The organism is Mesorhizobium sp. CA6 (assembly GCF_020165035.1).
Lineage (GTDB): Bacteria > Pseudomonadota > Alphaproteobacteria > Rhizobiales > Rhizobiaceae > Mesorhizobium.
Window position 1 is genome coordinate 1 of sequence record NZ_JAIUHI010000015.1, and the last position, 57,671, is coordinate 57,671.

The 57,671-nt window shown below is 62.8% G+C and carries 49 protein-coding genes, 1 tRNA gene and 1 pseudogene (1 of these 51 running past the window's edge); 34 read left to right on the forward strand and 17 right to left on the reverse strand.

Annotated features, from left to right (window positions below; all coding sequences use genetic code 11):
• Nucleotides 1-129 precede the first annotated feature (129 nt).
• The 3 genes from LB526_RS21730 to hrcA form a co-directional block, all read right to left on the reverse strand.
• On the reverse strand, nucleotides 130-1,470 hold the full coding sequence (locus LB526_RS21730) for a PQQ-dependent sugar dehydrogenase (RefSeq protein ID WP_224629776.1): 1,341 nt from the start codon (nucleotides 1,468-1,470) through the stop codon (nucleotides 130-132).
• 121 nt (nucleotides 1,471-1,591) lie between these two features.
• Nucleotides 1,592-1,789: a hypothetical protein gene (locus tag LB526_RS21735; RefSeq protein ID WP_095767926.1), complete on the reverse strand. Its 198-nt coding sequence runs from the start codon at nucleotides 1,787-1,789 to the stop codon at nucleotides 1,592-1,594.
• A 72-nt stretch (nucleotides 1,790-1,861) separates the two neighbouring features.
• Entirely contained in the window at nucleotides 1,862-2,944 is a 1,083-nt protein-coding gene (gene hrcA / locus LB526_RS21740) for a heat-inducible transcriptional repressor HrcA (RefSeq protein WP_095767927.1), read from the reverse strand.
• Nucleotides 2,945-3,163: 219 nt separating this feature from the next.
• Here hrcA and rph point away from each other — a divergent pair, with 219 nt between their 5' ends.
• From rph to hemW, 4 genes are all read left to right on the forward strand, one after another.
• Entirely contained in the window at nucleotides 3,164-3,880 is a 717-nt protein-coding gene (gene rph, locus LB526_RS21745) for a ribonuclease PH (RefSeq protein WP_027169620.1), read from the forward strand.
• A 184-nt stretch (nucleotides 3,881-4,064) separates the two neighbouring features.
• Nucleotides 4,065-4,475: a VOC family protein gene (locus tag LB526_RS21750; RefSeq protein ID WP_224629778.1), complete on the forward strand. Its 411-nt coding sequence runs from the start codon at nucleotides 4,065-4,067 to the stop codon at nucleotides 4,473-4,475.
• Nucleotides 4,475-5,152, forward strand: coding sequence for an RdgB/HAM1 family non-canonical purine NTP pyrophosphatase (rdgB, locus tag LB526_RS21755; RefSeq protein WP_224629789.1), 678 nt, complete (start codon nucleotides 4,475-4,477; stop codon nucleotides 5,150-5,152). Before LB526_RS21750 ends, rdgB begins: the two co-directional genes overlap by 1 nt.
• The gene (gene hemW / locus LB526_RS21760; RefSeq protein ID WP_224607246.1) at nucleotides 5,149-6,321 is read left to right on the forward strand and encodes a radical SAM family heme chaperone HemW; all 1,173 of its coding nucleotides are present in this window, start codon (nucleotides 5,149-5,151) and stop codon (nucleotides 6,319-6,321) included. Before rdgB ends, hemW begins: the two co-directional genes overlap by 4 nt.
• A 199-nt stretch (nucleotides 6,322-6,520) precedes the next feature.
• On the opposite strand, the gene LB526_RS21765 is transcribed toward hemW, so the two are convergent.
• A complete protein-coding gene (locus tag LB526_RS21765; protein WP_095767932.1) occupies nucleotides 6,521-6,709 on the reverse strand; it encodes a hypothetical protein in 189 nt (62 codons plus the stop codon).
• A gap of 215 nt (nucleotides 6,710-6,924) precedes the next feature.
• Here LB526_RS21765 and rsmI point away from each other — a divergent pair, with 215 nt between their 5' ends.
• On the forward strand, nucleotides 6,925-7,815 hold the full coding sequence (rsmI, locus tag LB526_RS21770) for a 16S rRNA (cytidine(1402)-2'-O)-methyltransferase (RefSeq protein ID WP_224629791.1): 891 nt from the start codon (nucleotides 6,925-6,927) through the stop codon (nucleotides 7,813-7,815).
• Nucleotides 7,816-7,875: 60 nt separating this feature from the next.
• Entirely contained in the window at nucleotides 7,876-8,253 is a 378-nt protein-coding gene (locus tag LB526_RS21775; protein WP_095767933.1) for a YraN family protein, read from the forward strand.
• A gap of 233 nt (nucleotides 8,254-8,486) precedes the next feature.
• Here the strand turns inward: LB526_RS21775 and LB526_RS21780 are convergent, their stop codons facing one another.
• Entirely contained in the window at nucleotides 8,487-9,293 is an 807-nt protein-coding gene (locus LB526_RS21780) for an undecaprenyl-diphosphate phosphatase (protein ID WP_224629793.1), read from the reverse strand.
• A 161-nt stretch (nucleotides 9,294-9,454) separates the two neighbouring features.
• Here LB526_RS21780 and LB526_RS21785 point away from each other — a divergent pair, with 161 nt between their 5' ends.
• The 13 genes and pseudogenes from LB526_RS21785 (at nucleotide 9,455) to LB526_RS21840 (ending at nucleotide 21,647) form a co-directional block, all read left to right on the forward strand.
• Complete coding sequence (locus LB526_RS21785) at nucleotides 9,455-10,147, forward strand: glutathione S-transferase family protein (protein ID WP_040986376.1); 693 nt, start codon at nucleotides 9,455-9,457, stop codon at nucleotides 10,145-10,147.
• On the forward strand, nucleotides 10,128-11,279 hold the full coding sequence (gene queG / locus LB526_RS21790; protein WP_224629794.1) for a tRNA epoxyqueuosine(34) reductase QueG: 1,152 nt from the start codon (nucleotides 10,128-10,130) through the stop codon (nucleotides 11,277-11,279). The genes LB526_RS21785 and queG overlap by 20 nt, the downstream gene beginning before the upstream one ends.
• Nucleotides 11,280-11,292: 13 nt before the next feature.
• On the forward strand, nucleotides 11,293-12,195 hold the full coding sequence (locus LB526_RS21795) for an SDR family oxidoreductase (RefSeq protein ID WP_224629795.1): 903 nt from the start codon (nucleotides 11,293-11,295) through the stop codon (nucleotides 12,193-12,195).
• A 131-nt stretch (nucleotides 12,196-12,326) separates the two neighbouring features.
• Nucleotides 12,327-13,409: a penicillin-insensitive murein endopeptidase gene (gene mepA, locus LB526_RS21800; protein ID WP_224629796.1), complete on the forward strand. Its 1,083-nt coding sequence runs from the start codon at nucleotides 12,327-12,329 to the stop codon at nucleotides 13,407-13,409.
• 213 nt (nucleotides 13,410-13,622) lie between these two features.
• Complete coding sequence (locus tag LB526_RS21805; protein WP_224611255.1) at nucleotides 13,623-14,642, forward strand: glucokinase; 1,020 nt, start codon at nucleotides 13,623-13,625, stop codon at nucleotides 14,640-14,642.
• Between the two features lie 119 nt (nucleotides 14,643-14,761).
• Nucleotides 14,762-16,627, forward strand: a complete 1,866-nt coding sequence (locus tag LB526_RS21810; protein ID WP_224629797.1) for an ABC transporter ATP-binding protein — start codon at nucleotides 14,762-14,764, stop codon at nucleotides 16,625-16,627.
• Nucleotides 16,624-17,445: a 4-hydroxy-tetrahydrodipicolinate reductase gene (gene dapB, locus LB526_RS21815; protein WP_224629798.1), complete on the forward strand. Its 822-nt coding sequence runs from the start codon at nucleotides 16,624-16,626 to the stop codon at nucleotides 17,443-17,445. The genes LB526_RS21810 and dapB overlap by 4 nt, the downstream gene beginning before the upstream one ends.
• 31 nt (nucleotides 17,446-17,476) lie before the next feature.
• Entirely contained in the window at nucleotides 17,477-18,097 is a 621-nt protein-coding gene (locus LB526_RS21820) for a 2,3-bisphosphoglycerate-dependent phosphoglycerate mutase (RefSeq protein WP_224629799.1), read from the forward strand.
• Between the two features lie 449 nt (nucleotides 18,098-18,546).
• A tRNA-Leu gene (locus LB526_RS21825) sits at nucleotides 18,547-18,631 on the forward strand.
• A 125-nt stretch (nucleotides 18,632-18,756) separates the two neighbouring features.
• Entirely contained in the window at nucleotides 18,757-19,476 is a 720-nt protein-coding gene (locus LB526_RS21830) for a hypothetical protein (protein WP_224526121.1), read from the forward strand.
• A gap of 169 nt (nucleotides 19,477-19,645) precedes the next feature.
• Nucleotides 19,646-20,551 (forward strand): annotated as a pseudogene (locus LB526_RS29830) (FAD-dependent oxidoreductase); the annotation flags it as partial.
• 13 nt (nucleotides 20,552-20,564) lie between these two features.
• Nucleotides 20,565-21,215, forward strand: a complete 651-nt coding sequence (locus tag LB526_RS29835; RefSeq protein ID WP_411967941.1) for an NAD(P)/FAD-dependent oxidoreductase — start codon at nucleotides 20,565-20,567, stop codon at nucleotides 21,213-21,215.
• Between the two features lie 123 nt (nucleotides 21,216-21,338).
• Complete coding sequence (locus tag LB526_RS21840) at nucleotides 21,339-21,647, forward strand: UBP-type zinc finger domain-containing protein (RefSeq protein ID WP_224629800.1); 309 nt, start codon at nucleotides 21,339-21,341, stop codon at nucleotides 21,645-21,647.
• Nucleotides 21,648-21,681: 34 nt separating this feature from the next.
• On the opposite strand, the gene LB526_RS21845 is transcribed toward LB526_RS21840, so the two are convergent.
• The gene (locus tag LB526_RS21845) at nucleotides 21,682-21,864 is read right to left on the reverse strand and encodes a hypothetical protein (RefSeq protein WP_224629801.1); all 183 of its coding nucleotides are present in this window, start codon (nucleotides 21,862-21,864) and stop codon (nucleotides 21,682-21,684) included.
• 572 nt (nucleotides 21,865-22,436) lie between these two features.
• On the opposite strand from LB526_RS21845, the gene LB526_RS21850 reads away from it, so the two are divergent.
• From LB526_RS21850 to LB526_RS21885, 8 genes are all read left to right on the forward strand, one after another.
• Nucleotides 22,437-23,423 (forward strand): Gfo/Idh/MocA family protein, encoded by a 987-nt coding sequence (locus LB526_RS21850; RefSeq protein WP_224629802.1) that lies wholly within the window; start codon nucleotides 22,437-22,439, stop codon nucleotides 23,421-23,423.
• A gap of 40 nt (nucleotides 23,424-23,463) precedes the next feature.
• A complete protein-coding gene (locus LB526_RS21855) occupies nucleotides 23,464-25,119 on the forward strand; it encodes an FAD-binding dehydrogenase (RefSeq protein ID WP_224629803.1) in 1,656 nt (551 codons plus the stop codon).
• A 96-nt stretch (nucleotides 25,120-25,215) separates the two neighbouring features.
• Nucleotides 25,216-26,181, forward strand: coding sequence for a ketopantoate reductase family protein (locus LB526_RS21860; protein WP_224629804.1), 966 nt, complete (start codon nucleotides 25,216-25,218; stop codon nucleotides 26,179-26,181).
• A 96-nt stretch (nucleotides 26,182-26,277) separates the two neighbouring features.
• Nucleotides 26,278-26,598: a hypothetical protein gene (locus tag LB526_RS21865; protein ID WP_224629805.1), complete on the forward strand. Its 321-nt coding sequence runs from the start codon at nucleotides 26,278-26,280 to the stop codon at nucleotides 26,596-26,598.
• Between the two features lie 50 nt (nucleotides 26,599-26,648).
• Entirely contained in the window at nucleotides 26,649-27,536 is an 888-nt protein-coding gene (locus LB526_RS21870) for an RNA polymerase sigma factor (protein ID WP_224629806.1), read from the forward strand.
• Nucleotides 27,537-27,854: 318 nt separating this feature from the next.
• The gene (locus LB526_RS21875; protein ID WP_224629807.1) at nucleotides 27,855-31,868 is read left to right on the forward strand and encodes a Pls/PosA family non-ribosomal peptide synthetase; all 4,014 of its coding nucleotides are present in this window, start codon (nucleotides 27,855-27,857) and stop codon (nucleotides 31,866-31,868) included.
• Complete coding sequence (locus LB526_RS21880) at nucleotides 31,865-32,344, forward strand: GNAT family N-acetyltransferase (RefSeq protein ID WP_224629808.1); 480 nt, start codon at nucleotides 31,865-31,867, stop codon at nucleotides 32,342-32,344. The genes LB526_RS21875 and LB526_RS21880 overlap by 4 nt, the downstream gene beginning before the upstream one ends.
• Nucleotides 32,341-32,991 (forward strand): 4'-phosphopantetheinyl transferase, encoded by a 651-nt coding sequence (locus tag LB526_RS21885; protein WP_224629809.1) that lies wholly within the window; start codon nucleotides 32,341-32,343, stop codon nucleotides 32,989-32,991. The genes LB526_RS21880 and LB526_RS21885 overlap by 4 nt, the downstream gene beginning before the upstream one ends.
• Before the next feature lie 117 nt (nucleotides 32,992-33,108).
• On the opposite strand, the gene LB526_RS21890 is transcribed toward LB526_RS21885, so the two are convergent.
• A complete protein-coding gene (locus LB526_RS21890; RefSeq protein WP_224629810.1) occupies nucleotides 33,109-33,636 on the reverse strand; it encodes a dihydrofolate reductase family protein in 528 nt (175 codons plus the stop codon).
• A gap of 655 nt (nucleotides 33,637-34,291) precedes the next feature.
• Here LB526_RS21890 and LB526_RS21895 point away from each other — a divergent pair.
• Nucleotides 34,292-35,146: an arylamine N-acetyltransferase family protein gene (locus tag LB526_RS21895; RefSeq protein ID WP_224629811.1), complete on the forward strand. Its 855-nt coding sequence runs from the start codon at nucleotides 34,292-34,294 to the stop codon at nucleotides 35,144-35,146.
• A gap of 539 nt (nucleotides 35,147-35,685) precedes the next feature.
• The gene (locus tag LB526_RS21905) at nucleotides 35,686-37,080 is read left to right on the forward strand and encodes an integrase arm-type DNA-binding domain-containing protein (protein WP_224629812.1); all 1,395 of its coding nucleotides are present in this window, start codon (nucleotides 35,686-35,688) and stop codon (nucleotides 37,078-37,080) included.
• A gap of 241 nt (nucleotides 37,081-37,321) precedes the next feature.
• Here LB526_RS21905 and LB526_RS21910 read toward each other — a convergent pair whose 3' ends face one another.
• Genes LB526_RS21910 through LB526_RS21935 form a run of 6 tightly spaced genes read right to left on the reverse strand, consistent with a single transcriptional unit; the run spans nucleotide 37,322 to nucleotide 46,976 of the window.
• Nucleotides 37,322-37,981 (reverse strand): hypothetical protein, encoded by a 660-nt coding sequence (locus LB526_RS21910; RefSeq protein ID WP_224629813.1) that lies wholly within the window; start codon nucleotides 37,979-37,981, stop codon nucleotides 37,322-37,324.
• Nucleotides 37,982-37,991: 10 nt separating this feature from the next.
• Nucleotides 37,992-39,770 carry an AIPR family protein gene (locus LB526_RS21915; RefSeq protein ID WP_224629814.1) on the reverse strand — a complete coding sequence of 593 codons (1,779 nt, stop codon included), beginning with the start codon at nucleotides 39,768-39,770 and terminating at the stop codon, nucleotides 37,992-37,994.
• Nucleotides 39,767-40,789: a PD-(D/E)XK motif protein gene (locus LB526_RS21920; protein ID WP_224629815.1), complete on the reverse strand. Its 1,023-nt coding sequence runs from the start codon at nucleotides 40,787-40,789 to the stop codon at nucleotides 39,767-39,769. Before LB526_RS21920 ends, LB526_RS21915 begins: the two co-directional genes overlap by 4 nt.
• On the reverse strand, nucleotides 40,773-43,607 hold the full coding sequence (locus LB526_RS21925) for a Z1 domain-containing protein (RefSeq protein WP_224629816.1): 2,835 nt from the start codon (nucleotides 43,605-43,607) through the stop codon (nucleotides 40,773-40,775). The genes LB526_RS21920 and LB526_RS21925 overlap by 17 nt, the downstream gene beginning before the upstream one ends.
• A 4-nt stretch (nucleotides 43,608-43,611) precedes the next feature.
• Nucleotides 43,612-45,060 carry an ATP-binding protein gene (locus LB526_RS21930; RefSeq protein WP_224629817.1) on the reverse strand — a complete coding sequence of 483 codons (1,449 nt, stop codon included), beginning with the start codon at nucleotides 45,058-45,060 and terminating at the stop codon, nucleotides 43,612-43,614.
• A gap of 50 nt (nucleotides 45,061-45,110) precedes the next feature.
• Entirely contained in the window at nucleotides 45,111-46,976 is a 1,866-nt protein-coding gene (locus LB526_RS21935; RefSeq protein ID WP_224629818.1) for a sigma-70 family RNA polymerase sigma factor, read from the reverse strand.
• An 882-nt stretch (nucleotides 46,977-47,858) separates the two neighbouring features.
• On the opposite strand from LB526_RS21935, the gene dcm reads away from it, so the two are divergent.
• The 3 genes from dcm to LB526_RS21950 are packed head-to-tail and all read left to right on the forward strand — an operon-like array spanning nucleotide 47,859 to nucleotide 50,795.
• Entirely contained in the window at nucleotides 47,859-49,124 is a 1,266-nt protein-coding gene (gene dcm / locus LB526_RS21940; protein WP_224629819.1) for a DNA (cytosine-5-)-methyltransferase, read from the forward strand.
• Complete coding sequence (locus LB526_RS21945) at nucleotides 49,117-49,572, forward strand: very short patch repair endonuclease (RefSeq protein WP_224629820.1); 456 nt, start codon at nucleotides 49,117-49,119, stop codon at nucleotides 49,570-49,572. The genes dcm and LB526_RS21945 overlap by 8 nt, the downstream gene beginning before the upstream one ends.
• On the forward strand, nucleotides 49,569-50,795 hold the full coding sequence (locus tag LB526_RS21950; protein WP_224629821.1) for a type II restriction endonuclease: 1,227 nt from the start codon (nucleotides 49,569-49,571) through the stop codon (nucleotides 50,793-50,795). Before LB526_RS21945 ends, LB526_RS21950 begins: the two co-directional genes overlap by 4 nt.
• Before the next feature lie 12 nt (nucleotides 50,796-50,807).
• Here the strand turns inward: LB526_RS21950 and LB526_RS21955 are convergent, their stop codons facing one another.
• Complete coding sequence (locus LB526_RS21955) at nucleotides 50,808-51,617, reverse strand: dCTP deaminase domain-containing protein (RefSeq protein WP_224629822.1); 810 nt, start codon at nucleotides 51,615-51,617, stop codon at nucleotides 50,808-50,810.
• A 14-nt stretch (nucleotides 51,618-51,631) separates the two neighbouring features.
• On the opposite strand from LB526_RS21955, the gene LB526_RS29840 reads away from it, so the two are divergent.
• Nucleotides 51,632-52,150 (forward strand): deaminase, encoded by a 519-nt coding sequence (locus tag LB526_RS29840; protein ID WP_224629823.1) that lies wholly within the window; start codon nucleotides 51,632-51,634, stop codon nucleotides 52,148-52,150.
• A 73-nt stretch (nucleotides 52,151-52,223) separates the two neighbouring features.
• Here the strand turns inward: LB526_RS29840 and LB526_RS21965 are convergent, their stop codons facing one another.
• The gene (locus LB526_RS21965) at nucleotides 52,224-53,402 is read right to left on the reverse strand and encodes a hypothetical protein (RefSeq protein ID WP_224629824.1); all 1,179 of its coding nucleotides are present in this window, start codon (nucleotides 53,400-53,402) and stop codon (nucleotides 52,224-52,226) included.
• A 719-nt stretch (nucleotides 53,403-54,121) separates the two neighbouring features.
• Here LB526_RS21965 and LB526_RS21970 point away from each other — a divergent pair.
• Nucleotides 54,122-55,465, forward strand: coding sequence for a hypothetical protein (locus LB526_RS21970; protein WP_224629825.1), 1,344 nt, complete (start codon nucleotides 54,122-54,124; stop codon nucleotides 55,463-55,465).
• A 175-nt stretch (nucleotides 55,466-55,640) separates the two neighbouring features.
• Here LB526_RS21970 and LB526_RS21975 read toward each other — a convergent pair whose 3' ends face one another.
• Both LB526_RS21975 and LB526_RS21980 read right to left on the reverse strand, forming a co-directional pair.
• On the reverse strand, nucleotides 55,641-57,101 hold the full coding sequence (locus LB526_RS21975) for an amidohydrolase family protein (protein WP_263483386.1): 1,461 nt from the start codon (nucleotides 57,099-57,101) through the stop codon (nucleotides 55,641-55,643).
• A gap of 204 nt (nucleotides 57,102-57,305) precedes the next feature.
• On the reverse strand, nucleotides 57,306-57,671 hold the 3' portion of the coding sequence (locus tag LB526_RS21980; RefSeq protein WP_224629826.1) for a GntR family transcriptional regulator. The gene runs 363 nt beyond the window's last position; 366 of the gene's 729 nt are visible here — the last part of the coding sequence; the start codon falls outside the window, past its right edge — the gene reads right to left on this strand; the stop codon is at nucleotides 57,306-57,308.

The following is a 57,671-nucleotide window of genomic DNA, read 5'->3' on the forward strand; positions in this document are numbered from 1 at the left end:
AAGGACGACCAGGATTCATTCGGTCTCCTTCCCACTTCAACCATACACCAGAACCAACACACAGGATTCCAGGGTCTCCGCGACGCCGCTTCGCGGCTGCTCCGCCCTGGAATGACGAGGTTGGGGGAGCTACCCACCATACGCAACACGCCAGATCGTGCCGTTGCCGTCCTCGGTGAGGATCAGCGTGCCGTCCCTGGCCACGGCGACGCCGACCGGCCGGCCCCAGACCGCGTCGTCGGATATGACGAAGCCGGTGGCGAAGTCCTCGTATTCGCCGGTCGGCTTGCCGTCCTTGAATCTCAGCCGCACCACCTTGTAGCCGGTGCGGACATTGCGGTTCCACGAGCCGTGCAGCGTGACGAAGGCGTCGCCCTTAAAATCGGCCGGGAAGTTGGCGCCATCATAGAAGGCGATGTTGAGTGGCGCCGAATGCGCCTGCATCAGCACGTCCGGAACCGTGACCTTGCCGGCGAGATCGGGGCGGGCGCCCTCGTGGCGCGGGTCCTCATTGTCGCCGATATAATACCAGGGCCAGCCATAGAAGGCGCCGTCCTTCACCGCGGTGGCATATTCGAAGGGGGTGTTGTCGCCGAGCTCGTCGCGCTCGTTGACGACGCACCAGAGCGCGCCCGTCGCCGGCTGCATGGTCATGCCGGAACAGTTGCGCAGGCCGGTGGCGACGGTTCTGCGGTTGTTGCCGTCGGGGTCGAAGGCCAGCACGTCGGCGCGGCCCTGTTCCGGACCCCAGGCCTCGCCCAGCGGCTGCGATTTCGTCCACGCCTCGACGCCGCCCTTCGGCTTCGCGCCCATGTCCTCGGCGATGTTGGAGCCGGAACCGACCGACAGATAGAGCGTCTTGCCGTCGGGCGAGAAGGCGATGTCGCGCGTCCAGTGGTGGCTGGCGGGGACTTTGGCGACGATGGTTTCCGGCTTGCCCGACGCTTCCAGGTCGCCGTCGCGGTAGGGAAAGCGGACGACGCTGTTGCTGTTGGCGACATAGACCCATTGCGGCTTGTCGCCCGGCGGGTAGAAGGCGATGCCGTAGGGCCGGGTCAGGCCCTTGGCGAAGATCGACTCCTGTGCAGGCTTGGCGCTGCCTTCTGCGAGGCGATAGACGCGCACCTGGCTCGCCCGGCTGTCGGCAACGAAGAGGTCGCCGTTCGGCGCCACCCGCACGACGCGGGGACTGTCGACGCCCGATGCGATCAGCTCGGCGGAAAAGCCGGGCGGAAGCTTTGGCTTGGCATCCTCGGGACGATCGGTGACGCCGCCGCCGTTGGAGGCGGACTCCGTCATATAGGGTTTCGGCAAATCCTCAGGTTTCAGCAGCCGGCGCACGCCCGGACGGTCGGCTTTCCAGTCGCCGAAAGCTTTTTCGCCGCTGAGCAAGGGCTGACCGGCCTGCTGCGCAAAGGCAGCCGTGGCAAAAACCAGTGCGAGGCCCGCAAGGCCGGCGATCCGCATCATGCTGTCCTCCGTCTCTGCCACTATGTCCCGCCTTCGGGTGCCTCAGTCGATAAGGCCCCGGAGACAGAACATATTGGGCTAACGATCGAAAAGAGAAGCTCGCGCACGTGACTTGCCGGCCTCAGGCCTCTTCGGCATCCAGATCGTCGTCGAGGCGCTTTTCCAATTCGACGAGATCAGCCGGCAGGGGCAGGCCCATGGCACGCATCTCCCTCAATTTCTCGCGCAGCTGCTCCTGGATCTCGTGCTCGTCCTCGGGCTGGTTCACCATTTCCTCGAGCAGCAGGCTGATCTGGGCCTTGAGCGATTCCAGCGCCATGTTCTTCTCCTTTGCACCCTCAGCTGTGTCGAGGTTCAGGTCAGGCCCGGCCTCACCTGAATATCGATACACCTAACGAAGCATGCGCGAAATCAGCTGTGCCGTATAGTCGACCATCGGCACGATGCGGGCGTAGTTCAGCCGGGTCGGCCCGATGACGCCAAGCGCGCCGACGACGCGGGCGTCCTTGTCGCGATAGGGGGCGACGACCAGCGAGGAGCCGGACAGCGAAAACAGCTTGTTCTCCGAGCCGATGAAGATGCGCACGCCCGGCCCCTCTTCGGCGAGATCGAGCAGCTGCAGCAGTCCGTCCTGGGTTTCCAAATCCTCGAACAGATGGCGAAGCAATTCTATGTCCGCCTGAGCGGTGACGTTTTCCAGGAGGTTGGCGCGGCCGCGCACGATAAGGCGCGCCGGCAGGCCGCTTTCGGCGCCGGCCCAGACCGCGAGGCCTTTCTCGACCAGATCCTGCGACAGCGTGTCGAGGGCCGCCCTGGTCTCGTCCTTGATGCGGGCGATTTCCGCCCGCGCCTCGGCCAGCGTCCGGCCACGGATATGCGCATTGAGGAAATTGGACGCCTCGTGCAGCTGCGACACGGTGGTGCCGGCCGGCAGGTCGACGACGCGGTTCTCGACATCGCCGTTCTGCGACACCAGCACTGCCAACGCCTTTGCGGGCTCGAGCTGGATGAATTCGATGTGCTTCAGCGCCACCTCGTGCTTGGAGGCGAGCACGAGGCCGGCGCCGCGCGACATGCCCGACAGCATCTGGCTGGCCTCGGTCAGCATATGCTCCAGCGTCGCGCCCGAGCCGGAGGCGCGCACCTGCGCCTCGATGGTGCGGCGCTCGTCGTCGGAAAGGTCGCCCAGCTCCATGAAGGCGTCGACGAAAAAGCGCAGGCCGGTCTGGGTCGGCAGCCGCCCGGCGGAAACATGCGGCGCGTAGATCAGCCCCAGATGCTCGAGGTCGCTCATCACGTTGCGGATGGTGGCGGGCGACAGCGAAGAGGGCAGGATGCGCGACAGGCTGCGCGAGCCGACCGGCTCGCCGTCGCGCAGATAGGAATCGACAATCCGCCGGAAGATATCGCGCGAGCGCATGTCGAGTGACTGAAGTACCGGCGACTGCGACGTCGGATCGACTGGTTTGTTCATTCCGGCGAGAAACCTCCTTCCGAAAGATATAGACTTAAGCTACGGCGGCGCAACCCGGTGCCGCGCTCGCGGTCACCTAGCGCCGCGTTTGCGGTCACCGGTGGCGCGTTTGCGGTCACGCGGCCCGTTTTCCTGCGCGGCGTCCTTTTCCTTTGCGCCATGCTGCGCATACGTCTACAAGCCGGCCACGATTCCGGAAACGACAAGAAAGAAGGCCGAATGCGCCCCTCCAAACGCCAAGCCGACGAAATGCGCGCCATCTCCTTCGAACGCGGCGTCTCCAAGCACGCCGAAGGCTCGTGCCTGGTGAAGTTCGGCGACACGCATGTGCTGTGCACGGCGAGCCTGGAGGAAAAGGTGCCGGCCTGGATGCGCAATTCCGGCAAGGGCTGGGTGACGGCCGAATACGGCATGCTGCCGCGCTCGACCGGCGAGCGCATGCGGCGCGAAGCCTCCGCCGGCAAGCAGGGCGGCCGCACGCTGGAGATCCAGCGGCTGATCGGCCGCTCGCTGCGTGCCGTCGTCGACCTGCAGGCGCTGGGCGAGCAGCAGATCACCGTCGACTGCGACGTCATCCAGGCCGATGGCGGCACTCGCACGGCCTCGATCACCGGCGGCTGGGTGGCGCTCTACGATTGCCTGCGCTGGATGGAAGCGCGCCAGATGGTGAGCGTCGCCAAGGTGCTGAAGGACCATGTCGCGGCGATTTCCTGCGGCATTCATGACGGCCAGCCGGTCATCGATCTCGACTACCTCGAGGATTCATCGGCCGGCACCGACGCCAATTTCGTCATGACCGGCAAGGGCGGCATCGTCGAGATCCAGGGCACTGCCGAGGGCGAGCCTTTCTCCGAGGAGCAGTTCGCGGCGCTGATGGGCTTGGCGAAGAAGGGTATTTCGCGTTTGGTGAGCCTGCAGCAGATGGCGGTGGCGTAGGTTTCCGAATGCCGAGCCTAGGCCCCCCTCTCTGGCCTGCCGGCCATCTCCCCCTCAAGGGGGGAGATTGGGTGTCACGACGGCTTTCGCCAATCGCCAGCGTTGCAAGAATGGCGCCTTCGCCGAAGCTGCCAATCTCCCCCCTTGAGGGGGAGATGCCCGGCAGGGCAGAGAGGGGGGCCTCGTGATACCCTCTGCAATCCTCGAATCCGCCCTCTACGTCACAGACCTACACGCCGCCGAAACCTTCTACCGCGACATCATTGGCCTCGAAGCCTTGGGTAAGGTCGAGGGCCGCCACGTCTTCTTCCGCTGCGGCAACGGCGTATTGCTTCTCTTCAATGCCGAGGCAACGAAGATCCCGCCGGCGCCGGACGCTCGGCTGAAGGTGCCGCCGCACGGCACGGCCGGCGAAGGGCACCTCTGCTTTGCGGCAACCGCCGATGAAATCGCCGCATGGCGCAAACATCTGTCCGCCAACAACATCGCCATCGAAAGCGATTTCGAATGGCCGCAGGGCGGGCACTCGATCTATATCCGCGACCCGTCCGGCAATTCGATCGAGTTCGCCGAGCCAAGGATCTGGGGTTTCTGATGCACTCGCTCAACGGAAAGAAGATCGTCGTCGCCAGCCACAATGAAGGCAAGCTGCGCGAATTCGCCGACCTGATGGCGCCGTTCGGATTCGAGGCGAAATCGGCCAAGGAATACGGCCTGCCCGAACCCGACGAGACCGGCACCACCTTCGAGGAGAACGCCTATATCAAGGCATATGCCGCCGCCAAGGCGACCGGCCTGCCGGCGCTGTCGGACGATTCCGGGCTCTGCGTCGACGCGCTCGACGGCGCGCCCGGTGTCTATACCGCCAGCTGGGCCGAGACGCCGGACGGCAGCAGGGATTTCGGCATGGCCATGCAGCGCACCGAGGTGGCGCTGCAGGAGGTTGGCGCTACGGAGCCCGCGCAGCGCACCGGCCGCTTCGTCGCCGTCATCTGCCTGGCCTTTCCCGACGGCGAGGCCGAATATTATCGCGGCGAGGCCGAAGGCACGCTGGTGTGGCCGCCGCGCGGCACGCTCGGCTTCGGCTACGATCCGGTGTTCCTGCCCAACGGTTTCGACACGACTTTTGGCGAGATGAGCGCGCAAGAAAAGCATGGCTGGAGGCCCGGCCAGGCGACGGCGCTTTCGCACCGCGCCCGCGCCTTTCAGAAATTCGCCGAAGTGCGATTGAATTTGGCCAGATTGGATTTGGCGCGATCAGGACCCGCATGAGCGCAGTGCCCCTACCGCTCGACCGCAGCCCCGGCTTCGGCGTTTATATCCACTGGCCGTTCTGCGCAGCCAAGTGCCCTTACTGCGACTTCAACAGCCATGTCCGCCACCAGCCGGTCGACCAGGAGCGTTTTGCCCGCGCCTTCGAGACGGAGCTCAAGACCATGCGCGACCGCACCGGGCCGCGCGAGGTGACCAGCATCTTTCTCGGCGGCGGCACGCCGTCGCTGATGAAGCCGGAAACGGTGGCCGCCGTCCTGGAGGCCGTGGCGAGGAACTGGACGGTGCCGGCCGGCATCGAGGTGACGCTGGAAGCCAACCCGTCCTCGGTCGAAGCCGAGCGTTTCCGCGGCTACCGCGCCGCCGGCGTCAACCGCGTCTCGCTCGGCGTGCAGGCGCTGAACGACAAGGATCTGCGCTTCCTCGGCCGGCTGCACAATGTCGAGGAGGCGCTGCACGCCATTGGCCTCGCGCGCGAAATCTTCCCGCGGCTGTCCTTCGACCTGATCTACGCGCGGCCAGGCCAGACGCCGGAGGCGTGGGGGGCGGAGCTGGAACAGGCGATCGGCTATGCTGTCGACCATCTTTCGCTCTATCAGCTGACCATCGAGGAAGGCACGCCCTTCCACGCGCTTTACGCGGCACGCAAATTCACGCTGCCCGACAATGATCATGCTGCCGACCTCTACGCGCTGACGCAGGAGGCAACGGCGGCGCAAGGCCTGCCGGCCTATGAGATTTCCAACCACGCGCGGCCGGGAGCCGAGAGCCGGCACAACCTCACCTATTGGCGCTATGGCGAATATGTCGGCGTCGGCCCCGGCGCGCATGGTCGCTTCGTCGAGAACGGCCGCCGCACGGTGACCATCGCGGAAAGAATGCCGGAAACCTGGGCCAATCTGGTCGAGGCCAAAGGCCACGGCGTCACCGGCGGCGAGATCCTGACGCGTTCCGAGGAGGCGGACGAGTTCCTGCTGATGGGACTGCGGCTGGCCGAAGGCATCGACCTGCAGCGCTACGAGGCGCTCTCGGGTCGCGGCCTTTCAAGCGCGCGGCTTTCGGTGCTGCAGGAAGAAGGCCTGGTGGCGCCTGTCGGCAACGCCCGCCTGCGCGCCACGACCGCCGGCATGATCGTGCTCGATGCGGTGGTGGCGGATTTGGCGCGGTAATCGAGCATCTTCGTCATTCTCGGGCTTGACCCGAGAATCCATGCCGTGACCTCGCGCGAAGGGCGCGGCGGTGCAGAATTCTGCACCGTGGGTGGCGCTTCGGTGTAACGGCATGGATTCCAGGGTCTTCGCGCGTCGCTTCGCTCCTTGCTCCGCCCTGGAATGACGAGGCGCGAGGTCGCAAAGGTTGCCAGTTAGTTCAAGCGTCGTGCTTCTGGCGGTGCTTGCCGCGGTGCTTCTCGCCATGCGCCTCGCCGTGACGGACAGGCTTCTGGTCGGCCTTGTCGCGGCGCGCGCCGGACTCGGCGGCGATGGGGTGTGGAGGGATGCCCTCGCGGGCGGTCTTGCTTTCAAGTCGGCTGATAAAAATATCGAAGCGATTGGGCATCGTTCGGTCCTGCCTCCTCCCGGGGAATCAGGGGTTAAATTCGCCGATGTGGGTTTCGTTCCGCACTGTGGCAAAGGCAAGGCGATTTCGTTGCCTCGACCTCACGTTTTGCAACGGGGCGTCAGCCATGCGAAACAGCCTTGGTTCTTACGCAATTCCGGACGGAAAACCGCGACGCACTTTTCCTGGGAATTGCTCGGAATGAGGGGCATTCGGTGACCGGCGACAAACGCAGCTATCTGATCGGACAAAGCGAGATTGCGGCGCGGCCGCTTCAGCCGGCGCTTTATCTGGTGGCGACGCCGATCGGCAATCTGGCCGACATCACGCTGCGCGCGCTGGAGACTCTGGCCGCAGCGGACATCGTCGCCTGCGAGGACACGCGCGTCTCGCGGGTGCTGCTCGAACGCTACGGCATCCGCCGCCGCACCACCGCCTATCACGAGCACAATGCGGGCGAGGCCGGGCCGAAGCTGATCGAGGCGCTGACCGCCGGACAGAGCGTCGCGCTGATTTCCGACGCCGGCACGCCTTTGGTCTCCGATCCCGGCTACCGGCTGGTCGGCGAGGCGCTGGATCACGGCATCCGCGTCGTGCCCATCCCTGGACCTTCGGCTCCGCTTGCGGCGCTGACCGCTTCCGGCCTTCCTTCCGATGCTTTCCTGTTCGCCGGATTTCTGCCGGTGAAGACCGGGCAGCGGCTGACCAAGCTGGAGACGTTCAAGCAGGTGCCGGCGACGCTGATTTTCTTCGAATCGCCGCGCCGTCTGGCAGAGACGCTCGGCTCGATGGTCGAGGCGCTGGGCGGTGCGCGGAAAGCCGCCATCGGGCGCGAGCTGACCAAGGCCTTCGAGGAGATGCGCACCGGAACGCTTGCCGAGCTGGCCGACCATTACGGGGCGGCCGACACGCCGAAGGGCGAGGTCGTTATCTGTGTCGGTCCGCCCGAAGCGGCGGAGGACCAGCCGGCCGACATCGACCGCCTCCTGCTCTCGCTTGCGGCCGAAATGCCGGCATCGAAGGCGGCGGCGGAAGCCGCGAAGATGACCGGCGGCCAGAAGCAGGCGCTTTACCGCCGGCTGATCGAGCTCAAGGACAGGCCATGATCCCGAAAAGTGGAGGCCGGTTTTCGGACAGGATCATGGTCAAACAGAATGGAGCCGGGGATGGCTGAACGCACGGTCGGCCATCGCCGAAAAGCGTATCGGCGCGGCCACCGCGGCGAGTGGCTGGCGGCGCTGGCGCTGATGCTGAAAGGCTATCGCATCCTTGCCCGCCGCCACCGCACCAGGCTCGGCGAGATCGACCTCATCGCCCGGCGCGGCGACCTCGTGCTGTTCGTCGAGGTCAAGGCGCGGCGGACATTGATCGAGGCGATGGAAGCAATCGGCCGCGAATCGGAGCGCCGCATCGAGGGTGCCGCGGATTTGTGGCTGTCGCGCCAGCCGGATTACGGCCGGCTGTCGATGCGCTTCGACATGGTGGCGGTGCTGCCCTGGCGCTGGCCGGTGCATGTCGAGAACGCGTTTTACGGGAAGAGTTGAGGGTCTGCCCAACGGCGATGGGCTGGCGGGACAGCGCCCCCCTCTGGCCTGCCGGCCATCTCCCCCACGAGGGGGAGATCAGATGTCGCTCTCGCTTTCGCCAGACGCCAACGTTTCAAGAGGTGGTGCCGCTGGCGGAACTGCTAATCTTCCCCCTCGTGGGGGAGATGCCCGGCAGGGCAGAGGGGGGCGCGAAGGAACTCGACGAAGCAGTATAAGAGAGCGACCTCAGTTCACCCCCAGACCATCAGCGCCGCCAACCCGAGTCCTCCAACCACCAGCCGCCACCAGCCGAACAGCGAATAACCGTTGCGCGAGACGTAATCGAGCAGGAAACGCACCACGATGAGCGCGGTGACGAAGGCGGCGATGAAGCCGACGGCGATGATCGGCAAATCGGCCGAGGTCAGCACGTTGCGGTTCTTGAAAAGATCGAAGGCGAAGGCGCCGACCATGGTCGGCATGGCGAGGAAGAAGGAGAATTCGGCCGCCGCGCGCTTGTCGACGCCCATCAGCAGCGCGCCGACGATGGTCGAGCCGGAGCGCGAGGTGCCGGGGATCAGCGACAGGCACTGGAACAGGCCGATCTTGAGATAAACGCTCAACGGGAAGTCCTCGACATCGTGGTGGACCGGCTTGAGGTTGATGCGGTCGACGATGAGCAGCACCACGCCGCCGATGATCAGCATGATGCAGATCAGCCGGGGCGATTCGAACAATATGGTCTTGATGAAATCATGCGCCAGCGCACCGATTACGGCAGCCGGCAGGAAGGCGATCAGGATGCCGATGACGAAATGCCGGGTCTGCGGATCGCTGGGCAGCTTGATCAGCATCTGCCACAGCTTGCTGAAATAGACGCTGAGGATCGCCAGGATCGCGCCGAGCTGGATCAGGATCTCGAAGGCCTTGCCGGTGGAATGGAAGCCGAGGAAATGGCCGGCAAGCAGGATGTGGCCGGTCGAGGACACCGGGATGAACTCGGTCAGGCCCTCCAGCAGCCCAAGCAGCAGCGCTTCGACGATGGTCTGGCTTTCCATGGCAACCTCTGCTTTTGAATGACGGCTAAGGGAAGGGCTTGCTTGTCATGGGGCGGAAGTCCCCCTATAGGTCGCAACACCATGACAGTCCCTGGAATCGGGCGGCCAAGACTTATCGGCGCTGACACCGATTCGCCAGTGCGCCTTTTCATCGCGGAACCATGCTGACGCTTTTCCATCATCCCATGTTTGCCACCTGCCGCTTCGTGCGCCTCGCTTTCGGCGAGTATGGCGAGGAGTTGGCGCTGATCGAGGAAAAGCCGTGGACGCGGCGCAAGGAGTTCCTGGCGCTGAACCCGGCCGGCACGCTGCCGATCCTGCTCGCCGAAGGCGACGTGCCGATCGTCGGCGCCATGGTGATTGCCGAATATCTCGACGAGACGCGCGGTGTGCTCAAGCGCGACAAGCGGCTGTTCGCCGAAGATCCGATGCAGCGCGCCGAAATCCGCCGGCTGACCGACTGGTATCTGGCGAAGGCTGAAAGCGAAGTGACGCGGCATCTGGTGCGGGAGCGCGTGCTGAAGCCGGTCATGCCGGAAACCGCCGGCGGCGGCTCGCCGGACTCGGCCGCCATCCGCGCCGCGCGCGCCAACATCCGCCAACACATGAAATACACCAATTGGCTGGCCGGCACGCGCCATTGGCTGGCCGGCAACAAGGTGACCTATGCCGATCTCGCGGCGGCGGCGACGCTTTCGGTGCTCGATTATCTCGGCGAGATCGACTGGCGCGAACATGGCGCCGCGCGCGAATGGTACACGCGGGTGAAATCGCGGCCGTCGTTCCGGCCGCTGCTTTCAGACCGGGTGCGCGGCCTGTCGCCGGTATCGCACTATGCGGACCTCGACTTCTGAAACCTTACGCGCGCTGATCGAGGCGGAGGCGCGCCGCGCCGGCTTCGAGGCTGTCGCGGTGACCCGGCCGGACGCGATCCCGCTGGCGCCGGCAAGGCTCGCCGAATTCGTATCCGACGGTTTCCACGGCTCGATGGAGTGGATCGCCGAGACTGTTCAGCGCCGCTCCGAACCCTCGGCGCTGTGGCCGGAGGTGCGCTCGATCATCGTTCTCGCCATGAATTACGGCCCGGACAGCGACCCGCGCGATGTCCTCGAAAAGCGCGACCGCGGCGCGATCTCGGTCTATGCGCAGAACCGCGACTATCACGACGTGATGAAGGGGCGGCTGAAGGAGATCGCCGGCAAGATCGTGGCGAAGGCAGGCGGCGATGTGAAGGTGTTTGTCGATACAGCACCAGTGATGGAAAAGCCGCTGGCGGAAGCGGCCGGCCTCGGCTGGCAGGGCAAGCACACCAACCTGGTCAGCCGCGCGCATGGCTCGTGGCTGTTCCTCGGCACGATCTTCACCACGGCCGAGCTGGAGCCGGACCAGCCCGAAATCGACCATTGCGGCTCCTGCCGAGCCTGCCTGGACGTCTGCCCGACCGGCGCATTCCCCGCGCCCTACCGGCTCGATGCGCGGCGCTGCATTTCCTACCTGACCATCGAGAACAAGGGGCCGATCCCGCGCGAGTTCCGCGACAAGATCGGCAACCGCATCTATGGCTGCGACGATTGCCTGGCCGCCTGTCCGTGGAACAAGTTCGCCAGCGCGGCGTCCGAGGCAAAGCTGGCCGCGCGCGCCGATCTTCGCGAGCCGCCGCTTTCGGAGTTGCTCGCGCTCGACGATGCCGGGTTTCGCTCATTCTTCTCGGGCTCGCCGATCAAGCGCATCGGCCGCGACCGCTTTGTCCGCAACGTGCTGATTGCCGCCGGCAATTCGGACGACGCCTCGCTAACGCCCATTGTGCATCACCTGCTCGACGACGCCTCGCCGCTGGTGCGGGGTGCGGCAATCTGGGCCCTGTCGCGACTGCTCTCCGACCGCGAATTTGGCGATCTTGCCGCCACCGCTGCGAAAGCCGAGACGGATGCGACGGTCCGGGAGGAATGGCTGGCCGCGCCGGCAAATCCGGCGAAGGCCGATTGAAGGGGGTCCATCGATGGGCGAAAGACGGTTCCTCATCTTCGGCGCTGGCTATTCCGGCAAGGCTTTCGCGCGGGCCAATGACCGGCGCGCTCCGGTCTGCGGCACGACGCGGGCGCAGGAAAAGTTCGAGGTGCTGCGATCGACCGGGATCGAGCCGCTACAATTCGATGGCGCGCTCTCGCCCGAGGTCAGCGATGCGCTCGCAATGACCACGCATCTCATCGTCTCGATCGCTCCCGACGAGGCCGGCGACCCGGTGCTCAACGCCGCCAGCGAGACGGTCCGGGCAAAGATGCCGGCGCTGGAATGGATCGGCTATCTCTCGACCGTCGGCGTCTATGGCGACCATGGCGGCGCCTGGGTGGACGAGACCTGCGACTGCCGGCCGGTGTCGAAGCGCTCGATGATGCGGGTGGCGGCCGAACAGGAATGGCTGAAGCTTGGCCGGGCGATCGGCAAGCCGGTGGCGATCCTGCGGCTTTCCGGGATCTACGGGCCGGGCCGCAACGCGCTGGCCAACCTCGAGGACGGCACCGCAAGGCGGCTGGTCAAGCCGGGACAGGTGTTCAACCGCATTCACTGCGACGACATCGCCGGGGCGCTCTGGCTTCTGGCGGAAAACAATCTCGGCGGCATCTTCAACGTCACCGACGACGAGCCGGCGCCGCCGCAGGACGTCGTGGCTTACGCCGCCGGGCTGATGGGGGTCGAGCCGCCGCCCGAAATTCCCTTTGAGACCGCCCAACTTTCGCCCATGGCGCGGTCTTTCTATGGCGAGAACAAGCGCGTCGCGAATCAGGCGATCAAGGCGGCCGGCTACCGCTTCCGGTTTCCCAACTACCGGGTGGCGCTGGAGCGGATGTGGGCCGAGGGCAACTGGCGGGACGGAGCGCCGCGCAGCCCGATGCGAGGATGATGCCGAAAGGGTGAATGACGATCATCTTCTGCTGCTTTGATCGCTGTGGGACGCGCGGCGTGGTATGATTCGTTCCTGATCAGTTCGCTTGACGCGCGGCAAAGGGATAGACTGGAGAGGGACCCAGCCTGATGAATTTGCGATCGCTGCCTGACCGCAAGCCGTTCCTGGCCGCCGCGCTGGCGCTGGTGGCGCTCGCCGCGCTGGCGGCTGTCGCTATTTCGGCCGAACCTCGTGCCAAGGAGTTGTTCGGCGCCCGAAAACTACCGGCCGTGGCGCCCGCGCAATCCTTCGGTTTCTATTCGAAAGGCTGCTTCACCGGTGGCGTTGCGCTGCCGATGGACGGCCCGACCTGGGAAGTGATGCGCCCGTCGCGCAACCGGCGCTGGGGTCATCCGGCAATGATCGCGCTGATCGAGAAGCTCGCTCGCGATGCCCAGGCGGATGGCTGGCCGGGGCTTCTGGTCGGCGATGTCTCGCAGCCGCGCGGCGGACCGATGATGACCGGCCATGCCTCGCACCAGATCGGGCTCGACGCCGATATCTGGCTGACGCCGATGCCGAAGCGGCCGCTGACCATCGCGCAGCGCGAGACCATGAGCGCGACGCTGATGGTCGACGAAAAAACGCATCTGGTGAAGGACGCGCTGTGGACGCCGGCGCATACGCGGCTTTTGAAGCGCGCGGCGAGCTATCCTGAGGTCGAGCGCATCCTGGTCAATCCCGGCATCAAGAAGAAGCTCTGCGACACCGTCGCCGGCGACCGCTCCTGGCTGCGCAAGATCCGGCCGTTCTGGGGCCACGACTATCATTTCCATATGCGCATCGGCTGTCAGCCGGGCTCGCCCTTCTGCAAGGGGCAAGAGACGACGCCGGACGACGATGGCTGCGGCAAGCCGCTGGCCTGGTGGTTCACCGAGGAGCCGTGGCGGCCGAACAAGAATCCGGATGCGCCCAAGGCGCGCGACCTGATGACGATGGCCAACCTGCCCAAGCAATGCCAGGACGTGGTCAATGCCCCGGACGCGCCCTCGCTGGAGGCCGTGACCTATCATGGCGGCGGCGATGCCGCGGTGGCCGTGGCCGAACCGCAGCCGACCGAGCCGGCGGAAACGATCTCCAGCGGCAACGCCGCGATCCCGGCGGCGGCAAGCGCTTTCGCGCCGACGCCAAAGATCGGCATCCCGCTGCCAAGGCCAAGGCCCGGGAACTAGTGCGTTTCACCGTTTCACGAAGCGGCGAAACGCCCTATCTCTTCGCTTTGACGCAATTCCGGACGGAAAGCTACGGCGCGGGCGCCGAGCCTAACCGCTCTCACTTTTCCTGGAATTGTTCTAAGGCGCAAGCGGGCTTCCCCTTTGCGGGGTCATGCGCTAGTCAATCGATTGAAACGGCGCAGCGGCGCCGCAACGAGGACGATCAAAAGCATGGCAGGCGAAGACGAGAAGGGACTGCGGTTTCCGGTCCTGATCGGCGATATTGGCGGCACCAATGCGCGCTTCTCGATCGTGCTCGATGCCAATTCGGAAGCCACCGAGCCGCAGATCGTCCAGACGGCGAATTTCAAGACCATCGACGAGGCGATCCAGGCGGCGGTGCTCGACCGCTCGTCCATCCAGCCGAACTCGGCGGTGCTGGCGGTCGCCGGGCCGGTTGACGGTGACGAGATCCCGCTCACCAACTGCCCCTGGGTCGTGAGGCCCCGGCAGATGCTTGCCAATCTGGGTCTGGGCGAGGTCGTCGTGCTCAACGATTTCGAGGCGCAGGCGCTGGCCGTGGTGGCGCTCGGCGAAGAGCATATGGAAAAGATCGGCGGCGGCACGCCGGAACCCAATGCGAGCCGGGTTGTGCTCGGTCCCGGAACGGGACTCGGCGTCGCCGGGCTGATCTATGCGCTCGACCATTGGATACCGGTGCCGGGCGAGGGCGGGCATATGGACATCGGCCCGCGCACGCCGCGCGACTTCGAAGTGTTCCCGCATATCGACAAGCTCGAGGGCCGCATATCCGGCGAGCAGATCCTGTGCGGACGTGGGCTCGTCAACGTCTACCGCGCCGTGGCCAGCACGGACGGCAGGCCGACGCCCTTGACCACGCCGGCCGAGGTGACCGCGGCGGCGCTTTCGAAGTCCGATCCGGTGGCCGAGGAGGCGTTGGCGCTGTTCGTCACCTGTCTTGGCCGCACCGCGGGCGACCTGGCGCTGGTGTTCATGGGCCGCGGCGGCGTGTTCCTGACCGGCGGCATCGCGCAAAAGATCGTGCCGGCGCTCAAAGCGGGCAATTTCCGCGCCGCCTTCGAGGACAAGGCGCCGCACCGCGCGCTGATGCGCGAAATGCCGGTCTACGTCATCACCCATCCGCTGGCGGCGCTGCTCGGGCTTGCCGCCTATGCCAGGACGCCTTCGCTGTTTGGCGTGCGGACGGCGGGGCGGCACTGGCGGGCGTGATCGCTCCGGCGCTCGGGACGGCGCGACGAAGTTTCGCCATAGGCAAGCCGTAGCCGGGACGCTAAGAGGGTGCGAAAAAGGCGTCCTGACGTTTACGAGAACCCACGAAGCGCTTCGATTTGACACTTCAAAATCCAAACAAGGCAAAAAGCCGGCCCGCCGAGGTCACGGCGGTACTGCGCCGTATCGTCGCTGAAAACGGCTATGACCATCGCTGGTCCTATGTGGTCGTCATCGTCTGCTCGCTGCTGGTTTCGGGCGCGACCGCCTTCTCGGCCTGGGTCATGGCGCCGATGGTCAATCAAATCTTCTACGAACGGAGCAGCGGCGCCGTCTGGTGGATTTGCGCCGGCTTCATGGGCGCCTTCCTCGTGCGCGGCTTTGCCGGTTACGGCCAGGCGGTGATGTTAGCCACGATCGGCAACAATCTCGTCGCCCGGTACCAGAAACGCTGTTTCGACCAACTGATGAAGCTCGGCGTCAATTTCTTCAACGATACGCGTTCCGGGCGCCTGGCGGCGCAGCTGGACGAGAATGTCGGCGGCATTCGCGATCTCTTGTCGCTGACGCTGATTTCCATCACCCGCGACGCGGTGACGCTGATCGGCCTCGTCGGCCTGATGGTCTACCAGGATCCGGTGCTGTCGCTCAGCTCGCTGCTGATCGGACCGCCGCTGATCTGGGCGGTCGTCTACATCACCCGCCGGGTGCGCAAGATCAACCGCGAATCCGTGCTGATCAACTCGCGGCTGAGCGGCTCGGTGCAGGAGGCAGTTCAAGGCATCGCCATCGTCAAGGCCTTCACCATGGAGGACGAGCTGGCCCGCCGCATCGGCATCATGGCCGATACGGCCGAGCAGCGCAGCAACAAGATCGCCCGCGTCTCCGAGCGGCTGTCGCCGATTTCCGACATGCTGGCCGGTCTCGCCGTTACCGCCGTCATCGCCTATTCCGGCTATCGGGCATTATATCTCGGCCAACCGCCGGGCGCGGTGTTTTCCTTCATCACCGCGCTGATTCTTGCCTATGATCCGGCGCGGCGCCTGGCGCGCATGCAGGTCACGATGGAACGCGCGCTGGTCAATGCGCGCATGATCTACGAGCTGCTCGACCTCGAGCCGAAGCAGGGCGACGCGCCCGACGCGGTTGAGGCGAAGATCACCACCGGCGAGGTGCGCTTCAACAATGTGACGTTCGGCTACAGCGCCGACATGCCGGTGCTGCGAAACCTGAGCTTCACCGCCGCCGCCGGCAAGGTGACGGCGATCGTCGGCGCCTCGGGTGCCGGCAAGTCGACCATGGTGGCGCTGCTGCAGCGCTTCTACGACGTCGACCAGGGCTCGATCGAAGTCGACGGCCAGGACATCTCGAAGGTGACGAAGCGGTCGTTGCGCCAATCGATCGCCTATGTCTCGCAGGCGCCTTATCTGTTCGAAGGCACGATCCGCGACAACATCCGCTACGGCCGGCTGTCGGCCACCGACGCCGAGATCGAGCAGGCGGCGAAACAGGCGGCCGCCGACGATTTCATCCGCCAGCAGCCGCAAGGCTACGACACGCCGGTCGGCGAGAACGGCGCGACGCTGTCGGGCGGCCAGCGCCAGCGCGTCTCGATCGCGCGCGCCATCGTGCGCCAGGCGCCCATCCTTCTGCTCGACGAAGCGACCTCGGCGCTCGACAACGAGGCGGAAGCGCGCGTGCAGGAAGCGCTGACCCATGTCATGGAAGGCCGCACCACCATCGTGATCGCTCACCGGCTGTCGACCGTGGTCAATGCCGACCGCATCATCGTGCTGGAAGAGGGGCGGCTGGTCGAGGAAGGCACGCACGCGACGCTGATGGCCGACCCGCACAGCGTCTATGCCCGCTTCCACCGCATCCAGGGCAAGAAAGGGCTGGGGCTTGTCGACGACGTCAAGGCAAGCCAAACTTCGGCCCCGGCGCCGCGCAGCCGCGCCAAGAAGACCATCGGGAGAAGCGCATGAGTGAAGCCGGCGATATGGGCCTGGTGGTGGTGGGCGCCGCCGGCCGCATGGGCCAGACGCTGATCCGCGCCATCCACTCCATGCCCGGCGCGCGCGTCGCCGCCGCGATCGAGCGACCGGACTCGCCCCATCTCGGCAAGGATGCCGGCGAGCTTGCCGGCATCGGCACCGTCAACGTGCCGATCGTCGACGATCCGCTGCCGGCCTTCGCCAGGGCCGACGGCGTGCTCGATTTCACGGCCCCGGCCGCAAGCGTCGAATTCGCCGGCTATGCCGCGCAGGCGCGCATCGTCCACGTCATCGGCACCACCGGCTGCTCGGCCGACGACAATGCAAAGATTGCCGCCGCCGCGCGCCATGCGACGATCGTCAAATCCGGCAATATGAGCCTCGGCGTCAACCTTCTGGCGGTGCTCGTCGAGCAGGCCGCAAAGGCGCTCGACGCGGAGGATTTCGACATCGAGATCCTGGAGATGCACCACCGCCACAAGGTCGACGCGCCCTCCGGCACGGCGCTGCTGCTCGGCGAGGCGGCGGCGAAGGGCCGCGGCATCGATCTTGCCGACAACAGCGTGCGGGTGCGCGACGGCCATACCGGCGTGCGCAAGCCCGGCTCGATCGGCTTCGCAACGCTGCGCGGCGGCTCCGTCGTCGGCGACCACAGCGTGATCTTGGCCGGCACCGGCGAGCGCATCACGCTTTCCCACCATGCCGAGGACCGGGCGATCTTCGCGCGCGGCGCGGTGAAAGCCGCGCTTTGGGCCCGCGCGAAGAAGCCGGGGCTTTATTCCATGCGGGACGTGCTCGGCCTGAGCTGATCCCTATCCAAACCATTCCATAGGAGCAAACATGTCGGGAACTCTCGTGCTCGTGCGCCACGGCCAGAGCGAATGGAACCTGAAGAACCTGTTCACCGGCTGGCGCGATGTCGACCTGACCGACCAGGGCACCGCCGAAGCACTCGCGGCCGGCGAAAAGCTCAAGGCGCGCGGCCTGAAATTCGACATCGCCTACACGTCTGCCTTGAAGCGGGCGCAGGTGACCTGCCAGCACATCCTCGACATCGTCGGCCAGAGCGACCTGAAGACGATCCGCGACCAGGCGCTCAACGAGCGCGACTATGGCGACCTCTCCGGCCTCAACAAGGACGACGCGCGCAAGAAATGGGGCGAGGAGCAGGTGCATATCTGGCGCCGCTCCTACGATATCGCGCCTCCCGGCGGCGAAAGCCTGAAGGACACCGGCGCGCGCGTGTGGCCCTATTACCTGCACGAGGTGCAGCCGCATGTGCTGCGCGGCGAGACCGTGCTGGTCGCCGCGCACGGCAATTCGCTGCGCGCGCTGATCATGGCGCTGGACGGCAAGAGCGGTGAGGAGATCGTCAAGCTCGAGCTCGGCACCGGGGTGCCGGTGATCTACAAGCTCAACGCCGATTCCACCGTGGCCGAGAAAGAAGTGCTGGAGGGGTGAGCTTCCTTCTCCCCGTTCACGCTACGGCATGCGCACATTTCCAAGCGGCTGGTTTTTCTCGATAGCGTGCATGGCAGCTTGGCGCATGCATTGTCTTGTGCTGCGCTGGTCGACCCCCACTCCGTCTCGGCTTCGCCGAGCCACCTCTCCCCCGATCGACGGGGCAGAGGAAAGCGCCAAGCCTTTTGCCGTCAACGCCCGTCCAGCAACACTCCCTTCCTTTCCCTCCGGAGGGGGGAAAGGTGGCGCTGCGAAGCAGCGACGGATTGGGGGAACCACGTGGCAATGAAGCCTCGGCCCGATCAGTCGCGCCAGGCACAGAGTACGTGTGCATAGCGTAGCCCGCTCACGAGGAGAAAATACCCGGCAGGCGGATGAGGGGCAGCGCAACGCCGACGAAAAAACCGCGTTGACACACACTGTTTGCCCGCTTACTAGAGCGCCCACCAGCCCAGATGGCGGAATTGGTAGACGCGCACGGTTCAGGTCCGTGTTCCGCAAGGAGTGGAGGTTCGAGTCCTCTTCTGGGCACCAAATTCCCGTTTCAGACGATCTGACGCGATGAGCAAAAAAGCCCGGATTTTCCGGGCTTTTTTGTGCCCTGCAACTAATCTCGCGTTGAACCGTTCCTATCTTGCCGGTTAACCCGAGGTTCCGTGATGCCCGCGCCGTTCAAGGAGTGGAAGGTTCTGCCGCATGGCAGGCTCTCTCCTGTCGACGACGATATTCTGACGGTGACCGGCGACATACCCATGCCGGTTGGCAACATGAAACGGCGCATGACCGTGGTGCGACTGCGCGACCGGCGGCTTGTCATCTTCAGCGCCATCGCGCTCGATGACGAACAGATGCGCGAGATCGAGGCCTTCGGCCAGCCGGCCTTCTTGATCGTCCCCAATGATCATCACCGGCTCGATGCAAAGCCATGGAAGGATCGCTATCCCACCCTTCAGGTGATTGCACCGGCTGGCGCGCTCAACAGCGTCGAGAAGGCGGTACATATCGATGCGACGCGCGGCGACTTTGGGGATCCCGACGTCAAGCTCGTCACCGTCCCCGGAACCCGTGATCGCGAAGCGGCGTTGCAAATTGACGGACCAAACGGCACGACGCTCGTTCTAAACGATATCGTAGGCAACATCCGCGGCGCATCCGGCTTTGCAGGCTGGGCATTGCGCATGATGGGATTTGCCGGTGATGAGCCGCATATACCCTGGCCGGTCAAGCTGACGATGGTCCGCGACAAGGCGGCACTCGCAGCGCAATTGAGACGATGGGCGGAACAGCCGGCGCTCAAGCGCATACTTGTCTCGCATGGCTCCGTCATCACCGATGATCCGCGGGGGACGCTGCGCAAGCTGGCGACGTCGCTCGGATAGATGAAAGCATAGTGACCAACCTCTCCTTCCGGCCAGTCTCCCAACAAACCCCTTCAAACCAGCCGCCCCTGACGCTACGGTTCGCCCCATGGCCCCTTCCGTCAGCCCGACCATCGCCGCCCGCCGCGACCAGATGTTTCCCGTGCTCACCGACGCGGATATCGAGCGTATGCGCCGGTTCGGCGAGGCGCGTACCTATGCCGCCGGCGACCACATCGTGACGGCCGGCACGGTCTCGCCTGGGCTGATCCTCATCCTGTCGGGCAAGGTCGACATCACCCAGGCGGGCGGGCTTGGCCGGCGTGAGGCTATTATCAGCTACGGCGCCGGCAATTTCGTCGGCGAGCTGGCGCAATTGTCGAACCGGCCGTCGCTGGTCAATGCCGAGGCGGTCGAGCCGGTCGAGGCGATCGTCATCCCCTCGCGGCGCCTGCGCGATCTGATGGTGCAGGAGGCCAATCTCGGCGAGCGCGTCATGCGGGCGCTGATCCTGCGCCGCGTCGGCCTGCTCGAAAGCGGCGCCAGCGGGCCGGTCGTCATCGGCCCGCCCGGCAATGGCGACGTGCTGCGGCTGCAGGGCTTTCTGCGGCGCAGCGGACTTCCCCATCGCGCTCTCGATTCCGACACCGATCCTTGCGCGAAAACGCTGATCGAGCGGTTTCATGTCGACCCGCACCATCTGCCGATCGTGCTGTGTCCGAACGGCAAGCTCTTGCACAATCCGGGCGAGACCGAGCTTGCCCGCTGCGTCGGCCTGCTGCGGCCGATCGATGCCGAAAAAATCTACGACGTGGCGATCGTCGGCGCCGGGCCGGCGGGGCTGGCGGCGGCGGTCTATGCCGCCTCGGAAGGGCTGTCGACCATCGTGCTCGATTGCCGCGCCTTCGGCGGACAGGCAGGCGCCTCGGCCCGCATCGAAAACTATCTCGGCTTCCCGACCGGGATCACCGGCATGGCGCTGATGGCGCGCGCCTATAACCAGGCGCAGAAATTCGGCGTCGAGATGGAAGCTGCTGGACGACGCTGGCGATGGGGCCCGCTACAGGCTGGCCATCGGCGACGGCGAGAGCGTGCGCTCACGCGCTGTGGTGATCGCCAGCGGCGCGCGCTACCGCCGCCTCGATATCGCCAACCTCGCGCAGTTCGAGGGCACCTCGGTGCATTACTGGGCCTCGCCGATCGAGGCCAGGCTTTGCCAGGATCAGGAGGTGGCGCTGGTGGGCGCCGGCAATTCGGCGGGACAGGCGGCCGTCTATCTGGCAAGCCAGGTGCGCAAGGTGACGCTGCTGGCGCGCCGCGACAGCCTCGATGCCACCATGTCGCGCTATCTGGTCGAGCGCATCGCGGCGCAGCCCAACATCGAGGTGCTGACCGAGACCGAGGTGGCAGCGCTGGAGGGCCATGAGGGCAATCTCGAGCGGCTGCACTGGCGCAACCGGGCGACCGGCGAGGAGACGACGCGCGCAATCCGCCACCTCTTCCTGTTCATCGGCGCCGACCCGAACACCGATTGGCTGGCGAACTGCAACGTGGCGCTGGATGCCAAAGGTTTCGTGCGCACCTGGCCGGACACGACACCGGGGCATGGGCCGATGGAGACCAGCCGCAGCGGCGTGTTCGCCATCGGCGACGTGCGCTGCGGCTCGACCAAGCGCGTCGCAGCCGCCGTCGGCGAAGGCGCGCAGGTGGTTGCGGCGCTGCATGCCTATCTGGCGCGGGACGGCGCCGCTAGACCGTGACGGCGGTTCGTTGAATCGCCATCACGGTCCAACTCTTGTTGGAGCATGATCTTTCTCCGAAAACCGGTTCCCACTTTTCGGGATCACGCTCTAGAACCAACAGGCCAAACCGCCCAGGAGACCATGATGGACGAATGCAGGCATACGAAGGACATCAAAAAGGTCACGCCGAGCGCGCTCGGCTGCGAGGAATGCCTGAAGAGCGGCTCGTGGTGGGTGCATTTGAGGCTCTGCCGGACCTGCGGCCATGTCGGCTGCTGCGACGACTCGCCCAACCGCCACGCGACAAAGCATTTTCATGCCACGCAGCATCCGATCATCGAGGGCTACGACCCGCCGGAAGGCTGGGGCTGGTGCTTCGTCGACGAGGTGTTCATCGATCTCGGCGAAGACACGACGCCGCAGAACGGCCCGATCCCAAAGTTTGTTTGACGGTGCAGGGCAAGCCGGCCGGGCGACGCCTTGTTCAGCGCACCGAGCTCGTCACGGTCGAATCGACGGCATCGGGCACGGATTTGCGCTCATTGCCGGCGAAGATGCCGATGAGGAGAAGGCTGAGCACAACCGGCACAAACAGGATGGCGACGCGCGCCTGCACATAGAAGATGGCACGCCATTCGTTTCGCTTTTCGGGGCTATCGTTCATCATGCTCGCTCTGTTGTGCCTCCCCGGGCCGGACATAGAGACGAAGCGTTAAACATCTCCTTCCGATTCGGTTAACGCGGGAGGTCTGCTGCAATCGCAAAGGGCAGCGCTGCCCCCTCTCCGTCCGCTGCGCGGTCAACTCTCCCCACTTCGTCTACGCTATGCACACATCTTCTGTGACTGGCGTGACTGATCGACCTGAGGCTTGATTGCCACGTTGTTCCCCCAATCCGTCGCTGCTTCGCAGCGCCACCTTTCCCCCCTCCGGAGGGAAAGGAAGGGAGCGTTGCTGGACGGGCGTTGACGGCAAAAAGCTTGGCGCCTTTCCTCTACCCCGTCGATCGGGGGAGAGGTGGCTCGGCGAAGCCGAGACGGAGTGGGGGTCGACCAGCGCAGCATAAGACAATGCATGCGCCAAGCTGCCATGCACGCCGTTGCCAAGACCAGCCGCTTGGAAATGTGTGCATGCCGTAGCCCACTGCGTGGGGCGAGGAAGGGCGCGCCGCCTCACGCATTGGCTTTTCCGCCGATTTCAGGCAAACCTCGTCGCCTGTAAACCGACACGGAGAAGCGTGATGTTCCGATGGGGTGTTCTGTCGACGGCGAAGATCGGCCGCGAGCAGCTTTTGCCGGCAATCGTGGAGTCGGAGAACGGCGTCCTGTCGGCGATCGCCAGCCGCGACCTGTCGAAGGCCAAGGCGCTGGGCGAGCGTTTCGGCGCCCGTCATGCCTTCGGCTCCTATGAGGAACTGCTCGCCTCCGAGGAGGTCGACGGCGTCTACATCCCGCTGCCCACCTCCCAGCATGTCGAATGGACGGCAAAAGCGATCGAGGCCGGGAAGCATGTGCTGGTGGAAAAACCGCTGGCGCTCGACGCCAAGGACATTCCGCCGCTGATCAGGCTGCGCGACGAGAAGAAGGTGCTGGTCTGCGAGGCCTTCATGGTCGTCTACCACCCACAATGGATCAAGGTGCGCGACCTGATCGCAAGCGGCGCCATCGGCCGGCTGCGCCATGTGCAGGGCGCGTTTTCCTATTACAATGTCGACCCCAAGAACATGCGCAACCAGCTCGATCTCGGCGGCGGCGCGCTGCCCGACATCGGCGTCTATCCGACCGTGTCGACGCGCTTTTCGACCGGCAAGGAGCCGCTGCGGGTGCAGGCGACGATCGAGCGCGACAAGACGTTCGGCACCGACATCTATTCCTCGATCCGCGCCGATTTCGGCGATTTCGAGCTGTCCTTCTACCTGTCGACGCAGATGGCGGCGCGGCAGTCGATGGTGTTCCACGGCGAGAAGGGCTTCATCGAGGTTTTCGCCCCGTTTAATGCAGGCCTTTACGACCACCACCGCATCGAGCTGCACAACCAGAACCACAGCGAGGCGCAGGTGTTCCGCTTCCCCGGCACGCAGCAGTACCGGCTGGAGTGCGAGGCCTTCGTGCGCGCCGCGCAGGGCGGCAAGGACCGCGTCTTCACGCTGGAGGAATCGGTCCTCAACCAGAAAGTCATCGACGCCATCTTCCGCGCCGGCGACAAAGACGGCTGGGAGCCCGTCTGAGGCTTTGCAATAAGCTTGCCGGCTGGTTCTGGGAGGGAAAATGGCTGACGCGGACGTGATCATTGTCGGCGCGGGGCTGGCCGGCCTCGTCGCCGCGACGGAGTTGGCGGAGGCCGGAAAGAAAATCATCATCGTCGACCAGGAGCCGGAACAGTCGCTGGGCGGCCAGGCCTTCTGGTCATTCGGCGGGTTGTTCCTGGTCGATTCGCCGGAGCAGCGGCGCATGCGCATCCGCGATTCGCACGACCTCGCGCTCGAGGACTGGATGGGCACGGCCGCCTTCGACGGGCCGGAGGATTTCTGGCCGCGCAAATGGGCGGAGGCCTATGTCGGCTTCGCCGCAGGCGAGAAGCGCTCCTGGCTGATCGAGCGCGGCACGAAATTCTTCCCCGTGGTCGGCTGGGCCGAGCGCGGCGGCGGCAATGCGACTGGCCACGGCAATTCGGTGCCGCGCTTCCACATCACCTGGGGCACCGGGCCTGGCGTGCTCGAGCCTTTCGTGCTGCGCGTGCGTGAGGCGCAGAAGCGCGGGCTGGTCGAGTTCAGGTTCCGTCACCGGGTCACCGAGATTGTCCGCAGCGGCGACACGGTCAGCGGCGTACGTGGCGACATCTTGCAGCCAAGCACGGTGGAGCGCGGCCGCAAGAGTTCTCGTGACATGGCCGGCGATTTCGAGCTCCATGCGCAAGCGGTGATCGTCGCCTCCGGCGGCATCGGCGGCAATCACGAGCTGGTGCGCCAGAACTGGCCGCAGCGGCTGGGCGCGCCGCCGAAGCGGATGATCACCGGCGTGCCGGACCATGTCGACGGCCGCATGCTGGCGATCACCGAGGCGGCCGGCGGAAGGGTCATCAATCGCGACCGCATGTGGCACTATGTCGAGGGCATCAGGAACTGGGCGCCGATCTGGACCGAGCACGCGATCCGCATCCTGCCCGGCCCCTCCTCGCTTTGGCTCGACGCGCGCGGCAAAAGGCTGCCGGCGCCGCTCTATCCGGGCTTCGACACGCTGGGCACGCTCAGCCACATCATGAGCACCGGCTTCGACTATTCCTGGTTCATCCTGACCAAGAAGATCATCCAGAAGGAGTTCGCACTGTCGGGCTCCGAGCAGAACCCCGATCTCACTGGCAAAAGCTGGCGGCAGGTGCTGGGCCGCGCGACGTCGGGAATTCCCGCCCCGGTGAAAGCGTTCATGGAAAAGGGCGAGGATTTCATCGTCGAGGCCGATCTTGCGAAACTGGTGGCGCGCATGAACGCGCTGGCCGGCGGCGAGCCGCTGCTGGAGGTCGCCCAGGTCGAGCGCGAGATCCGCGCCCGCGACAGTCAGCTCGACAATCCGTTCTCCAAGGATGCGCAGATCACCGCGCTGCGCGGTGCGCGCTCCTATCTCGGTGACAGGCTGATCCGCACCGCCAAGCCGCACAAGATGCTCGATCCGGCGAACGGCCCGCTGATCGCGGTGCGCCTCAACATCCTGACCCGCAAGACGCTGGGCGGGCTGCAGACCGACCTCGATAGCCGCGTGCTCAATGCCGCCGGCCAGCCGGTGCCGGGGCTTTATGCGGTGGGCGAGGTCGCCGGCTTCGGCGGCGGCGGCGTGCATGGCTATGCGGCGCTGGAAGGCACCTTTCTCGGCGGCTGCATTTTTTCGGGGCGCAGCGCCGGGCGGGCGGCGGCGGCCACGATTGCGTGAACGGAGGGCGCGGATGGTCGCCGCCTCGGCGACAACGCTGTAGGCTTTTTCGGTCAACTCGACTGAAGTCCCAACTCCAATCATGACGGGAACAGCATGCGCATCATCGTCTATGGGATCGGCGCCATCGGCGGCGCTATCGCGGCCCAGCTGAGCTTTTCAGGCCACACGGTGCTCGGCATCGCCCGCGGCAGGCAGCTCGATACCATCCGCGCCTCGGGACTGTCGCTTTCCACCCCGCAAGGCACAAGGACCGCGCGCTTTCCCGCCCATGCCGACCCGTCAGAGATTTCCTTCGAGCCGGACGATGTCGTGCTGCTGACGATGAAAACGCCTGATACGCTCGGGGCGCTGCAACGGCTCAACGCCGCCGGTGTCACGGCGCAGCCGGTGTGCTGCTTCCAGAACGGCGTCGCCAACGAGGCGCTGGCCTTGCGTTTCTTCGCCAATGTCTATGGCGCGACGGTCATGCTGCCGGCCGATTACGACACGCCCGGTCAGGTCGCGGCCTATTTCGCGCCCAAGATCGGCGCCTTCGATATCGGCCGCTATCCTTCCGGAAACGACGACACAGTCGAGAAACTGTGCGGGGTTCTGAGCGCCTCCGGTTTCATCGCCGACCCCAGGGACAATGTGATGAGCAGCAAGTACCGCAAGCTGCTCGCCAACCTTCGCAACATCATCGACGCGGCGCTGGGCGAGACCGAGCTGCAGCGGAAATGGTATGCCAAGGCGCGCGCCGAAGCCGAGGCGGTGCTCACCGCCGCCGGGATCGACTGGGACAAGACCGACGCCATGGCGCGCGAGGAATTGACCATAACCGCCATCCCCGGCCGAACGCGTGTCGGCTCCTCGACGCTGCAGAGCATCGTGCGCGGGACCGGCTCCCTCGAGACCGACTTCCTCAACGGCGAGATCGTGCTTCTCGGGCGGCTGCACGGCATGGCGACGCCCGTCAACTCAGCCCTATGCAAACTGTCGATCGAGTTGGCCCGAGGCCGGATGCGGCCGCAATCGGCCGGCGACGACACGATCGTGTCCATGATCGGCGGAACCGGCTGATCGCCGGAGACGATCAAAAAGATAAGACCCGGGCCGGGGAATCCTTTGGAGGCCATGGAACGTCTTCCTCACGCAGATCGCAAACAGGAGACGACCATGACCTACAATCTCATCCGCTACGGCGTGAAGGACGCCAGCATCGCCGAGAACCGGGCGCTGGTGACAAAGGTGTTCGAGGCGTTGGATGAAGCGAAGCCGCAATCCGTGCGCTATCTCGTGCTCGAGCTCGACAACGGCGAATTCGTCCACATCGTCGGTTATGAAAATGACAGTTCGGCGCTGACCGGGCTCGACGCTTTCAAGGCCTTCGGCGCCGATCACGCCGAGCGGCGCTCGACACCGCTGGTCCGGTCGCCGGCGAAGATCGTCGGCAATTATCATATGCTGGCGAACACCGACGAGACCGTGCCGGCCTGACCGGGGGCGCGGTATCGCCCGGCGAACCGCCGACTGAGAGAACCAGGACGATGAGCACAGCGAAATTCGACCGCGCGGCGCTTGAGGCCATGCTTGTCGGCCTGCGGCCGAAATTGCACCGCTATGCCGCCCGCATGGCCGGCTCGGCAATCGAGGGCGAGGACATCGTGCAGGAGGCGGTGGTGAAGGCGCTTGCTGCTCACGATGGCGGCGCCACGCTCGAGCGTCCCGAGCAGTGGCTGTTCCGCATCGCCCATAATGCGGCGCAGGATCATCTGCGCCGCCGCCAGCGGGAGCGCTCGCGCATGACCGAGGCCGACATGACCGAAATAGAAGATCTCTCCGCCGACGCGGAGGCGAGGCTGGCGGCGGCGGCGAGCCTGCGCAGCTTCATGCGGCTCACGCTGGCGCAGCGCAGCGCCGTGATCCTGGTCGATGTGCTCGGCCTCAGTCTGCATGAGACCTGCGAGGTGACGGGCGCGACTTTAGCCGCCACCAAGGCGGCACTGCATCGCGGCCGGGCGGAGCTGAAGGCGCTGGCATCGGCACCGGACGACGTGGCGGTGCCGAAGCTCGATCCGGAAGAAGAGCGCCGGCTGCGCCGCTACATAGACCTGTTCAATGCTCGCGATCTCGACGGGGTGAGGACGCTGATCGCCGAGGACATCCAGGTCGACGTCCTCAATCGCGCCCGCCTCAACGGCAAGAAGGAAGCCTCGACCTATTTCGGCAATTACGACCGTATCGGAGACTGGGCGCTGTCGCTCGGCTTCGTCGACGGCCAGCCGGCGATCCTGATCCGCAACCCGCAGGCGCACGATGCGGTGCGCGGCTTCATGCTGATCGACTGGCGCGGCGAAGAGGTCGCCCGCATCCGCGATTTCCGGCACGTCCCTTATTGCGTCGTCGAGGCGGATATCTGCTTGCTTGCCGATTGAGCTGCGACGCATCCGCGAGCTGATCGAGCCGCTGCCGGCGGAGACGATCCCGCCGAGCGCGCGCAAAACGATACGCCTTCGCGCGAGGAGGTCGGCGGAGCTCCGTCACATCATCGTGAACGTCGCGTAGCATGAATTGCCGATCGGGACGCCATCTCAAATCCGCCGCAAAGGCAAATCAACTGGCCCATCATCGTCAGCCAATTGTCTTTTCGCCAATCACGGCATAGTGCGAGCCATCACGCGCTCGCGGGTCCTCCAATGTCTCTGAATGTAGCAAGCAAGCCCGCCAAGAAAAACGCGCCCAAAGCCAAAGTCGTGACGGAATCGCCACCGCGCGATCAGATCCTGATCGGCCCCGATTTCATCCATAAGGGCGAGCCGCATGAGAGGCTCGACCGCTTCTTCGGCGATCTGGCGAGCCGCTTCGACGCGGCGCCGGCGGTGATTTCCGGCGGCCGGCCCTGGTCATACCGCGAGCTGAACAGCCGTGCCAACCAGTTCGCGCATCTGCTGATCGAGCGTGGCGTGAAGCCGGGCGACAGGGTAGGCCTTTTGCTGGACCGCTCCGCCGAAACCTATATCGCTATCCTTGCCGTGATGAAGGCCGGGGCGGCCTTCGTCCCTTTAGCCACCGCCTTCCCCGAAGATCGCATGGTGATGATCATCGAGGACGCCAATGTCACGATGGTGATCAGCGTCTCCGGTTATGCCGCGCGCGTGGCGCGCCTGCCGGTTCCGCATATCTCGATCGACTCGGCGGAATCCGAAATCGCTCTCAAGCCGGAAACGGCGCCCCTGCCGGAGGGCAGCCAGGACCAGACCTGCTACATTCTCTACACGTCCGGCACCACGGGCAAGCCGAAAGGCGTGGTCATCACGCATCAGAGTTTCTGCAACTTCATCCGCGTCGCCGCAGCATCCTACGGTTACCAGCCGGGCGACCGCGTGTATCAGGGCATGACCATCGCCTTCGACTTCTCCTCGGAGGAGATCTGGGTGCCTTTTGCCGCCGGCGCCACGGTCGTGCCGGCGCCCGGCCAGCAGCCCCTCGTGGGCGAGGAGCTGGCCAGCTTCCTGCGCGAGCATCATATCACCTGCATGGCCTGCAGCCCGACGCTTTTGTCGTCGATCGAGAGTGACGCGCCCAGCCTGCGCACGATCCTGGTCGGCGGCGAAGCCTGCTCGCAAAAGCTCGTGGTGCGCTGGGCGAAGCCCGGCCGCCAGATCCTGAACACCTATGGCCCGACCGAGGCGACGGTCACTGCCACCATGGCCTTGCTGGCGCCAGACGAACCGGTGACGATCGGCAGGCCGCTGCCCACCTATTCGATAGCTGTTCTCGACCCCGAAAAGCCGAAGGTGCTGACCGGCGACCTGCTGGGCGAGATCTGCATCGGCGGCATGGGCGTTGCGGTAGGCTATCTCAACCGGCCGGAGCTCACCGAACAGCGATTCATCAAGGATTTCATCGGCCTGCCGAACAATCCCAGCGGCCGCATCTACCGGACGGGCGATCTCGGCCGCATCAACGACAAGGGCGACATCGAGTATCACGGCCGCATCGACACGCAGGTGAAAATCCGCGGCTACCGCATCGAGCTGGGCGAGATCGAGGCCGTGCTGCTGGAACAGCCGGGCATCGCGCAGGCGGCGGTCACGACGTGGGAGATCGAGCCTGAGCGCACGGAACTGGTCGCCTATTACGCCCCCAGGAGCGGCGGCGACAGCGTTGATCGTACCATGCTCGTGCGGGAACTCAAGCTGCGGCTGCCCGACTATATGGTCCCGGCCTATCTGGAGCAGTTGCCGGCGATCCCGATGACCGTCTCCAACAAGGTCGACCTGAGGAAGCTGCCAAAGCCGACCAGCGCGCGCGTCGCGGCCGGCCATGCGATGATCGACCCGCGCAACGAGGACGAGAGGTTCCTGGTCGACACGCTGCAGGATGTGCTGAAATTCGAGGACATCTCCATCGAAGACCACTTCTTCGACGACCTCGGCGCGAACTCGCTGTTGATGGCGCGATTCTGCGCGCGCATCCGCTCCCGCAAGGCCTGGTCGACGACCTCGATGCGCGACGTCTACCTGCATCCCACGGTCGCGAAGCTCGCGGAGCATCTGCGTGCGCCGCAGACGGCCGCGGTTGCCGCGAGCGAGCCGATGCTGATGCATCGGGCTTCCAGCTTTGCCTATTGGAGCACGGGCTTTGGGCAGCTGCTGTTCTACGCGCTCTACAGCTATGCCTCGCTCTGGGCGATCAATGACGGGCTCAACTGGGTCTATGACGCGCTGGACGACCCGGTGCAGCTCTATCTGCGCTGCGTTCTCTTGTCCGCCAGCGTGTTCTTCGGGCTCAGCGGCTTTGCCATCATCGCCAAATGGCTGCTGGTCGGCCGCTGGAAGGCCGAGACGTTCCCGATCTGGGGCTGGCGTTATTATCGCTTCTGGATCGTCAAGACACTGGTCCGCAGCGCGCCGGTGGTGCTGTTCCGCGGCAGCCCGCTGTACAGCCTCTATTTGCGCCTGCTCGGCGCCCGGCTCGGCAACCGCACGGTTATCGAGTGCCGTTCCGTTCCGGTCTGCACCGACCTGATCAGCATCGGCGACAACTCGATCCTGCGCAAGGATACCATGATCCTGGGCTTCCGCGCCCAGGCGGGCTACATCCACACCGGCCCGCTCGACATCGGCCACAACGCTTTCGTCGGCGTCGGCTCAACGTTGGACATCGACACCCGCATCGGCGACGGCGCCCAGCTGGGCCACGCTTCGTCGCTGCACCGCGGACAGGCGATCCCTGCCGGCGAGCGCTGGCACGGATCGCCGGCGATTCCGACCGAGGCTGACTATTGCACGGTTCCCAACGTGCCGCTGTCGCACGCGCGCCGGATCATCTACGAGGCGATCCAGCTCTTCATCCTCTTCGCCATCGTCACGCCGTTCCCGCTTCTGTTCCACACCTATTGGGAGAATATCGGCGACGACTATCAGGAGACCATCGGCATCGTGGCGATCGGCACCACGGTGACGGTGGCGGGCTTCATCATCGGCGGCGTGCTGCTGGCGGCCATCGTGCCCCGGTTGTTCAACCTCATGCTGAAACCCGGCCGGGACTATTCGCTCTACGGCTTCCACTACTGGCTGCAATCGATGCTGGAGCTGGTCAGCAACGTGCGACTGCTGAACGTGCTGTTCGGCGACAGCTCGGCCATCGTCTACTATTTGCGCGCCATCGGCTGGCGGCTGAACAAGGTGGACCAGACCGGGTCGAATTTCGGCACCAACCAGCGGCATGAAAACCCGCAGCTCAGCGAGATCGGCTCGGAAACCATGGTCTCCGACGGCCTGTTCATGGTCAACATGCAGAAGTCCGCCAACTCCTTCCGCCTCGAGCACACGCGGATCGGCGAGCGCAACTTCTTCGGCAACAACATCATCTATTCGCCGGATTCCCGCACCGGCGACAATTGCCTGCTCGGAACCAAGGTGCATGTACCAGTCGATGGCCCCTTGCGCGAGAATGTCGGGCTGCTGGGGTCGCCGCCCTTTGAAATCCCGCGCATGGTCAATCGCGACAAGGAGCTGCTCGGCTTGATCTCCGACGAGGAGCGCCGCCGCCGGCTGCCGCTGAAGAACCTTCACAATCTGGTCACCGCGCTGCTGTTCTTGGCCGCGCAATGGCTGATCCTGTTCCTGACGCTCGCCATCTGGGACAGGGCGCTCAACTACTACAACGAGTGGGAGCAGACGGCGCTGTTCGTGGCGGTGGTGCTGACCACGGTGATCGGGATTCCGTTCTACATCTTCCTGGAACGCGTCAGCCTCGGTTTCCGCCGGCTGAAGCCCAGGATGGCCACGATCTACGACCCGGTCTTCTGGCGGCACGAACGCCATTGGAAACTGTCCGATTCGCCGATCATGGGCCTGTTCACCGGCACCCCGTTCAGGCCGCTGATCCTGCGTCTGATGGGCGTGAAGGTCGGGCGGCGCGTCTATGACGGGGGAAGCATCATCACCGAACGGTCGCTGGTGGAGATCGGCGACGACGCGACGCTCAACGAGGGCTGCGTCATCCAGGCGCATTCGCTGGAGGAAGGCGCGTTCAAGTCCGACTACATCCGCATCGGCAATGGCTGCACGCTCGCCCCCGCCGCCTTCGTCCACTACGCCGTGGCAATGGGCGAGGGATCCGTGGCGGACCTCGATTGCTTCGTCATGAAGGGCGAAGTGCTGGAGCCCAACACCGTGTGGCGCGGCAACCCGGCGAAGCTCTATGGCGTGGTGACGCCGATCGACGCGAGCGCGATCAAGATCGGGCAAAAACAGTGACGCATTCGGCCGACGCGCAGACAGGCGACCGCCCGGTTGTCCTGCGGCCCGTAGGCGAAGATAACCGCGCGGCGATCCTGGCGCTCGAGCTGACGCCCGAGCAGCAAGGCTTCGTCGCCTCGAATGTCGACTCGCTGGAAGAGGCCGGGGAGGATGATGAGGCCATCGCCCGCGCGGTAGTCGCGGCCGGGCGCGTCGTCGGATTCCTGATGTACAGCGCTCCGGAGGACGATGACGAGGCGATCATCTATCGTTTCATGATCGACCGCCGCGAACAGGGCAAGGGCCTCGGCCGTGCCGCGGTTGCCGGGGTGCTGGAGGAGATCGGCCTGCTCGGCCACATACGTCGCGTCTCGATCTGCTACGAACCGGACAACGAGGCGGCGCGCCGGCTCTATGCCGGCTTTGGTTTCGTCGAGACGGAACTGGACGAGGATGGCGAGATGATTGCCGTGCTCCAATTGAGCAGCAAGTGATCACACGGCCGGACGACGCGCGACCGGACATCGAGAGCGCCGTCGAGCAGGCGCTGGCCGGCCTCGCGCAGCCCGGCCTCGTCACCGGCTGCCGCCTTGTTCGTGCCGGCGACGAGCAATACATCCTGCCGGCGGAAGGCGCTTCCATCGCCACGCGCGAACAGAGGGCGCGCGCCGCCACTGGATCAGGCCGTCAGGTCGCGCATGAATTGCTGCGGCGCCTGAGCTGTGCGGATCTCGCCGTCTTGCGGAGCCAATTGGGAAACCCGATCTGGCCTGCAGGTATCGTCGGTTCAATCGCGCATGACGACGAACTTGCCGTGGCGGTCGCCGCGCGATCCGACGCGATGAGAAGCGTGGGCGTCGACGTCGAACCTGCCCTGCCCCTGCCGCACGACCTCCGGGGCATGGTGGCGACGCCGCAGGACCGCCTGGGCGATCTTGATTCCCGTATAGGCAGCCGCATTCTGTTCGCGATCAAGGAGGCGGTCTACAAGGCCTCGTTTCCGCTCGACGGCCGCGTGCTGGGCTTTGAGGACATCGCCGTCGATCTCACCTCGGGCGAGGCAGTCACTTCGTCCGGCAATCGGTTGACCGTGCGCTTCACCATCTCGCCCAGAATCCTGGCGCTGGCTTACCCGGCATAGGCGCGCCCTGCCCTGCCCTGACATTTCAGGGTGGGCGTTTGAACGAATAGCGTCCGAAGATTCGAACTGCGGGCCTCGAATAAGCGGTCTGGCGGAGGGCGCGTCGGACGACGGAGATCAGGCGGGAGCGTAGGCTAACCTGATCACATCCTCGATCCGGTCATGAGCCACCAGGCGGAGCGGCGGCCGGGGTCCGGCGAAATAAGGCTTGCCGTGGCCAAGCACCACCGGGTGCAGGTAGATCCGATACTCGTCGATCAGGCCCAGCTGGGTGAGGCTTCGCGCCAAATCCGGGCCGGCGACCTCGATCTCGCCGTCGCGCTCGGCCTTCAGCTTTCGGATAGCGTCCCCGAGATCGCCCTCGACAAGCCTTGCGTTGGGACCGACGGACTTCATCGAGCGTGAGACGACCCATTTCGGCTGGCGCCGCCACGCCGCCGCGTAGGCAAGTCGCTCGGCATCCCATTCAGGATGCTCGTCGTCCCAGTAGCGCATGATCTCATACATGCGGCGACCGTAGATGCTGCCCGCCTGACGCTCGGCCTCCTCGATGAAGTGGCGGAAGAGCGCGGGGCTCGGCCCGAAGGCCGTGTGATCGACGTAGCCGTCCAGCGACTGGTTCATTCCGAACACGAGCTTGGCCATTGTCTGTTCCTCACACGGCATCACCCAATCTAATTGCATTGTGCAATCGGTTCAGATTAGGCCGACTGATTTTATTTTGCAATTGGTTCTGCCGCATACATAAACGCAACACGTTTCGGGCCAGATGATCGCCCGATCCGTTGTTGCAGTTCTCCCAACCGCGCAAATCCATCCGACGATGCAAAGCCGTTTCAAAACGGCCATTTGAAAACGGTGGGATTCAGCTAAACATCTGAAATTGTTGGCGCACCGCGGCCGATGAAGATGGGCACTATTGCTTCGCCGTGGCGCTATGATGCGGCCGCCGCCCAAACGATCCGGCCGAATAACCAGCGACGGACTGCGATCTTGCACTACGCCACATGGCCAGCTGTCTTCCCGATTTCGTGGTCCGCTTACCCTTCAAGTGCGGCCGATCAATCCGGGGAACGGCGCGATGGGCCATAGCGACGTTTTACGGTCGGCTGGCCGCTTCCGCTCGAGCTCGATGGAAGAGACTTCCTCAGAGCCCGTCGGCATGTCTCAAAGGTGTCAAGCTGTTCTCGAACTCAACTCGGACCGAGCCACCCTCATCGACATGCTAGACTTCTGGCATGTTTCCCGGTCGGACCCAGACTGGTAATATCGGCGTTGCGAAACGGCGGAGGTGCGCGAGATGTCCGACACGCAATTCGATCAGAACGCTTGGCTTGCGCGCATCGGCTATTCCGGGCCCGTCACACCAACGCTTGAGACCTTGAATCGACTTATTTTCGCGCACTCGCATTCAATCGCCTACGAAACGCTGGATATCATGCTCGGGCTTCCGCCCAAGCTCGATGTGCCTTCGCTTCAGCACAAGATGATCGCCGGCAAGCGAGGCGGATACTGCTTTGAACAGAACATGCTGTTCCGGGCCGGACTTTGGTCGCTCGGCTACAGGATCACAAGCCTGCAAGGGCGTGTCGTACGCGGGCTGGCGATCGATGCGCCGCGCCCGGCCATCCACATGCTGTTAAAAGTGGAGTTGCCGGAGGGAATTTATCTTGCGGATGTCGGCTTCGGCAACCTCGCGCCGACCTGCGCGCTCTTGCTTGCGCCGCAGATCGAACAAGAGACGCCGCACGAGGTCATGCGCTTTATCGATGTTGGCGGCGAGCTGACGCTCCAGGCGCTGCTCAACCGTGGCTGGCAGCACATTTACCGGGTCATTCCTTACCCGCGCTATGATGGCGAATACGAGATCACCAACTGGTACACCGCGACCCACCCGGACGCGCCATACCAGGGCAACATCATCGTGGCGAAGCCGGGACCGAACAGGAGTCGGATCACCATGTACAATGCGCGTGTCACGGTCCGCGACGCGGAGGGGCACGCGGAGAAGCGCTGGCTCGCAACCGAGATCGAATTCAGGGACGTGCTGCGTGGCGAATTCGGACTGAACATGTCCGATCAGCAGATCGATGAGTGCGTGGCGGTTATGAAGGCGAAAGGGACGGGAGACGCTCCGCATCCGTTTTTTGCTTAGACTCCCCTCAGGCCCAAGGGCCTTCCACGCCTTGATCCAATCATGCAGGAGCTTGCGCGATATCCCGAGCTTGCGTGCCACAGGCAGAACGCCTTCGCCGCCTTCCGCACGCTTGATCGCCTTCAATTGTACGCCGTCGGAAACGTCCGGATCGCCATTCCGTCATCGGTCATCCTCAGGGACAACCTGTCACAGAAGTTAGCGTGTCTCACGCACGGGTGCAGTCCAGTGCACTTAACTCGACAACCTGACTGGTTAATCGAAGCGTCGGCCGATTTTGGCGCCAATAGCGTATTCCGAAGTGGCGCGCCCGAAGAGATTCGAACTCCTGACCCCCAGATTCGTAGTTTACGTATGCGATCCGCCGAACATATCCAATTCTTTCTGGCATTTAAAAATGCATCTTTTATTTCAGTTACTTGCGTAGAATCGCGAATTTTAGCGTGGACACGACACCTTATCCTATGAGAATCTGAAACCGGCTGAAAAACCGGCTGAATCTTCAGTGCGGTGTCAACTAGACTTTCAGGAAGCATGCTATGCCCGACATACGTATCCTCATCAACGACAGGGCAGTCAGCGATCTGAAGGCGCCTGGTTCGGGACAGTATCGCGCCCGCGATACCCAGCTCAAAGGGTTCCACGTCATCGTCGGGAGGCGTAGCAAAACATTCGCCGTTCAAGGAGACCTGCGGAAGGACGGCAAGCGCGTTGCGTCTATCTCGGTACGGATCGGTAACGCAGAGACGATGTCCACACGCGAGGCACGCACAACAGCAAAGACATACCTCGCGCAGATTTCCAAAGGGGAACACCCGGATCCGAAACCTAGCTTGCCGACCGAAGAACTAGGCAGTGCGAGGCTGTCTCAGGACAACCAGACGGTACAGGCGGATTATATCATGGAGGCAGCATCCGAAAGTGTCACCCTCAGCCGAGCATGGGAGCGTTATCGCGATGCACACTTGATCCGGAAAGGCCGAAGCGTAGGTACGATCGAGGGCTATCGCGACCACGTCGAACGACTCTTCAAGGATTGGCGAGATACCCCCCTGCAAGACCTCGCCGAGGATCCGGCCAAAGTCATCACCAGGCATGACGAGATCACTAAAGAGCACGGTCCCTATATCGCTAACGGCAGCATGCGGACCTTGCGCGCAGTCTACAATCATGCGCGCAGGGCCCATCGCTATCTCCCCGCCGATAACCCGGCAAGCATCGTAGATTGGAATTCAGAAAAGCGGCGCAGCACGGCAATGGGACTCGACGATCTGCCCCATTGGTTCCATCAAGTAGCCGCGCTGCAGAACCCTATCAGGCGAGAATTCCATCTGTTCTCCCTGCTTTCTGGATGCCGTCCAACAGCGCTGATGGAGGCACAGCCTCACCATCTGGATCTGCGTCGCCGTACACTGCACATACCGCAGCCCAAGGGCGGCGCGGATCGTGCCTTCGACATTCCGTTGTCTCGTCAGATGATCCTTTGCCTTGTCCGCGTGATCCGCTTTGCCCACCATTTCTATCCCTCTGAGGCCAAGAACTGGCTCTTCACGGCGGACAGCGATAGCGGCCATCTGTCCGAACAGAAGGAAGATCGGACCGTTCTTGCTAAGTGGGGCAATGACTTACGCCAGACCTTTAGAACGCTTGCGACCCCGGCGGGCGTCTCCGAGTTCGACGCACGTCTGCTGATGAACCACGCCATCCCCGGCGTGAATGCGGGGTATATTTCGCGGCACAAGTTGCTGGAGGATCACCTCCGCGCGCAGCAACAAGCCATCAGCAATACAATGTTCAGCGCCTTGGGCAGTATGACCTCTAAGGACGTAACAATTCGCGCATGGCTTGGTCCATATGCGACGCATCAAGCAATCGATGCCGCCAAGCGAGAAAAGAGCGGCCCTCTGCGCGATGCTGCATTGGAAAGAGTCTGACTAAAAGGCGACCGGCCTCGATCGCGGCGTTCAGCCTCAACTCTTGACCGAGTGTTGAGGGGCCGCGAGGCCCTTGGCAGCACCGTTGGATAATCCGTCTAGAGATGGCTATCACCACGCAGGTTTTGGGACAGTCCAGATTGCGCGCCTGCGGAACGGACTGTCGCCCGCAAAAGAATGTATAGGAAGGCTTCCGGCTTTTCTCGAGTTAGCGACGTCTGGCGTTTAGCGATCGGCTCCCTCACTCTTCAGGTTGAAAAGTGGACGATGTGCTGGCCGTTGGCCCGTTGGCATGTTCTCCGAGCTTTTTCTGCAAAATCCTAATGGAATTCCGCAATTCTGGAGGTTCGTCAGACAACCGCGCACTTTCATCTATTTCCCAGATAGACATCTCTTCCTGATCGCCCACGCCGAATGCGGTACTGAGTCCTGATCGCTCTGCAGCATCAAGATCGAGCGCAGCGAAAGCTGCGCCCGGCTCGACTTCGATGCCGAATAGCCAAGCAATGCGCGTTGCCGCGGCGCCTGTCGGAGGCGCTATGAGGAGGAATGTTGATCCATCGGGCTTGCGGCCAATGAGCAGGGTATCTCCTGCAACTGCCTTCCGGGTTACGGAATTGTCATAGTAGTACAGTCGGTACTCCGTCCGCGTCGGATGGCGTGCTCTTGCATCATACCACGTCAACAAGCCCTTTTCGGACAGAAGCTGCCCGGCATTTGACATCCAGTAGAAATCGGTAATCAGACGCTGCGGCTGTGCACGGCCGAACAGCTCGATCAGAGGTCTGGAGCCGTTAAACTCATGCTGGTTGGACCGTACGGCATCGACTTCGACAGGGCTTAGCCGCTTGAAGACTATTCCACTGAAAATGTCCGAAAGCACCCCAGTGCCGGCTGCCAATAGATTTCTCCTAACGCGCCATCTCGGGCACTCCATCAGGAATTGCCGGCAGCGACGCAAGCTTCACTTTCTCCCAGCATTCTTCTTTTTTTGCCCATTCGGAAACCTGGGCGCCGCGGGCTGTCTGAAGGAGCACCTCGTTCATTCTCGAAGCGAGTTCCGAAATGAAGCTCGACAGCTGCGGCGAAATTGCCTGGCGCTGCCAGATCGATTCCAGGGAAAGCCGGGTGCGCCATTTCTCGGCAAGATAGGCCACAGTGTACGCGGTTATGTTTGCCTGGGCCTGGCTGAAGCCACCATTTCGAACCACTTTCTGGGCTGCCTTGAACAAGATCGCCTGTGCAATCAGCTTCTTGTACCCCGCCACATCCAGAGACTCGGCTGCCGTGCTTTCGGGTTCGGCCATAAACCTTTCGAAATTTTTCTGGCTGCCGAGCGAAACGATATGCGGCCTGCCGGACCAGGCCTGGATGTACTTGGCGAGATCGGTCTTGGTAATCTTTCTGGCTGGCGGCACCGCATCCCGGATCTGTCGCAGTCTCCCCGGCGTCGTTCCTTCTCTCGCAAGCATGACGTTATAGCTGCCGGCGGCCCGTTCATAGAACCAGCGGCCAACGCCATCCGGACAGTAGGTCGACAGGGCAAGTTTCTCGAGTTCGACATGGAACGGCTTGTTGGCGGAGAGATCGGAAACCTTCACCGCGTTCTGGCTGTTGGCGTACCTGGAGATGTCACCAATCAGGATTTCCTCGGCCTCGGGGTCGTGCCGGTGCAGGATTATCACCTTTGCCGGAACCCTGACCCGGCTAAGATCCGTTTCGGGGTACTTTCGCTTTGTAAAATAGATTGACGCGGTGGTCTGGCCACCATTCACGATCTGCATTCCCTTGAGCCAGGCAAGGCCGGTCGAACTGTCACCCGCACGCGCAAGGCCTGCTTCGTCTGCAATCAGCACGATACCGTTGTTGTAGGCCATGAAACGCTCGGGGGTGTCCCGCAGCGTGTCCCGGATTCCCTTGTTCACCTTCCCGGTCTGGCTCAGGAACGACCTCACATTTGCCTCGAGAAGCCGGGCTCCGTAGCGGTCGTAGAGCATCCGCAGGGCATTTGCCGGAATAGCAGTCAGCGCGTAGTCATATTCCTCGTTTTCACCAGGCACGTAGACGCACGGCAGCGGGGAGCCGCAGATCTCCTCAAAACTGGCGACCAGTTCGTCGCGCGGCTTTCCTTCCGACCAGTGCCGGTGAAGGCGTTCGATATCCATGACCTCCAGCCGAACCGACTTTCCGGCGACATCACGCGGCTTGAACGTCCTGGTCTTGGCCTGGCGATCAGTCAGCACGTAGACACGGACCTGCTCCAGATCGGCGTAGCAGTCCCGGATTGTCAGACTGAACTCGTAGGCATCATCTGAAGGATCTATCGCCTTCACCAGTTTGCCATCCGCAGAGCTGCCCAGGAATTTGAGGCACTGCTCGGCTGCCTTGACAACCTCGCTGTCCGATATGGTCTGAACCGTATCGGCCCCCGAATACAGTGTGACGAACAGGTCGACCTGGTCGGCCTCGTCCGACACGGCGTAACCATTCAGCTTCAGCGTCGCAGCACCGACCTTGCGTTCGATATGGAGAACACGGGGATCAAACGTCATGCCACATTCGGCCATGTGCTGCATGACCACGTCGGTAAAGGCAGCCTCCGCCTTGAGATATCCCCCTTCCGTCATGCGGTCACTGACGAGGGCATTCACCTCGCTCTGGGTCTGGACCAGAAATTCCTGAAGGGTCATGCGGAAAGCACTCCGTAACGGGCCAGAGCTTCGGGCAGTGAAATGACATTCGCATTCACCAGGTCAAGATCGACTTCATAGGCTGCTGCCCTGATTGCCGGATCAGTTGAACTTCTGAGCAGGCAGGGAAAACTGTCATCGATTTCGAAAACGCGGACGTCCACGAGATCGAACCGGCGGGAATAGAGGGCTGCAGCGGAACCGTCATAACCGGCGAGAAGCAGTGCGCGGTCCATGGAAGCAGCGAGATCCCGGGATGATGCGACCCGGGCTCGCAGGGCATCAGCCAGCTCGGGCAGCGTCTGGCCGGTCTGCTGCTGGCAGAGCCGGAGACCGGCAAGCAGAACCGGCCGGCCGGAAAGACCGTCCAGCTGTTCAAGCGAGCTGATCTGGGCCGGGAAGCCGTTGACCGAAGTTGTCGACTTGACCTCGATCCCTATGGTGTCGCTCTGGAAGTCCTGAAGTCCGCCCCGGGGGCCTGCCCATGAATGGACCATGATGTCGGGCACGGCCCCTGCATCAAGCGATTCACGAAGAAAGACCAGTTCGCCATACAGACCGATCTCTTCTTCCGGCGAAAGACGGTCCTGCTTTGGCCGGCGCATGAAATCCTGCCACGCCCTGATGCGGGCAAGCATCAGCGCCAGCAGCCAGGTGTCCGACTTCGTGGAGGTAGCGGAAAGCGCAGCGACAATGTCGGCCGACATCTGGACAAAAAGATCGCGGCCGGCTCCCGTCTGACGGATCAGGCAGACCCATACTCCGAAGCCCGGCGCCAGCGCCTCTCCCGCAGTCTCGACGCGGAAACCGCTCCCTTCGGGCAGCTCGGCTTTCGCGGGTGCGGTATCGACATTGAAGCCCACAAGGAGCGTCTCGCCTCCTTCAGGAAAAACGATCCCGCCCCTGAAGCGGGGTTGTGAATGGCCAAGTGCAACCGTCAGAAAGCCCTTCTCTGCTTTCTGACCCGCGAGCGCGCTCCATGCGGCCTCCAGTTCGCCGGTATCAGTCAGCACCACCATACTCCTGCATCCATGCGACGTTGTTCACCTTGTACTCGACCTTTGTTCCGGACTCGCTGGCAGGGAAGCTGATGCCGAAGGCGACGACCGGCGGAAGGTCCGCGGGCACGTTCCCCCCTGCTTCGGCCGGGTCAAGGAGATAGATCAGAAGCAGGCCGCGCTCGCGATGTCCGCCTTGCCCGTTGATGCCCTCACCCCTGACCCGCCTTATCGCCGGTCCCGAAGGATCGGAGGGCGCCTCGGCGGATCGGGACCGCGCAGGATCAGGCTTCCAGCCGCTCCTGGTGATCGCCATGGCCTCTTTCCATTCATCTTCGTCCAGATCGAGCGCCTCGTCGCGCGGTGACAGCAGCCGTCCAATCGAATAACGCCCCTCCACGCCATCGGAAGACCGTTTCAGCATGGCCACCTCAAAACCTTCGGCAAGTGGATGCGACACGCCGCGCCCGCCGCCAACGACGACGACAGTCCAGCTGGTCAGTTCGTCGACGAGATTCATTTTCGTGATGAACTCGGCGAGCAGGACGCTGTTGACCTTGTATGCGTCCGGATGCGTCCTGTACGAATTCAGGAAGGCAATGACTTCGGTGGCGGCGACTTTTTCCCAGAGCCGCCCCTGCCAGCGCTGCAGGCCATCGCCCCGCTGCCGTTCGGGATTGTCCTTGCCTCCTCCGAGCCTGCGGACGAGATCCGTCGCAGCATCCAGATTGCGCTGCAGCACCGTTTTGTCGGTGAAGAGGGTGATCGTTTCGGAAATCTGCCCGCTGAACGAAAGCATGAGGCTTTTGGCCGATCTCATCTTCAGCCGCGACGTGACAAGCAGCACTGGATGTGACTGGACCTTCAGCCCGTATTCCCGCGGGGTGGCGCCAGAACCAGCCATCAGATCGAATTCCTCGCGAAGCTCCTCGGCAGCGTCTGCGATGTGCCCGAACCAGCCCGCCAGCTCAGCTGTGGTGTAGAGCCGGCAAAGGTCAATGTAACCGGGGCGGTATCCGAACCAGCGTCCCATCTGCATGAGCGTGTCGTACATTTTCGACGTCCGCAGGAAGTAGCTGACACACAGGCCCTCAAGGGTAAGTCCACGCGAAAGCTTGTCGCCGCCAATCGCGATCACCTTCAGTCCGGGGCCTGTCTGGTCGGCATAGTCAAGCGCATCCTTTGCCGTGCCGTTGATCATGCGGACGTCGATGTCGGCGATGATGAGCCGGATTGCCTCGAGCACATCCGGCCAGGCTGGAAGTGCTGCATCACCTGCCAGGGCTCCGAAACTCTCAGCTGAAGTCTCGCATGTCGATACGAAATCGGAGAACCACAGCTGCCCGAGACGGGCCTCGGCGTCTTCATGTCCGATCTTGCGGCCAAGGCGCTGGCGCAGCGACAGGATGTACTCCTCGACCTTCTGGTGCACGATCTTCTGCACGGAGGTGAATCGTGTGACATGCACCAGCATCGAGGAGTGTGCATCCCCCTGGCCGCGCAGCCGCCGCACCGCGCAGGCGATCAGGAAGGAGTCGATTGCCGCCTCCAGCGTTGCGGGAATGCCTGTCTCGCGGTCGCTACGCGGCACGTAACCGTTTTTGTGCGTGTGCGGCATCCATCCGTTTCTGCCATCCTCCGACATGTGATCGTCCACCTCCCGGTAAAGTGGCAGGCCAGGCGTGCGTCCTGCTGTCGACCGGAGCCCGAAGATCTGTGCCGGACCGACATAGCTCGACGGAGCAGCCAGATTCACGATGAAGGCGGAGGGAAAAAGATCTGGACCTTCCTCTTTGGTCTCTCCCCGCTCGTGAATGAAGATGTTGGCAAACGGCGTCGCAGTGTATCCGACATATGCGGACCGGCTGAAGGTGTGCACGATCTTGCGGGTAAGGCTGTTTATCGCGGTTGGCTGATGCTCTGGATCAGGGTTGCCATCCTCGTCAAAGATCTGCTCGCCTGTATCTACAGAGGCATGGTCAGCCTCGTCATCGATGAGCAGCAGCGGCAGCCGCTTGACGATCTTGCGCCCGTTCTCGTCCTGCGCGTCGGCAACGTGATGGCGCACCCAGCCGAGCAGACGCTCGAGCACCGTCTTGTTCTTCTTGACCACGAAAAGCCACGGCCTCTGCTCGGGCGTGATGCCGAGCGTATTGGCACGGGCTGTGCTGAAATCACCATTGTTGGTGCGGTTCGTGACGTAGTTGGGACGGATCGAGGGATCGCGGTCCACGAGGCCGACGCCAATCTCGCGGATATCGTCAGCGATCGGCCTTGTCTCATATCCAAGGAACCCCTCGTCGAGACGCATCTGCGTCTGCGAGCGCAGATTGTTGTGGAGACCGGCCAGCACGATGATGATCTTGTAGCCCGCATCGGCTGCCTTGCAGATCAGGCCGGTATAGTTTCCGGTCTTGCCCGACTGGACATGGCCCACGACCAGCCCCCGTCGATCCCATGCTCCGTCACGCAACGGATCCTCCAGCATCCCGAGGATCATGTCGGTGGAGCGGTCAAGGCCATCGACTGCAGCAATGGACATTCGCGCCTCGAGATACTCGCGATACCGCTGCCAGTATCGCCAGTCGCTCTTGCGCGAAGCTTCCAGCCACGCCCTGTGGCCTTCATCGTTGCGTATGGTGGAATCTGTTCCGACCCATACGCTGAAGCGTCTCACCAGCTCGGCTATTACTGCATCCTGGTCGAATCCCTCGCGCCACGCTGGCTGGAACGCAAGCACCTGATCGATCTTGGCGCTGATCATCGCCGGGCTGATCGTGCCCGGATCCTCGTTGACCAGAAGCTCCTGCGCAAACTTGATGACACTCTGGTTGCTCAATGGCCTATCCTCTGGTGACGGATTGCAGTGTTTCGACAAAGCCGGGCCAGCTGTCGAAGGGTTCGGTGGCGGCGAGCTGGCGTCTTGCCTGCTCTTCCGTCAGCCCCTTCCGGTTCACAAGGTTGTTGAAGACGATCTGCATGACAGATTGGACCTCTTCCGGCGGTACGCCCTGGAAACCCGTGCGCGGCGTTTCTTTGGCCTCTGCCGTATCGAGCCAGATCTGCTGTACCGGCACCGTCTCCTCGATAACCCTCAGCATTGCGATGACGTCGTCCCGCAGTGCACCTGCATTCTCGAGTACGGCGGCAACAGCCGGATGATTGCGGTCGACCCGGTAGCGCAGGCCGCCTGTCAGATGCGTCGCGTGCCAGGCGGGCGAGACCGGTCCAGCACCTAAAGACCGTTCCGGTCTGCCCCGGAACGCAAAGACCTTGCGCGCACGCTGGCGAACGTCTTCTGCAAACAGCGACAGGCGCGCCCTTGCCTCAAGTGGCGGTCGCGCTGTCGATTTCCTGATGTCGATCTTCCAGTCCTCGTCGGCACTGTTGGGAATGTCGAGGCGGATGCGCGCAAGCCTGAACGGTTCTTCCTTGGTCCAGGATCTGCCCTGTCCGAGACCAAGCCAGTGCCCGGCAACGAGAAGGCGCTCGTTGCGGTATACGTAAAAGCCCTGCTGTGACGTCCATCCGTCCGGTCCGGCCGCCTCGTCGTATTCCTTTGGTGACAGCCGGTCCTTGTGGGGAAGGACAAAGCCTTCCATCTCAATGCCATGGCCGTTGACCCGGAACGATTCCAATCCCGACCGCCAGGTGTCCGGGCGGCTGCGCAGAAACGGGTCCCACGGGCGGATGGCCGTGCCATTGATCCGGATAACCAGTCGGCGGCCTTCAAGATAACGATGAAAGACCATCGAAAGGTGCCTTTCGATACGGTCTATCACAACCAGAAAATCCTGGTCCCTGGAGCCGGCAGGCACGATCCTGTCCATGATCTCCCACAGAACCATTGTTCCACTGGGCATGTCGTCCAGAGGCATCAGCAGCGATTCAGAACCGGGCGAGGGTCCTTCCAGAAGTGACCAGCTCCCCGTCGGGTCGTCACGCAGAACATCGAGGTCCCAGCGCAGCGAGCAGGTCGCGCCATCGCGTCTTGATGCCACAGTCAGGCGCCGCGCCTGCGAAAATGACGCCGTCTTGAGTCCTAGGCCGAACCGGCCAAGATCGCCTTTCTCCCTCTGCTCGAGCGGGCTTCTTTCGCCAAGGCGCATCGCTGAATCCAGCATCTGCTCGTCCATGCCTGCGCCATTGTCGGTTATCGAGATGCTGCTGTCCGGCCCGTTCCAGACGAACCGGATGTCGACAGCGGAGGCTCGGGCAGCAATGCTGTTGTCGACAAGGTCTGCAATGGCGGTGGCAGGTGAATAGCCCAGCCCGCGCAGGGCTTCGACCATGGCACTGGCACGGGGCGGGGCGTTTCTCGGACGTAGCGGAACAGTTGCTGTCACAGGAATGGCTGCAGCACACTTGAGCGATTTGGATGTCTCAGGATCTTGATTGCCTTGGCCTCGATCTGGCGGATCCGCTCACGGGTGACCTCAAAAAGATCCCCGACCTCTTCAAGCGTGTGTTCATCAACATTCGCCAGCCCGAACCGCAGCCGGATTACCCGCTCGCTGCGGGGTGAAAGTTGCGCGAGGACACCCGCGATCAGTCTGCGAAGGCATGCCGCATCGTGGCGGCGATCCGGCGGAGAAACGGTTTCATCAGCGAGTTTGTCAGAAATCTTCAGGTTCACGGTCGATGGAATGTTGAGAAGGCGTTTTGCGATGTCTGTCGTGGCCTCGATTTTCTGTGCCACCTCAGCGACAGTCGCATCCCGGTTGAACTCGGCGCGTGACCGTTCACGCAGCCGCTTGATTTTTTTCAGCCGCTCGCCGAGATGCACCGGGAGGCGGATCACGCGCGACTGGTCGTCGACGGCCCGCAGCATCCGCTGGCGGATCCAGAAAGACGCATATGTTCCAAATCGCGCACCCTTGAGCGGATCGAATTTTTCGACAGCGCGCATCAGGCCGAGATTCCCTTCCTGCACAAGATCGTCCAGCGGCAGCCCCCTCCTGCTGTACTTTCGCGCGATCCACGGCACGAGTTTCAGACCGCCTTCCATCGCCCGGTTGCGTGCCGCGCAGTATTTTTCGAGCGCGTCCGAAAGCGCTACAACGGCCGGATCGTGCCGGTAGATGCCGGCCTGTTCCACCGCCCTGAAAAGGGCTTCATAGGGCAGGGTCCCTGCGCCAGCATCTGCCTCAGGCAGTTCTGTGTCATCCCGGAGAACGTCTGCACCAGGCACGGGGGTTACATTGTCCGGATCTTCCGGATCATCGACGCTTTCATCAGGTGTGGTGGCAGTCTCGATACCACCGAGCAGATGGAGGCAGCGTTTCACTGCGTCAGTCACTTCCTTGCGTGCCTGCTCCAGTTTCATGAATATCCGCTGTTCGCGCTCGGGGCTGAAGGCAGAATACGAACGGATGTCGGCAATGTATCGTTCGGCAGCAGCAAGACTGTTCAGCTCGTCCTCAAGCTGGCTGATTGCTGCCCTGGCAAGCTCCCTGTCATGCCGGTCAGCAAAAACCGCGCCCCGGCTCAGGAACGTGGCTGCGAGTCTGCCCGGAACAATTCTGACGCCGGTCTGCTGGACAATCAGTCTGAACAGGAGCCGCTGATCGACCGTGGCCTCCGGCCAAGCCTGCCGCAGGCCGCGGCCCGAGATCCATCCACTGGCAATCGCATCGGCCAGAATCATGACCGCCTGCTCAGGCAGGACCAGGGTCCGGCCGGCGGAGGATGTAGCGGGCAGGTAGATTTCGGCAGACGACCAGTCGTCGTCATCGACCCTTGCCCGATGCGACGAAATGGCTGCCTGGAGAGCCAGAACGCTCTCGTCGGGCCCCTGTCTGCTCTCTGGCGGCTGGAAATCCTGCTCGGGCTCCCATCCCGCGGCGTCAGTTTCTGGCTCGGGGGTGCGGAACTCTTCAATGGCCCGCTGGTCAAGCACAGTATCCGCCAGAGCCACCTGCGCAATATAATGCCCGACCTCCCGGTATCCTGCCCTTGTGGCAAGCTCGGCAGCGGTCAGGCCGCCAGGATCCCTGAGCGATGCTTCCGCCCCTTCGTCCAGCAGAAGGGCACAGATGTCTTCACGTCCAAGCGCGGCCGCGATCATCAACGGCGTTCGCCCTGACGCGTCACGTCCATTGACAGCGGCTCCGCGCCTGAGGTGCAGAAGGATGGAGCTCTCGGGGCCTTTCGAAAGCGCGAGCCTGAACAGCGGCGAAACCGCTACGGTGCCGACCGAGTCAAGCACGGAACCGCCTGCCGTGTGTCGGCAGCATCATGTCAAAATCCCCCCAATATTTCCCACACCGGATTTATAGCAAGAAAAAGCGCATGGGAAGCGTGTCGTCTACTTTTGCCGGACTTGCCTTTCACCTGCCAGTGCAAGGAACCTGCAAGCCAGGGCCTACGGGGGGAAGACTGTACGCTGTCCGGACCGTTCGGGTCCCGGAGCGCTTCGCAAGGGACCTCGTCGTCTGGGTCCATTTGCAACGCCAGGCTCCGGCTCAACGGATGTTCAGCCCGCCACGACCATGGCATACCACCGCTTCATAAGGCACCTCTCCCCGGGGGCGGCGGCCCCGCGTCCCGCCTGCGGCGTCGCCATGCTGACGCTCCTTCGGCGCCGTGTTAACCGGTCTCGAGGTCACGAACTGGCTCCGGCGATGAAATGGAACTGTCTGTCTTGCGGACATTTCATTGCCTCCGCTTTGTGCGCCCTTTTTCCTGGGACCGCTGGCGCGGCACCGGCGGCGCCGGAAACGGCACCTCTCGCCGGGGGCGGCGGCCCCGCGTCCCGCCTGCGGCGTTGCCATGCTGACGCTCCTTCGGCACCCGTTAACCGGTCTCGAGGTCACGAACTGGCTCTGGCAATGAAATGGGACCTGCCTGTCTTGCAGACATTTCATGGCCTCCGCTTTGTGCGCCCTTGTTCCCTAGGGCCGCTAGCGCGGCGGAACCAGTCCTGCCTGAGGCAGGACTCTGACGGGCAAAGCGGGTATCGGGGGCCGTCAGAACGAAACATGTGGATGCAGGCACGCTAATGAACAAAAAGAGAACAAAATTCATTGCCCGTTAGGACATCCAGTGTCAGGCTGTCAAAAAATGACACAGAAATGATTCGGAGCATCCGATGCGCGCCAGACGTACAGAATTCACCAGACTCCGCGACCAGGCGGGTCTGACCCTGGAAGACGCGGCCAGCCTTCTGGAGGTGGCGCTGCGCACCGTCTACCGTTACGAGGAGGGCAGGAGCGAGCCAAGCAGGCTTGCCATGCGCACGCTCAGGGAAGCTGCCCGCCAGCGGCTTGCGCCGGTGGAACAGTCGCCGGCCGGCTTCCGGTTCATTGATCTCTTCGCCGGCATCGGCGGCCTCAGGATGGGTTTCGAAACCATCGGCGGACGCTGCGTGTTTACGTCAGAATGGGATCCTGGCTGCCAGAAGACCTACGCGCTGAATTTCCCGGACAACCACCCGATCGGTGGTGATGTGCGGGAGTATTCCAAGAACCCGGAGAAGGTGCCAGAGCACGATGTGCTTCTGGCGGGGTTTCCGTGCCAGCCGTTCTCCATTGCCGGCGTATCCAAGAAGAATGCCTTGGGCAGACCGCACGGCTTCCTGTGTGACACGCAGGGCACCCTGTTTTTCGACACGGCGCAGATCATTGCACATCACAGGCCAGCCGCGTTTGTCCTGGAGAACGTGAAGAATCTCGAAAGTCACGACCAGGGGCGCACCTTCGCCACCATCATCAACGTGCTGCGCAACGAGCTGGGATACCACGTCCAGCACCGGGTCATCAGCTCGGAGCCATGGGTCCCCCAGAAACGGGAGCGGATATTCATCGTCGGTTTCAGGGATCCGACCGATTTCGATTTTGAAGCGCTTGTGCTGCCGAAACCGGGCTCGGGGCCGAAGCTGCGGACCATCCTCCAGGATCATGACGAGGTAGACCCCAAATACACCCTGACGCCACGCCTGTGGGAATACCTCCAGCGGTACAGGGAAAAGCACCGTGCCGCAGGCAACGGTTTCGGTTTCAGCCTGTTTGGTCCGGGCGACGTCTCCCGGACCCTGTCGGCGCGCTATTACAAGGACGGATCCGAAGTCCTGATTGACCAGCCCGGCAGGCGGCCGCGGCGGCTGACACCTCTGGAATGCGCAAGACTCATGGGCTTCGAGCGTCCTGATCGTCCTTTCCGCATCAACGTTTCTGACACACAGGCCTACAGGCAGTTTGGTAACGCCGTGGTGGTTCCTGTCGTCGAGTTTGTCGCGCAGGCCATCCGGCCCTACCTGGAAGTAGCCCTGGGGCGCACGCCCACCGCCGGACCGTCTCCGCTTGTCCGCCGGGCCACAGGGCCTGATACAGACAGGGCTCTCGCGGCCAATGGCTGACATAGTTTCGCCCGAGGTGCGCAGCCGGATGATGGCCGGCATCAGGGCCGTCAACACGAAGCCCGAGGTAATCCTTCGGCTTGCCCTTCATGCGGGCGGCTTCCGGTACCGGCTTCATGACCGGCGCCTGCCTGGCCGCCCTGACATGGTATTTCCTCGCCGGCGGGCGGTCCTGTTCGCGCATGGCTGTTTCTGGCATGGGCACGACTGCCATCTCTTCCGGCTGCCAGGAACACGGCCTGAATTCTGGCGCGAAAAAATTGCCCGCAACCGTGAGCGGGATGAAGCCGCCGGGCGCGCACTGGCCGAACTCGGGTGGCGCACCGGAGTTGTCTGGGAGTGCGCCATCCGTGGACGAACGGCCCTTGCCCGGGACGATGTCATCGCCCGGTGCGCAGCGTGGCTTGAGTCCGATGAGCTGCAGCTCACCGTGAGAGGGCGGGAATGATCAGACGCGGCCTGCTCTCAGATTACTTTGAAGGCGTGGCCGTCAAACGGCTGAGCATGGTCGAAACGACACCAGACGGTTCAAACCAGCATGAGTTCAACAGTTCCCGCACCCTTCGGGCGCTGATGGGCGATGCCGACCGGAAAAAGATCCCGACGAGATTCATATGGCTCGGGAAGGAGCAGGAAAGTGTTGCGGCCGACAGCATGCTGAGCTGGTACGATGCGCGCAGAAGGCACGCGACACGCACCGAATACCACCTCTATTACTACACCAATGACGTGACCGACCTCATGAAGGAAGGCGATACGCTGTTTGTCGCCTTGCTTCGCGACGGTTCGGCGATGGCGATCGTCACGCCCGCTGACGGCACCGTCCAGAATCAGCTGTTGTGGCTTTTTGGTCTGGAGGACCAGCCCGAACTCCAGTTCACCGGCCGCGAAATTACCGAAGACCTGCCCGCCGTCGTCGACTTTGCGGCGCGCTATATCCTTGACGAGCTTGGCATCGAGTTCGACGAGCCGGAGGCCGGCGAGCTTGACAATCTTGTTGAAAGATTTGGCATGAAGTTCCCCGGCACTCGGGAATTCTCGCAGCTTGCACGGACTTCTCTGACCGGCATTTCTGCACTGGACAATCCGGACGCGGTTCTCATGGCCTGGCTGGAACGGGAAGAGCTTCTGTTCCGGCGGCTGGAGCGCCACATTGTTGCAGAGCGGCTGCGCAACGGATTTGTCGGCGACGATGAGGTTGCTGACGTGGACGGTTTTCTGGCATTTTCCCTGACCGTGCAGAACCGCCGGAAATCTCGGGCGGGGCAGTCTCTAGAGCACCATCTGGAGGCGCTGTTCCAGGCGCGCTCGATCCGGTTTTCGCGGGGCGCGGAGACTGAAAACCGCAACAGGCCAGATTTTCTGTTTCCTGGTCAGGCCGAATACAGTGATCCCGGCTTCTCTCCTGACCTGCTGACCATGCTGGCGTCCAAATCGACGCTGAAGGACCGCTGGCGTCAGGTGCTGCCGGAGGCGGCACGAATACCGTCGAAGCATCTGCTGACACTTGAGCCGGCCATATCCGAGAATCAGACCGACCAGCTGAAGGCCGAGCGCCTTCAGCTGGTTCTGCCTGCGAAACTGCATGAAACATACCGGGAGAGCCAGCGGTCGTGGCTGATGACTCTCAAAGATTTTGTGGAGCTCGTTGGCTCCCGGCAGCAACGATAGAGGCCATGTCTCTCAGTTTCCGTTGGGCTTCGAAGGCGCCGGGGGCCCAAGTTCCGCAGGCTTTACAGGCGCTGGTGTGGATGCCCTTTTCAGTTCATCGACGCGGCTTTCAAGTGTAGACAATCTCTTGCCGGTATCGGCGACGCCTGCCGCCTTTAAATCATCAAGCTGCTTTTGCAGCGCCTCAACTTTCGCGGATCCCATTTCATAGTCAAAGTATACAGAATAGGCAATTGGCGTAAAAATTGCCAGCAGAGCCAATAATATTCCAAAAAGAGTAAGGATAACTGCCAACCTTGGAAGTGAAAATATCTTCTCTGAGACCTCCGATACGAGGGAATCCATATTGAGAAAGGTGTTAGAAAACATTCGAGATTTTGTTGTTATCTCACGCTTATAGGTAGCCATGTCTCGTACAACTGGCGGCGCCGTTACTTTTTTGTGAGTATGGAACATTATTCTTAGGAATGGGTCGCCCTTGCTGACAGTGAAATCGCTGTTCCCAAAATTGACCAGCATAGCCGCAAGTGGGCCGTGCCAGCCGGGATCGACGACGCCAACGTTCAGTGTGAGCACACCCTCGTGGGTCCACGTCGTTCGAAGTGTCGCGAGGCCTGTCACATCATTAGGCAGGTTGAAGATTTCGGCCGATATCACCCAGACAATTCCGCGAGGCGGCAGCTTGTAGCTTTCCGCCTTGATTTCCGACCCGCGCTCTATGATGCATCCGACCGTAGCGTCATAGGTGGTCGGGCGCTGTGCAATCACCACAGCGTTTGTCACAATCCCTTTGCTAGAAATCTCTACTGATGTAAGCACCATTGAATCCCCCAAGCATGCTCCCGGAGAGTGTCATACCAAAGTTTTCAACTCAGACCGAGGCGGATCGCTATTATCTCAATGAAGCTTTCGCAGTGAGCCAGGAATCGGATGATCCCAAGGCTAAACTGGTACCCCAGTCAGGTGTGGGCGCCGTGATAGCCAACAAGGTCGGTGAAGTCTCTCGCTCTGCGAACGTTTTGCCTCCGCGGCTGAAAGCCGCTTTTGGCGCTGCCGGACAGTCGGTTCGTGATCAAGACCGCTATTTCGTCATCGAGCATGCTGAACGCGCTGCAATATTCAAGGCCCACGAAGCCCATCGCGATATCAATGGGGCGACACTCTATGGGACGAGGTTTCCTTGCAGCGACTGCGCTAGGGCAATCGTGTGGGCCGGGATTGCTAGGGTAGTCTTTCCCAGAGGCTTCGCCGGAGAGATGCGATGGCTTGATGCGCAGAGAGCCGCGCTTCGGATATTTAAAGACGCGGGTATCAAAGTTCGATACCTCCGCTCTGAGCTTGACGATCCGAAGTGATGCCAAGGGGTCTCGGACGTCTGAAAGTTTGAACGTCAATCGCCGGCGAACTGGCGGATATGTCGCCAAATCTTCATGCTTTCGTCAGAGCGACGGCTCGTTGAGGTGCGTTAAAATTTATTTGGCCAGACCGCACTGGATCGATCCTGTCAGCCTCTGCGAGTGCCCAACGTTGCCATGCTTCCAGCACCGCGGGATCGATATCAGCTGAACCATCATCGATCGCGCGACGGACGCGCTCAACAAGCGCGCGAATGTCTTCCGCTTGACGTAGCATCTCGCCGCTGGTCCGCAGGTTTTGCAAGCGCTTTTGGTTGAGTTGAATCAGCCATTCCTGGCGCTGCTTCTCCTTTTCAATCCGCTCACGCTCTGCACGCTCCTCGCCTTCCCGAAGGCTAAGGCGAAACTTTTTCTCGCCCGCCACGATGATCGCAGCTGCGATCTCAGCGATCTTTGACTCAAGCTTGGCGTCGCCGCTGTCCTGCCACGAGACTGTATTCTTGCGATCGAAACCTGGATCGATCCGCAGCGCGAGCGGGGTTGATGCCGGCAGGTCCGGCGCCGGCCGCAGGTACGCCTGCTGACGCACGGTGCGGTGGCTACCGACTATTCCAATTTCCAAACCGACGTGTGTGTCGCCGATAGCTGCTCCCGCGTGAATTTCTCTATCGCGCACGTAGGCACCGCCATCGTGGCCGCGCTTGCTAAGCGCCAAAAACAAGGCGTTGAAGATTCTCAATCTTCGCTTGCCTAGCGGATTGTCGAACTTGGGTTCGTCAAAGGTCCACTCGCGTTCTGCATTCTTATCGCGGCGGCGCTGCTCCTGCTTCAGTATTTGAACGAGCCCTCTGTGAGGCCTGTCCAACGTGTGTGGGACGGAAGCTTTGCCAATCGCCTTCAACTCTTGTGCGTGGAGTTCGTCGAGGTCTTCTGGAACCAGAGCGGATGCAAATGGCCCGTTGGATGCCAGAGGGACTGCAATTGTCATCACCTTTGCGAAGCGAGCGTCGACACTTGCTCGGCCAGATTCACCGGGGCGCCGCGGTAGCGCCTTGGGTAGTGCTGGCACCCTTTTTCCGGCACGGATTTTCTTCCAATAGCCTTGCGGCGGCGACGCAACGCCACATCGCGTCAGCAGTTTCTTCAGCCCGACGTCGGACAGTTCGAGCTTCGCCGCCAAGTCCCGCATTGGTGCAGACCAGGCGAACGCAATCAGATCCTCGGGCAACAAAAGAATGTCTTTCTGCCACACGTCGGCTTACCTCCATTTCGTTCAGCCGGGATGCTTTTGGCACGCCTTCGCGGTGTCGATGTGACAAGCCGGCCCGTGTCATCGAACCCCAAGTCTGGCGGCTCGAATGTGCTTTCGATTGTGCTGGGAATGCGCTTTTATCGTCAAGGCGGCTGCAGATTGACTGCAGTTGAAGCAGCGATACGTTCGGAATCAGCGGGACGCTCTAGAAGCGATCTGCATCCTTTCGTAGTTCCTCGTATAACAGGGGGCAGCCGGACATTGCCTCGTGGTGGAGGAAGGGTCCGAAGAAATCGAGGGAGGGCCACGAAACCCGACCGAGGACGATGGCAAGATAAAAGGGCGCACATTGCGCTGCGGTCGGTTGCTTGTTTTTGCTACCATTTTTGGCGTCCCCGGCACATTGTGAGCCTTTGCCCCAATGTGCGCTTCAATGTTAAATGATTGTATCGACTCAACAATTTGCAATGTGCCTCAAATCGGCAATTGCGATTGTCAACGGATACTTGGAAGTGGTTCCGCACCGCCGTGAACTTAGGCTCTGGATGGCTGCCACGTTGTCATGAGGACAGTCTGCGCCCTGCCGACAAGACATCCTTGATCGGCAGTTTGCGACGTCGATCGCCCAAGTGCGAACGTTGGACCGGTTACTATGCATGGATACGCCGGCGCCACGCTGTCTTAAAAGTTACCCAACCGCTGGTAGCGGATGACGAGCAATGTGCATCATCAGCCGCTGCTGGCGGTGCGATATCGGCCACGATCAGATTGAGACCTATTTCGCCGTGCAACTGACACGCCTTGAGCTTTACAATCGAGTCTGCGAGAGGCCTCTCAGCAAAATCGCTCCAGAGCTCGGAATTTCCGGAACGGTTCTGGCATCGATATGTAAGCGATATCAGGTTCCCTATCCTGGGTCGGGATATTGGACGCGTAAATTGCTCGGGCTCCCGGTAGACCTGCCGCCGCTGCCGGAGGCATCGGACGAACTGATCGAGCTAACGTCGTCGACCCCAAAGCCTCGACGAAAGAGAACCGTGAAGGATGAATCTGTTCGTAAGGCCAGACCTGCCGCGAAGCCTCATCGTCCGGCGCGCCATCGGCTGCTCTTCGGCGTTGAAGAGCACATGCGAAAAACACGCGACGTGAAACAGGGCGAGTTTCTCCGGCCCTACAAGAGAATCCTGCCGGATCTGATTTCGTCAGAGACTCAGTTGCCTCGCGCACTCTCGATCGCCAACGATCTCTATCTCGCCCTGGACGAACAGGGATACCGCGTTCAGATCGCGCCGGTTGCGGACGATCTTGATCGCATCCGCATCAATGAACAGGAGGTAGAGCGCAAGGATAGCAAATATGGGCAGTATCACTCCGGGAGCATCTGGGCTCCGGATCGACCTACGGTCCTTTATGTGGACACGGTGCCGATCGGGCTCGCCATCACCGAAATGACCGACAGAGTGACGGTGCGATACTTCAATGGCGAATACCATCGGGAGGACAGCAGGCTCATCCGATCCGCCAAGCCTTGGCAGTTAACGCATTCCTGGACAAGAGAGCAGGACGTGCCCTGCGGGCGCTTTCGGGTCATTGCCTACTCGCCGAAAAAGGGCGCCGACTGGTCTGTCACGTGGCAAGAGACCGAGCAGGAAGTGCTTGGCCCTCTGATCCCCAAAATCGTGGAAACATGCAGGGAAGCCCAGGGCACTCTTCAACGCCTGATGGACGCCGAGGACGCGGCGGCCGCGAAGAGGAAGAAAGAAGGAGAAGAGGAGTGGGAGCGCTACCTAAAGCAGGAGGATGCCCGCAAGCTGGCTCAGGCACTGGCCGACAGCCAGCAGCAGCTTGCCGAGATTATTGCGAGGTGGGGCAAGTCGATGACAATTGAGCGCTTTTTCCTTGATGCCGAAGAGCGGCTGAACACTACCGACGACAAAGATCGCCGCAAGCGACTCGAAGAGCGCCTGGCTCTCGCGAGAGCAATGATGGAAAGCGTCGATCCGCTGGATTTCATCGAAAGCTGGCTGGCGCCGCAGGAGCGGTACCAGGCAAAATTTGACTAGATGAGATACGTGCTGCCTAGACTTGTTCATGGCGGCAAAGGGGCCGAGAATGAACCGACAGCTTTGAGGCTCTGAGCGAGCAAAAACTGACGTAGGTGCCAGCTAATCCTGCCCGGTGATTATCGAATTCAGCGAGCAAACCAGAGGGTTCCCCTGGTGCTTTCACTGAGAGGCATCAGCGATCGACCTTCTCGACAATTTGATATGCGGAGGAGAATATCTCTTTGACCGGCGGGTGGCCGAAGGTGCGCTGCGGATACTTGCGCATCAGACCATCGAACTGACGCTGTGCGCGGGCAGCGTTGGAGGCATGGTCGACGCCCGGTATCTCTCGGTCGCGCATCACTGTGCGACCATCGATTACCACCGTCTTTGCGTCTCGGCCCGATGCCGAAACCATCAAAGACTGGATCGGGTCGATGACCTGCCCGAGATCGGGATTGGCAAGATCCCAGACCACCAGATCGGCGCGGCAGCCGGGCGCGAGGCGTCCGAGATCGGCGCGCCCGAGCGCATCCGCGCCACCCAGTGTCGCGGCATCGAAGTAATCCTCGGCACGGCAAGCAGTGGCGCAACCCTCGGCCATGCGGCAGGTCATCAGGCCGACCTGCATATTGAGCAGCATGTCAGGCGGAGACGTATCGGTACCTAGCCCGACCCGGATGCCGCGCTTGCGATAGGATGCAAAGCTCTCCAACCCGTTGCCGAAGCGGCCGGCAACAAGTGGACAGTGAACCACAACCGCACCACTTCCGGCGATGATCTCGAGATCTCGCCCTGGCCCCGGCACGAAACGTGACGGGCTGACATGGGTGCCGTGCGGCAGCAGGGTCTTTTCGGTCAGGAAGTCGAGGCTCTCCAGCCATTCGATGGAGGTCATGCCATGAAGACGGTTCACCGTGACGCGTTCGAATTCGCTCTGCGAACAGTGCAGCCTCACCGGAACGCCAAGCTCCCGGCCGGCGGCAGCCGTGCGGCGCAGCAGCGCGGCCGTGCAGGTTTCAATCCGGTCCGGCGCGAGCATGGTGCGGACAAGTCCGCCGTGCCGACGCTCCATCCGGCCGCAGAAGGTTATCGCCTCATCCAGCCCTTTCAGCCCACGTGGCTCGTCGAAGAAAAGGTCGATCGTGCCATTGGCCTCAACGTAGGAATTGCCCGTTCTGTAGGCCGGGCCAAGATAGACGCGCAGGCCGAGTTCCGCCGCCGCGTCCGCCGCGCCTTCAAATTCCTCGACCGTCTCGCCCCACTCCCGGTAGAAAAGCGAGGCGATCGGCAGCGCCGTTGTGATGCCGTTTCGAATAAGCTGCGCGAAAGCGTGGCGCTTCTGAAAGACGAGCTCCTCGGGTGTATACATTTCATAGGGGCCAGCATCCATGTAGGACTTCGGCCATACACGCCCCTTGCGCCATGCCGGATGATTGTCGAATGACAGGATCGTGGTGTCGAGGTCCGACAACGCGTCGAGGTCGATGAAACCCGGGGCGATCAGGGCTTGGCCGCAATCGATGCGCTCATCGATTTCGCCCGGAAATCCGTGCCCGACGTAAATGATCTCGCCGTCCTGGTGGACCACTTCGCCATGCGGCATGAGCACGTGCTTGCCGCCTTCGTGCCCGACAACCCAGGCGGCGGTCATAAGTGTCCGTTTGATCCTGCTATGCATGCCGTTTCCTGTTCCTCTGATCAATTTGGTCGGACGAGGTCGATCAGCAGCACGTCGCTTCCCGCGCATGCCGGATCGGGACGAGCGTGCTCAGAATGCCAGCCGGGCGGACAGACGCTACATGAGCCCGACGCGGCTCGAAGCCACGTCTTGCACCGGTCAGATGCCCAGCAATTTTCAGTTGGCGGCCAGGCGTTCCCGATAGCCCGCCAGGAGATCCTTGAGGTCGGGTTCGCGCGCCGGCTTCAGGTCCAGCAAGCCACGCGTGGCGACGGCTATCAGATGCTCGTCCATGAGCTTCGCAGCCAACGATTCGTCGCCTCTCAACAATGCGTCGATGATTGCTTGATGCTCGTTGACCGCGCACTCGGATGAATGCGGCCGACCGTAAAGCGCAAGGATCAGCGAGCAACGCGAGGCCACTTCCTGCACATAGCGTATGAGAAGGTCGTTGGCCGTCATGCTGGCCAGCAGCGTATGGAAGTCTCCGGACAGCCTGATCGATTCGGGACCATCGCGCCCCTGGGCTTGTTCCTCGGCGGC

Coding starts and splice junctions, on each gene's coding strand:
- LB526_RS21730 (WP_224629776.1), bottom strand. CDS start 1,470: ATGATGCGGATCGCCGGCCTTGCGGGCCTCGCACTGGTTTTTGCCACG.
- LB526_RS21735 (WP_095767926.1), bottom strand. CDS start 1,789: ATGGCGCTGGAATCGCTCAAGGCCCAGATCAGCCTGCTGCTCGAGGAA.
- hrcA (WP_095767927.1), bottom strand. CDS start 2,944: ATGAACAAACCAGTCGATCCGACGTCGCAGTCGCCGGTACTTCAGTCA.
- rph (WP_027169620.1), top strand. CDS start 3,164: ATGCGCCCCTCCAAACGCCAAGCCGACGAAATGCGCGCCATCTCCTTC.
- rdgB (WP_224629789.1), top strand. CDS start 4,475: ATGCACTCGCTCAACGGAAAGAAGATCGTCGTCGCCAGCCACAATGAA.
- hemW (WP_224607246.1), top strand. CDS start 5,149: ATGAGCGCAGTGCCCCTACCGCTCGACCGCAGCCCCGGCTTCGGCGTT.
- LB526_RS21765 (WP_095767932.1), bottom strand. CDS start 6,709: ATGCCCAATCGCTTCGATATTTTTATCAGCCGACTTGAAAGCAAGACC.
- LB526_RS21775 (WP_095767933.1), top strand. CDS start 7,876: ATGGCTGAACGCACGGTCGGCCATCGCCGAAAAGCGTATCGGCGCGGC.
- LB526_RS21780 (WP_224629793.1), bottom strand. CDS start 9,293: ATGGAAAGCCAGACCATCGTCGAAGCGCTGCTGCTTGGGCTGCTGGAG.
- LB526_RS21785 (WP_040986376.1), top strand. CDS start 9,455: ATGCTGACGCTTTTCCATCATCCCATGTTTGCCACCTGCCGCTTCGTG.
- queG (WP_224629794.1), top strand. CDS start 10,128: ATGCGGACCTCGACTTCTGAAACCTTACGCGCGCTGATCGAGGCGGAG.
- LB526_RS21795 (WP_224629795.1), top strand. CDS start 11,293: ATGGGCGAAAGACGGTTCCTCATCTTCGGCGCTGGCTATTCCGGCAAG.
- mepA (WP_224629796.1), top strand. CDS start 12,327: ATGAATTTGCGATCGCTGCCTGACCGCAAGCCGTTCCTGGCCGCCGCG.
- LB526_RS21805 (WP_224611255.1), top strand. CDS start 13,623: ATGGCAGGCGAAGACGAGAAGGGACTGCGGTTTCCGGTCCTGATCGGC.
- dapB (WP_224629798.1), top strand. CDS start 16,624: ATGAGTGAAGCCGGCGATATGGGCCTGGTGGTGGTGGGCGCCGCCGGC.
- LB526_RS21820 (WP_224629799.1), top strand. CDS start 17,477: ATGTCGGGAACTCTCGTGCTCGTGCGCCACGGCCAGAGCGAATGGAAC.
- LB526_RS21830 (WP_224526121.1), top strand. CDS start 18,757: ATGCCCGCGCCGTTCAAGGAGTGGAAGGTTCTGCCGCATGGCAGGCTC.
- LB526_RS21840 (WP_224629800.1), top strand. CDS start 21,339: ATGATGGACGAATGCAGGCATACGAAGGACATCAAAAAGGTCACGCCG.
- LB526_RS21845 (WP_224629801.1), bottom strand. CDS start 21,864: ATGATGAACGATAGCCCCGAAAAGCGAAACGAATGGCGTGCCATCTTC.
- LB526_RS21850 (WP_224629802.1), top strand. CDS start 22,437: ATGTTCCGATGGGGTGTTCTGTCGACGGCGAAGATCGGCCGCGAGCAG.
- LB526_RS21855 (WP_224629803.1), top strand. CDS start 23,464: ATGGCTGACGCGGACGTGATCATTGTCGGCGCGGGGCTGGCCGGCCTC.
- LB526_RS21860 (WP_224629804.1), top strand. CDS start 25,216: ATGCGCATCATCGTCTATGGGATCGGCGCCATCGGCGGCGCTATCGCG.
- LB526_RS21865 (WP_224629805.1), top strand. CDS start 26,278: ATGACCTACAATCTCATCCGCTACGGCGTGAAGGACGCCAGCATCGCC.
- LB526_RS21870 (WP_224629806.1), top strand. CDS start 26,649: ATGAGCACAGCGAAATTCGACCGCGCGGCGCTTGAGGCCATGCTTGTC.
- LB526_RS21890 (WP_224629810.1), bottom strand. CDS start 33,636: ATGGCCAAGCTCGTGTTCGGAATGAACCAGTCGCTGGACGGCTACGTC.
- LB526_RS21895 (WP_224629811.1), top strand. CDS start 34,292: ATGTCCGACACGCAATTCGATCAGAACGCTTGGCTTGCGCGCATCGGC.
- LB526_RS21905 (WP_224629812.1), top strand. CDS start 35,686: ATGCCCGACATACGTATCCTCATCAACGACAGGGCAGTCAGCGATCTG.
- LB526_RS21915 (WP_224629814.1), bottom strand. CDS start 39,770: ATGACCCTTCAGGAATTTCTGGTCCAGACCCAGAGCGAGGTGAATGCC.
- LB526_RS21920 (WP_224629815.1), bottom strand. CDS start 40,789: ATGGTGGTGCTGACTGATACCGGCGAACTGGAGGCCGCATGGAGCGCG.
- LB526_RS21930 (WP_224629817.1), bottom strand. CDS start 45,060: ATGGTCGAAGCCCTGCGCGGGCTGGGCTATTCACCTGCCACCGCCATT.
- dcm (WP_224629819.1), top strand. CDS start 47,859: ATGCGCGCCAGACGTACAGAATTCACCAGACTCCGCGACCAGGCGGGT.
- LB526_RS21945 (WP_224629820.1), top strand. CDS start 49,117: ATGGCTGACATAGTTTCGCCCGAGGTGCGCAGCCGGATGATGGCCGGC.
- LB526_RS21950 (WP_224629821.1), top strand. CDS start 49,569: ATGATCAGACGCGGCCTGCTCTCAGATTACTTTGAAGGCGTGGCCGTC.
- LB526_RS21955 (WP_224629822.1), bottom strand. CDS start 51,617: ATGGTGCTTACATCAGTAGAGATTTCTAGCAAAGGGATTGTGACAAAC.
- LB526_RS29840 (WP_224629823.1), top strand. CDS start 51,632: ATGCTCCCGGAGAGTGTCATACCAAAGTTTTCAACTCAGACCGAGGCG.
- LB526_RS21970 (WP_224629825.1), top strand. CDS start 54,122: ATGTGCATCATCAGCCGCTGCTGGCGGTGCGATATCGGCCACGATCAG.
- LB526_RS21975 (WP_263483386.1), bottom strand. CDS start 57,101: ATGACCGCCGCCTGGGTTGTCGGGCACGAAGGCGGCAAGCACGTGCTC.